The sequence below is a fragment of the Pseudomonas sp. Yb2C2 genome (assembly GCF_052112325.1).
In the GTDB taxonomy this organism is placed as follows: Bacteria; Pseudomonadota; Gammaproteobacteria; order Pseudomonadales; family Pseudomonadaceae; genus Aquipseudomonas; species Aquipseudomonas marginalis.
Genome location: NZ_JAVAJK010000002.1, coordinates 1 through 56,407, shown reverse-complemented (window position 1 = coordinate 56,407; position 56,407 = coordinate 1). Strand labels below are relative to the sequence as shown.

Below are 56,407 nucleotides of genomic sequence, written 5' to 3'. Positions count from 1 at the left end.
GCGTCAGTGTCGAAACGAACTCATTGATGCGCCTTCCCTCCAGCACCAGTGTGTTGCAACTGGAGCGCCTGGACGTGGCGGACTACGGCACGTTGCTGATTCCGGCCACCATCAGCCAGGTCACGGTGGATGAACTGCACCTGGGCCGCGACGCACGCATCGCGATTGTTCCTGGCAATACCGCGCTGCAATTGCAGGTGCGGCATGCGCACCTTGAGCATGGCAGCCAGATCACCTCGCGCGGTGCCCCCGGTACCCATGAAAAACCGGCCAAGGCCGGGCGTGACCTGACCTTGCGCATCAACGCGCTGACGGCTGAAGAACTCTCGGTGGATGCCCGTGGCGGCGCCGGTGCCCAAGGGTATGCCGGGCTGGATGGCGCCAATGGCGTGGATCCTGGGTGTACCTGGGGCTCGGCGGGGCGCGGTTTCAATGGCGATAACGGCGGCGATGGCCTGCCGGGTGGGGCGGGTGCACAGGTTCGCGTGGAATTGCCGAAGGACTTCCCGGCGGAATACATCAAGGTCTGGGTGGATGGCGGTGCTGGCGGTTTGGCCGGTACGGCCGGCAAGCCGGGCAAGGGCGGGGAGTCCAAAGGCTGCCTGGTGTACCGCGCCGATGGTGGCGAGAAGGGCCGCCCAGGGTTGGAAGGGCAGCCGGGGCCAGCTGGGCCTGCGGGTACCGTGACTATTCAGCGGCTCTAAGTTCTAAAGAGCTGCAAGCTTGCAGCTTGCAGCTTGTGGCTGTACTCAAAACATCGGCCGAGCCGATGCAATCGCCACCACCACCAACCCCACGATCAGGTTGATCCCCACCAGCTTGCGAATCTGCCCCAGTGCAGCCGCACCCGCCGGCCAATCCTCAGCCGTCACCGCCGCCTTCAGCTGCGGAAACTTCAGCGCCTGGATGCGGATAAACAACGCCGTCATCACCAGATACAAACCCATCATCACCTGCACATAGCGCGGTGCGCTTTCAAACCCGCTGAACCGTAGGTGCAGCAGGCCGACGCCGCTGATCGGCAAAACCAGCACTGCCACCCATACCCACACGAAAAAACGTTGAAACACATTGGCCCACAGCTTGAGTCGGGCAGGGCCCTCAAGGGCCGCCATAGCGGCGGGGCGCAGGATCATCCAGGCGAAAAACATGCCGCCGACCCAGATCAGGGCGGCCAATACATGCAGGGTGTAAACGAGGCTAAACGCGGTCATTGTGGTACTCCGTTCTGCGCGGGATTAATTAGCGGGGTATGATAGCTGCCGATCCGAACCACTGAAAATTTATCCAGCGTTTTTTGCGCCCGACTATCCATGATCAGCACTGAACTCAAAACCACGATCCAGGGCGCCTACACGCGTTTTCTCGAAGCCAAGAGCTTGAAACCGCGCTACGGCCAACGCCTGATGATCGCCGAAGTGGCCAAGGTCCTCGGGGATATCGACACCGATGACGAAGGCCGCCGCGAAGGTGAGCCCGCCGTCGTGGCCGTCGAAGCCGGCACCGGTACCGGCAAGACCGTGGCCTATAGCCTGGCTGCGATCCCGACCGCGAAGGCCGCCGGCAAGCGCCTGGTGATCGCCACTGCCACTGTCGCCCTGCAGGAGCAGATCGTCTACAAAGACCTGCCCGACCTGATGCGCAACAGCGGCCTGAACTTCACCTTCGCCCTGGCCAAGGGCCGTGGCCGCTACATGTGCCTGTCCAAGCTCGACGTGCTGCTGCAGGAAGGCCACGCGCAAACCGCCACGGCGTCGCTGTTCGAGGAAGAAGGCTTCAAGATCGAAGTGGATGAGGTCAGCCAGAAGCTGTTTACCAGCATGATCGAGAAACTGGCCGGCAATAAATGGGACGGCGACCGCGACAGCTGGCCCACCGCCCTCGAAGATGCCGACTGGGCACGCCTGACCACCGACCACAGCCAGTGCACCAACCGCCATTGCCCCAACTTTGGCCAGTGCGCCTTCTACAAGGCCCGCGAAGGCATGGGCAAGGTCGACGTGATCGTTACCAACCACGATATGGTCCTGGCCGACCTGGCCCTGGGCGGCGGTGCCGTGTTGCCGGACCCGCGTGACACCCTTTACGTGTTCGACGAAGGCCATCACCTGCCCGACAAGGCTATCGGCCACTTCGCCCACTACACGCGCCTGCGCTCCACCGCCGATTGGCTGGAAACCACCGCGAAGAATCTCACCAAATTGCTCGCCCAGCACCCGCTGCCCGGCGATTTGGGCAAGCTGATCGAACAGGTGCCGGAGCTGGCGCGGGAGATCAAGACCCAGCAACAGTTCATGTTCAGCGCCTGCGAACAGGTGGCCGACTTCAAGCCCGGCGAAGATGTGGAAGGCCGTGAGCGCCCGCGCCATCGTTTTGTCGGTGGGATGATCCCCGAGCATATGCGCGAAATGGGCATCGAGCTGAAGAAAGGCTTTTCCCGTCTTACCGACCTGTTCACCCGCCTGACTGACTTGCTCAAGGAAGGCATGGACGGTGAGGTCAACATCGGCATCGCCAGCAACCAGGCCGAGGAATGGTATCCGCTGTTCGGCAGTCTGTTGTCCCGTTCCCAGGGCAACTGGGAGCTGTGGACGGCCTTTACCGTCGAAGACCCCGAAGACAACCCGCCCATGGCCCGCTGGCTGACCCTGTCGGAAAGCGGTGCGTTGTTTGATATCGAGGTCAACGCCAGCCCGATCCTCGCCGCCGAGATGCTACGGCGCAACCTGTGGAACGTGGCGTACGGCTGCCTGGTGACCTCCGCCACGCTGACCGCCCTGGGCACCTTCGACCGCTTCCGCATGCGCGCGGGCTTGCCGAAAAAGGCCGTCACTGCGGTGGTGCCAAGCCCGTTCCATCATGCCGACGCTGGTGTGCTGCGGGTGCCCGACCTCAAGGCCGATCCACGGGATGCGCCGGCGCACACCGCTGCGATCATCCGCGACCTGCCCTCCCTGGTGGAAGGTTCGCGCGGCACCCTGGTGTTGTTCTCGTCGCGCAAACAAATGCAGGACGTGTTCGACGGCCTTGACCGCGACTGGCGCAAGCAGGTGTTTATCCAGGGCAACCTGTCCAAGCAGGAAACCCTGAACAAGCACAAGGCGCGGGTCGATGGCGGGGATTCCAGCGTGCTGTTCGGCCTGGCGAGTTTCGCCGAAGGCGTGGACTTGCCCGGCGCCTACTGCGAACACGTGGTGATCGCCAAGATCCCGTTCTCGGTGCCGGATGATCCGGTCGAGGCCGCATTGGCCGAATGGATCGAAGCGCGGGGCGGTAACCCGTTCATGGAGATCTCGGTGCCGGATGCTTCCTTGAAGCTGGTGCAGGCCTGCGGTCGCTTGCTGCGTACCGAGGAAGACCGGGGCACCATCACCTTGCTCGACCGCCGCCTGGTGACCCAGCGCTACGGCAAGGCGATCCTGAATGCGTTGCCGCCCTTCCGGCGCGAAATTTCTTAAGCCATCGTGGGCGAATTCGCCCACTTCGTGGTCTATCTCACTGCTATCGATTTATGTCATCAGGCTATTTACCGGCCGTTTGGGAGAACCTTGTTCGTATGATTCGCACGCTGCCCGCCCTTTTTGCCCTGCTGTTCACTGCGCCCTTGATGGCCGCGCCCGCGGGGCAACAGACATTGTTCAACTTCGTCCGGCCTGCCGATGTGGTCAAGGTGGCGACCCAGGACGCCAGCCTGCCGCAATACAACGCCGAGCAAACCCCCGAAGGCGAGGTGTTGCGTCGCATCACCTTCAACCCGGCCGCCGAGCCGAGCCTGGTGCTCAGCCCACAGGCCGGTGCCTGGGATTGGTCGCAGTCCGGCGCCATGAGCCTGCGTATCCAGAGTGCCATGGACTGGGCGCTGACCCTCTACGTCAAGGTGCAGAGCAGCGATGGCAAGACCCTGGTCAGCCGCATCGACCTGCCGGCCGGCCCCGCCCAGACCTTGCTGGTCCCGCTGCAAGCCAACTCGCCGTTGAGCCAGGGCATGAAGGCCGGCCCGCCGATGCCGATCACCGTGGATGGCCAGCGTGTGTTGCTGGCCAGCAGTGCCGGCGAGATCGACCGTAGCCAGGTGGTCTCGGTGACCCTGTCGATGATCAAGCCCAGCGCCGCGCAAAGCATCCTGCTGGAACGCTTTGGTGTGCAGGACAGCGAGCCGGTGCTGAAGGCGGCCTACAGCGAACTGGTGGATGCTTATGGCCAGTCCACCCGCGCGCGCTGGCCGGAAAAGATCAGCGGCGACGAACAGCTCAAGGCGGCCGCGGCAAAGGAGCAAACCCAACTGCAGGGCTGGCTGGCCGCGCGTGATAAATCCGCATTGGACACGTTCGGCGGCTGGAACAAAGGGCCGGCGTTCAAGGCCAGTGGCTTTTTCCGCACCGAAAAGCGTGACGGTCGCTGGTACCTGGTGACTCCGGAAGGCCATCCGTTCTATTCCCTGGGCGTCAATACCGTGGCCCCGGACAACAGCCAGACCTACGTGGCCAGTCGCGAGTGGATGTTCGCGGCGCTGCCAAAGGCCGGCGAACCCTTCGACAAGTACTACGGCAGCGGCGATAACCGCACCGGCAATGGTGCGGGTGAAGGTCGTGGCTTTGCTGCCGGGCGTTGGTACGATTTCTACGGCGCCAACCTGCAGCGTACTTATGGCGGCGAAGGATTTGACCAGAAACGCTGGGTGACCCATACCCTTGATCGCCTGCAAGCCTGGGGTTTCAATACCGTCGGCAACTGGAGCGACGGCGCGTTGGCCACTGCCGATCGTGTGCCGTACACCTTGCCGCTGTCGATCGTCGGCGACTACGCCAGTATCAGCACCGGCACCGACTGGTGGGGCGGCATGCCCGATCCGTTCGATCCGCGTTTCGCCATGGCGACCGAGCGCGCGGTGGCCATTGCCGCCCGCGACCACCGCGACGACCCCTGGCTGATCGGCTTCTTTGCCGATAACGAACTGGCCTGGGCCGGCCCCGGCGATGATCTGAAATCCCGCTACGCCCTGGCCTACGGCACCTTGCGCATGACCACCGACGTACCGGCCAAGCGCACGTTCCTCAAGCAATTGCGTGACAAGTATCGCAACGAGCAAGGCCTGTCGAAAGCCTGGGGCATCGAGTTGGCGGGGTGGGAGCTGATGGAAGACCCGGGCTTCGAACCGCCGATGCCCAACCCTGAGCACCCGGAAATCGAAGCTGACTTCAAATACTTCCAGAAGACCTTCGCCGATGCCTACTTCAAGACCATCTCCGACTCGCTGAAATGGCACGCACCCAACCAACTGCTGCTGGGCGGGCGTTATGCGGTGAGTACGCCTGAAGCCGTGGCGTCGTGCGCGCAGTATTGCGATGTGCTGAGCTTCAACATGTACACGCTCAAACCCCAGGACGGCTATGACTTTGCCGCGCTGCGCGCCCTGGACAAACCGGTGTTGATCACTGAATTCAACTTCGGCTCTGCGGACCGTGGCCCGTTCTGGGGCGGCGTGACCCAGTTGGCCAGGGAAGAAGAGCGTGGCGTGGCATATGCCAACTTCCTCAAGCAAGCCATGGCCGAGCCTTCCATTGTCGGCGTGCACTGGTTCCAGTACCTGGACCAGCCGGTGACCGGCCGTTTGCTGGACGGTGAAAACGGCCACTTCGGCCTGGTGGGCATCACTGACGTACCGTTCCAGGGGTTTGTCGACAGTGTGCGTAGAAGCAACCTGGCGGCGGTGGATCAACTGGGCAAGGAAGCGGAAAAGGCCAAGGCCGCCAGCACCGCGCGTGAAAGCGAAGGCAGCAAGCCTGGGCGCGAGGGCAAAGGCCCGGGGCAGGGCGCCGGACACGCCGGTGGGCATTCGGGAAATGGTCATTGATTCATTGTTGACGGGTTCACAAATCCCACAATGGCTGGAACAATGTCGGCCACTTTTTACGGTGTTTTCCTAGGGGGCTTAGGTGCAGGTTCAGGGTCATTACGAGCTCCAGTTCGAAGCGGTGCGTGAAGCGTTCGCCGCGTTGTTCGATGACCCGCAGGAGCGTGGCGCCGGGCTCTGCATCCAGGTCGGCGGCGAAACCGTCGTTGACCTGTGGGCCGGTACCGCCGACAAGGACGGTACCGAGGCCTGGCACAGCGACACCCTCGTCAACCTGTTTTCCTGCACCAAGACCTTCACCGCTGTCACGGCCCTGCAACTGGTGGCCGAGGGCAAGTTGCAATTGGACGCGCCAGTGGCCAGGTACTGGCCTGAGTTCGCTGCTGCCGGCAAGGAAAACATTACGCTGCGCCAATTGCTCTGCCATCAGGCCGGGTTGCCGGCAATCCGCGAGATGCTGCCCACCGAAGCCTTGTACGACTGGCAATTGATGGTCGACACCCTGGCAGCCGAAGCCCCGTGGTGGACGCCGGGCCAGGGCCATGGCTACGAGGCGATCACCTACGGCTGGCTGGTCGGCGAATTGCTGCGCCGCGCCGATGGGCGTGGGCCGGGTGAGTCCATTGTGGCGCGGGTGGCACGGCCGCTGGGGCTGGACTTCCACGTGGGCCTGGCCGACGAAGAGTTTTATCGTGTTGCACATATAGCGCGCAGCAAAGGCAATATGGGCGATGAAGCCGCGCAGCGTTTACTGCAAGTAATGATGCGCGAGCCCACCGCCATGACGACGCGGGCATTTGCCAACCCGCCGTCTATTCTCACCAGTACTAATAAACCTGAATGGCGACGCATGCAGCAGCCGGCGGCAAATGGTCACGGTAATGCGCGTAGTCTGGCGGGTTTTTATAGTGGTTTGTTGGACGGTAGTTTGTTGGAAGCCGACATGCTCGAAGAATTGACCCGTGAACACAGTATCGGGCCGGATAAAACATTATTGACACAAACCCGCTTCGGGCTGGGCTGCATGTTGGATCAACCACAGTTGCCCAATGCTACATTTGGCCTTGGCGCCCGTGCGTTCGGGCATCCAGGCGCCGGCGGCTCGGTGGGTTTTGCCGATCCTGAGCATGATGTAGCGTTTGGTTTCGTGACTAATACATTGGGGCCTTATGTACTTATGGACCCACGGGCACAGAAGTTGGTCGGAATATTGGCCGGTTGTCTGTAAACCCCTTGCTGTTTCACATTTTTTTGTTACAAAGGCAACTATAAGAAGGCGCTGAACGAAATGATGTAACTTTAATGTTCTGTAAGCGTCTGTTTAACGGGTCATCGAGACCCCCGTTTCTTTTCTCATTTTGTGGATATCTCATGTTATCGAACAAGTCCTTGGCACTGGCGCTTTGCCTCACTATTACCGGTTGCGCACAAACTCCACAAAATGATGCCGAGGGTGGGCATTGGTGGTCATTTGGATCGGATAAGGCCACGACCAAGGACGCAGTGACCCAAACCGACGCCAAGCCGGACGCCAAGCCCGCTGCCGGCGCCAAGCCTGCCGCACCTGTAGCCGCTGCTGCTGCTGCGCCTGTCGCCTCCGCGCCAGCGCCGGCCGCCAAGGCTGACACCGGTTCCAGCTGGTGGCCGTTCTCCTCCAAGAGCGCCGACGAGAAGGCCGCTGATGCCAAGGCTGACCTGAAAGCCGACCTCAAGGCCGCGACCCCGGCTCCAGACGCCGCGCCTGCCGTCGCCAAGACCGACAGCGAAACTCACTGGTGGTGGCCGTTCGAAAGCAAACCCAAGCCATTGGCCAAGGTCGACGTGACCAATGTGCCGATGCCTGACCCGAAAATCACCCAGGCCTGGTTGGACGACTATGAGCCGCGCCTGCGCGCCGCCATCAAGGACAGCAACCTGCAGCTGGAACGTCGCGATAACGTACTCGTGGTGATTGCTCCGGTAGACGGCTCCTACAACCCGAAACGCCCGGCGATGCTGCTGCCGGTTACCCTGGGGCCGTTCACTCGCGTCGCCAAGGCGGTGGAAGCCGATCCAAAAACCGCCGTGCTGGTGCTGGGTCACGTGGATGCCACCGGTACCGCGCCTGCCAGCCAGGCGTTGACCAAGGAGCGTGCGCAGTCCATCGCCTCGATCTTCAGCCTCAGCGGCCTGAAACAGGACCGCCTGATGCTGCGTGGCATGGGTGACCTGATGCCACGTGCCGCCAACGACAGCACCCAGGGCCGCGCGCTGAACCGCCGCATGGAAATCATGTTCACCCAGCGCACGACCATGCTGGCGCTGTTGAGCAAGTATCAATCGGGCAAGACCCCGCCTGTAGCCGAAATGGTTGCGGTGCAGAACGTTCCAGCCCCGGCCCCGGCCGCCAAGGCACCGGCTAAAAAGGCACCCGCAGCTAAAAAGGTTGCTGCCAAGCCAGCGGCTAAAAAAGCCCCGGCCAAGCCCGCTGCGAAGAAACCGGCCCCGGCCAAAGCCAAGGCTGCTGCACCGGCTGCGAATGACCAGGCGAAAAACTGATCCGCTGAACCACAAGGATAAAGCCGCATGACCCAGGCACTGGCCGATATGCGCCGTGACTACACACGGGACGGTTTGAGCGAGGCCCAAGCCCCGAACGAGCCGTTTGCGTTGTTCCACCAGTGGTTTGCCGATGCGGTGAAAACCGAGCAGCCACCGGTGGAAGCCAATGCCATGACCCTGGCTACGGTCGACCAGGACGGTCGCCCGCACTGCCGCATCCTGCTGCTCAAGGGCCTGGATGCGCAGGGCTTTACCTTCTTCACCAACTATCAGAGCGCCAAGGGCGAACAGCTCGCGGCGCGGCCGTTTGCGGCCATGACGTTCTTCTGGCCGACCCTGGAGCGCCAGGTGCGTATTGAAGGAAGGGTGGTCAAGGTCACCCCTGAGGAGTCCGACGCTTATTATCAGGTCCGCCCCCTGGGCAGTCGTTTAGGCGCCTGGGCTTCCCCGCAGAGCCAGGTCATTCGTGACCGTGAAGAACTGCAGGACCTGCTCAAGGCCACCGAACAGCGTTTCAGCGATACCCAGCCCGACTGCCCCGAGCATTGGGGTGGCTATCGCCTGCTGCCGGAGCGCATCGAGTTCTGGCAAGGCCGCGCCAGCCGCCTGCATGACCGCCTGAACTACCGCCTGCAAGGGACCGAATGGACCCGCGAGCGCCTGGCGCCCTGAGCGGCACCTTTCGTCACCCCACTGGAATGATGTCGATCACACCGAAGTCTCTGTTGAAGAGGTTTCGGCTGTGTACTGTTGTGCGGCGTTCGTCAGCCACTGCGGCAACTCGCTTCGCTTGATCTTCGAGATCCGCGCCTGCTCCAGTTGTTGCAGCATAAAGGCACGCTTGTGCAGGTCGTCTCCCGCCAGGGACAGTGCCAGGTCGCGGTCTATCCAGCGTCGGATACGCAGGTACAACCAACCATGGAAGTACAGGCCGGCGACGGTAGTGACTACAATGATGAAATAGTCCATGAAGTTCCTGGTTACGATGAGAGTGCTACCGTTGGTCGGTATTTTGGCTACGGGCAGTCTGTACTGAGGCTGAATGAAAGCAATTTCCTGCCGGGCTTGTCGTGACAGGCGTCAAGCTGCAGCGTCTAATGAATACCTGTCCTTTGGAGTTGATGCTATGCGTAAGTCCGTTTTACTGGTTGCCTGCTTTACCACGCTGTCGTTGCTGCTGGGTGGCTGCGCCTCGAGTCTGACCGGCGACTCGTACTCCCGTGACGAAGCGCGTCGTGTACAGACCGTTCGCATGGGCACCATTGAATCCCTGCGTCCGGTAAAAATCGAAGGCACCAAGACCCCAATCGGCGGCGCTGCCGGCGCGGTCATCGGTGGTGTGGGCGGCAGCGCCATCGGCGGTGGCCGTGGCAGTATCGTGACTGCCGTGATCGGCGCCGTTGCCGGCGGCCTGCTGGGCTCGGCCACCGAAGAAGGCCTGACCCGCACCCAGGGCGTGGAAATCACCGTTCGCGAAGACGACGGCAGCATGCGTGCCTACGTGCAAGCCGTGCAGGAAAATGAAATCTTCCGCATCGGTGATCGCGTCCGCATCATGACCGTTGATGGCACCAGCCGCGTTACTCGCTGACCGGTAAGCAGCAGGCAAAAGAAAACCCCAACCGGGTGACCGGTTGGGGTTTTTTATGGGCTGCGTTTCAGTCGGCTCAGGCTTTTTTGCGACTCGCCATCGCCGTCACCACGTACCCGATACACGCCGCAAGTATCGATCCGGTCAGAATCCCCATTCGATCCTCCCCGGCAAACTCGCTGGCACCCGGCACAAACGCCAGGGAGCCGACGAACAGGCTCATGGTGAAGCCGATGCCGCACAGGATCGCCACGCCGAAGACCTGGCCCCAGTTGGCGCCGCTGGGCAGTGCTGCGAGGCCGGTCTTGATGGCCAGCCAGGTGAGGCCGAACACGCCGACGGTCTTGCCGATCAGCAGGCCGGCGGCAATGCCCATCGGCACGTGGTGGGTGAAGCTCTCCAGGCTGACCCCGGTGAGTGACACACCGGCGTTGGCAAAGGCGAACAGCGGCAGGATGCCGTAGGCCACCCACGGATGCAGGGCGTGTTCCAGCGTGAGCAGCGGCGAGGGCTCGGCGTTCCTGGTGCGCATCGGGATGCAGAACGCCAGGGTCACGCCGGCCAGGGTGGCGTGCACGCCGCTCTTGAGTACGCACACCCACAGGATCAGGCCGATGATCAGGTAGGGCCCGAGCTTGATCACGCCCAGGCGGTTCATTGCAATCAAGGCAACCAGGCAGGCGCCCGCGCCGGCCAGGGCCGCACCGGACAGGTCGGCGGAATAGAACACTGCAATAACAATGATCGCGCCCAGGTCGTCGATGATGGCCAGGGTCATCAGGAACAGCTTCAACGACACCGGCACCCGCTTGCCCAGCAGTGCCAGGACGCCCAACGCGAAGGCGATGTCGGTGGCCATCGGGATTGCCCAGCCGGAGAGGGCGGCGGGGTAGTCCTTGTTGATTGCCCAGTAGATCAGCGCCGGCACGACCATGCCGCCGATGGCGGCTGCGCCTGGCAGCACCACTTGCGAAGGCTTGGACAGGTGGCCGTCAAGCAGCTCGCGCTTGACCTCCAGGCCGATCAGCAGGAAGAACAGGGCCATCAGGCCATCGTTGATCCACAGCAGTGCGGGCTTGGCGATTTGCAGCGCGCCAATCTGGGCCACCACCGGCACGTCGAGAAACGCGCCATACAGGTGCGACAACGGAGAGTTGTTGATGATCAGCGCCAAGGCGGCAGCGGCGATCAACAACAGGCCGCTGGCGGCTTCCAGCTGGAAGAAACGGGTAAAAGTGCTACGCAGAGGCAAGGGATGCTCTCCAATCCAGGTTCAATAGGTGGGTACCCTAACCCGTACCGTTAGTTGTTAAAACAAAAGTTATATTCTTATTTGTTATAAGAGATGGTGTAGGGTGGCGTAGCGCCAAAGCCTAGCAATTGTGTGTCCAATTGAGTCGTCACTGTATCTGTGTGCAGTGTAGGAAACATCCTAAGATCGGTGCTGAAATCCTTAGAGTTCTTCCTTATGAGCGACCACCGTCCCTGGGCCCGCGAAGCCATTCGCATCATCGAAGCGGACTTCCAACGCAGTGCTGACACGCATCTGATTCCGTTACCGCTGCCGGGCCTGCCGGGCATCGAGTTGTACTTCAAGGATGAATCCAGCCACCCCACCGGCAGCCTGAAACATCGGCTGGCCCGTTCGCTGTTCCTGTATGCGCTGTGCAATGGCTGGCTCAAGCCAGGCGCGCCGGTGATTGAAGCATCCAGCGGCTCGACGGCGATTTCCGAAGCGTATTTTGCCCGGCTGCTCGGGCTGCCGTTCATTGCGGTGATGCCCGCCACGACGTCCCAGGAAAAGATCGCGCAGATTGCCTTCTACGGCGGCAAAAGCCATCTGGTACAGGATCCCACGCAGATCTACGCCGAGTCCGAACGCCTGGCCCAGGAAAGCGGCGGTCATTTCATGGATCAGTTCACTTATGCCGAGCGTGCCACCGACTGGCGGGCGAACAACAACATCGCCGAGTCGATCTTCCAGCAGATGCGCTTTGAGCGGCACCCGGAACCGAGCTGGTTGATTTCCAGCCCCGGTACCGGCGGCACCACCGCCACCCTGGGTCGTTATGTGCGTTATCGCCAGCACTGTACCCGCGTGTTGTGTGCCGATGCCGAGCGCTCGGTGTTTTTCGATTTCTACCAGAGCGGTGACGCCAGCCTGCGCCTGGACTGTGGTTCGCGGATCGAAGGCATTGGCCGGCCACGGGTCGAGGCGTCGTTTTTGCCCAAGGTGATTGATGCGATGGTCAAGGTGCCGGATGCGCTGTCGCTGGCGGCCATGCATTACCTGGCTGAGCGCCTGGGGCGGCGAGTCGGCGGTTCCAGCGGGACCAACCTGATTGGCGCATTAATGGCGGCGCAGCAGATGAAAGCGATGGGGGAATCAGGTTCGATCGTGGCGATCTTGTGTGATGGGGGCGAGCGGTATGCAACGACCTATTACGACCAGGCGTGGTTGGCGGGGCAGGGCTATGCGCTCGAGGGGTTGATCGCGGCCGTGGCGGCCAGTGTGGAGCAGGGCGAGCCATTACCCGCCAGCATCCTGCGCGCAAATATCTGATCCGATGCAAACCAAATGTGGGAGGGGGCAAGCCGCCTCCCACATTTAATTTGCGCTGTTCTCAGGCCTCGATGCCGAGCATATCCCGCGCCAACGCCTCGGCAATCCGAATCCCGTCGACACCGGCCGACAGAATCCCACCCGCATACCCAGCGCCTTCACCGGCCGGGAACAGGCCTTTCACGTTCAGGCTCTGCATCGATTCGTCACGGGTAATCCGCAGCGGCGACGAGGTGCGCGTCTCGATACCGGTCAACACGGCATCGTGCAGCGAATAGCCCTTGATCTGCTTCTCGAACGCCGGCAGTGCTTCGCGGATCGCTTCGATGGCGAAGTCCGGCAAGGCCAGGGCCAGGTCACCCAGGGCCACCCCTGGCTTGTAGGACGGTTCCACACTGCCGATCGCCGTGGACGGCTTGCCAGCGATAAAGTCGCCGACCAACTGTGCCGGAGCCTCGTAGTTGCTGCCGCCGAGGATGTAGGCGTGGGACTCCAGGCGCTCCTGCAACTCGATACCCGCCAGCGGGCCGCCTGGGTAATCCACTTCCGGCGTGATGCCGACGACGATGCCGGAGTTGGCATTGCGCTCGTTACGCGAGTACTGGCTCATGCCGTTGGTCACCACACGGTTCGGCTCGGAGGTCGCTGCCACCACGGTGCCACCCGGGCACATGCAGAAGCTGTAGACCGAACGGCCGTTCTTGGCGTGGTGCACCAGCTTGTAGTCGGCGGCGCCCAGCTTCGGGTGCCCGGCATATTTGCCCAGGCGCGCGGCGTCGATCAGCGATTGCGGGTGTTCGATCCGGAACCCCACCGAGAACGGTTTGGCTTCCATGTAGACGCCACGGCCGTGGAGCATGCGGAAGGTGTCGCGGGCGCTGTGGCCGAGGGCCAGGATCACATGCCTGGAGAGGATCTGCTCACCACCGTCGATGACCACGCCATTCAACTGGCCGTCTTCGATCAGCACGTCGGTCACCCGTTGCTCGAAACGCACTTCACCGCCCAGGGCGATGATCTGCTCGCGCATGTTTTCCACCACGCCGGTCAGGCGGAAGGTACCGATGTGGGGTTTGCTGACGTAGAGGATTTCTTCCGGCGCGCCGGCCTTGACGAACTCGTGCAGGACTTTGCGGCCGTGGAATTTCGGGTCCTTGATCTGACTGTAGAGCTTGCCGTCGGAGAAGGTCCCGGCGCCGCCTTCACCGAACTGCACGTTGGACTCGGGGTTGAGCACGCTTTTGCGCCACAGGCCCCAGGTGTCCTTGGTGCGCTGGCGTACTTCCTTGCCGCGTTCGAGGATGATCGGCTTGAAGCCCATCTGCGCCAGCAACAGTCCGGCGAAGATACCGCACGGGCCAAAACCGACGACCACAGGCCGTTCGACCAAGCCTTCCGGGGCCTGGCCCACGACCTTGTAGCTGACGTCCGGCGCGGGATTGACGTTGCGGTCATCGGCGAACTTGAGCAGCAGGGCGGCCTCACCCTTCACATTGAGGTCGATGGTGTAGATGAAGCACAGCTCCGACGACTTCTTGCGCGCGTCGTAGCTGCGTTTGAACAGGGTGAAATCGAGCAGGTCATCACTGGCGATGCCCAGGCGCTGCACAATGGCAGGCCGCAGGTCTTCTTCGGGATGGTCGATGGGCAGCTTGAGTTCGGTGATTCGTAACATGACGGGATCCGGTAGGCGGCGGACAAAGAGGCCGGCTGTTTTGCAAACCGGCGATTATAAGCCTCAATGGCGGTTTTCCGTCAGGTTAAAACAGCGCAGCGCTGAATCAGTCGTCCCGGGAACCACCAAACGCCGCGCAACCGCGCTGTACCTGGCCGTTGACGCGCAACTCCGCCGTCATGTGTTGCAGGCTGCCGCTGACGCTGTCGATGCAGCGCTGCGGCGCGACCCACAGTTCGATGTGCTGGTTGTTGGCTTCGGTCATCAGGTTGAAGCGGCCGTCGCCGATCTGCTCTTCGACATAAGGCACTGCCAGTGGCGGCTGGCCTTCACGCTCGAGCACCATGCCCTTGGCGGTGACGTTCATGGCCCAGGCTGGCTTGTGGCCGTTGGCCCGCAGGGTCATGCGCTTGAAGTCCGGGTCGGTGCAGGCAGAGGTCGAGCGCTCTACGCGATAGAGTTGTTGCAGGTCGACGCTGCCCTGGGTGCCGCTGGCGACGCCCGAGAACTTGCCACGCAAATCGGCAAACAATGCCCCTTGCTGGCCGGCCAGGGACGCCGCTTCCTGCAGGATGCTGGTGCCACTGGTGTCGTTGACGACATAGTTGCGTTTATCGTCGCACGGCTGGAACAGCAGCTTGCTACCTACCGCCGTGAGTTCGCCCTGCATGCGGGTCAACCCGGCGGTAGACGGCTTGGTCGGCTCGTTTTCGAACATCTGGCAAGCGGCGAACACAGGAAGCAAGGCAAACAGGGCGAGGGTACGGGCGGCACGCATGATCGGGTCTCCAGACAAGTGCCGCCACGTTACGCAGGCTGGCGTTGCATCACAACCCCGCAGCCCTGCTTCAGGCAATTCTTACAATGGTTACATTCAGCCAACAATAAATGTCTGGCCGGTCTGTAAGCCTTCCACGCTTTTTGCATAGGCCAATGCCACATCGGCCCCCGGAACCGGTTTATAGCCACGGAAGTACGGTGCGTAGCTGCCCATGGCCTCCACCAGCACGGTCGGGCTCACGGAGTTGATGCGCAGCCCCCGTGGCAATTCGATTGCCGCGGCTTTGATGAACGCGTCGAGTGCGCCATTGACCAGCGCAGCCGAAGCGCCAGTACGGATCGGGTCACGGTTGAGAATGCCACTGGTGAAGGTGAACGACGCGCCGTCGTTGGCATACTCGCGGCCGATCAACAGCAGGTTGACCTGGCCCATCAGCTTGTCACGCAGGCCCAGTTCAAAGTCGCTTTCGCCCATATCCCCCAGCGCCACGAAATTCACGTTGCCTGCAGTGCAGACAAGTGCATCGAATTTGCCGGTCTGCTCGAACAGGTTGCGGATCGAGGTGCTGTCGCTGATATCCACCTGGAAGTCGCCGCTGCTGCGGCCAATGCTGATCACTTCGTGACGCTGGGCCAGTTCGGCCTTGACTGCCGAGCCGACGGTGCCACTGGCGCCAATCAATAGGATTTTCATGGTGCTGTTCCTCTGGGTTTCTCAGGAACTGTAGGAGCGGGCTTGCCCGCGAAAAACGCAAAAGCGCCGCTGTGTACCAGGCTGAGCGCGTTATCGTTGACGATTTTCGCGAGCAAGCTCGCTCCTACAGTAGGGGGGGTAGGCATCAAGTCTAGGGTGGCTTTTCAGACGGATAAACGTGCTAATAGGCAACCTTTGGTTTTCAAATGGAAACAGTCCATGAGCGAGATGGATGACCTGGCGGCCTTTGCCGTACTGATTGAAGCCGGCAGTTTTACCGTGGCGGCCGAGCAACTGGGTTGCAGCAAGGGCCAGCTGTCCAAGCGCATCAGCCATTTGGAGGCACAGTTCAGCGTGGTCTTGCTGCACCGCACCACACGCAGGCTCAGCCTGACCGCCGCCGGTGCGGCGCTGTTGCCCCAGGCGCAAGCGCTGGTGGTTCAGGTGGATCGCGCCCGACAGGCATTGGCGCGTCTCAAGGACGATTTGGCCGGGCCTGTGCGTATGACGGTTCCGGTTTCATTAGGGGAAACCTTCTTCGATGGTTTGTTGCTGGAGTTTTCCAAGCAGTATCCACAGGTGCAGATCGAGCTGGAGCTCAACAACAGCTACCGAGACCTGGCGCGAGACGGCTTTGACCTGGGGGTGCGCTCGGGGGCGATTGAAAACGAGCGTCTGGTGGCCAGGCCGCTGCTGGCCTGGCACGAGATGACCTGTGCCAGTCCCGCTTACCTGGAGCAACATGGCGAGCCACTGACCCCTGGGGATCTTGCGGCGCACACCTGTTTACTCAACAGCCACTACAGCGGTCGCGAGGAATGGCTGTATCACCAGCAGCACGAGTTGTTGCGGGTGAGGGTGAGCGGCACCTTTGCCTCCAACCATTACAACTTGCTGAAGAAGGCTGCCCTGGTCGGTGCCGGTATCGCCCGCTTGCCGTCCTACGTGCTGCCGACGGAATTGGCTGACGGCCGATTGTGTTGGCTACTGCGTGATTACCAGACGCGGAGTATGCCGATGTACCTGGTCCATCCTTATCAAGGCGGCCTGCCGAGACGTACCCAAGTATTGGCCGACTACCTGGTGGACTGGTTCAAGCGCAGCGGCGAGGCACTGGATCGGCTTTAACGGTAGCGGCGCGCAATCAGGTGGTCGATGGACAGGCTGCCCGGGCCTTTGGCGACCAACAGCAACAGCAGCGCCATCCAAGTGCCGTGGGTGGGGTAGGCGTCCGGGTACACGAACAACTGAATGACCAGGGTCATGCCGATCAAGGCCAGGGCTGAGAAGCGCGTGGCCAGGCCCACCAGGATCAGCACCGGGAAAAAGTGCTCGGCAAACGCCGCCATGTGCGCGGCGACTTCCGGCGACAGCAACGGCACGTGGTATTCACTGCGAAACAGCGGCAATGTCGAGGCGGCGAGTTTGGGGGTACCGAATTCGAACGTGCCGTTGATCAGGTCAATGGCAAGGCCTTCGACCTTGGTTTGCCCGGACTTCCAGAACACTGCCGCAATGGAGAAGCGCGCAATAAACGCGATCAGGCTGTAAGGGATTTTCTCGAAAAGCGCGATGGCCTGCTTGATCAGACACGAAGCGGAAGTGTTCATGGTGATACCTGTTGTTCTGGGAGCAGATGAGTGAGTGCGTCGTGGTTGATCAGCAGCGTGAGGCATTGGTGCAGGTCGAACTCGGCGCTGGCCTCGAGGGCATTGGCGACGGCCATTTCCAGTGCCGAGCCTTGTTTCAGGCTATTGATAAAGGCGACCGAGCCGCCGTCGATGGCGAAGACCTTGACGCTCAACCCTTGGCGCAACACCAGCGCGCCTTGGGCATGCCAGGGATCGAGAGTGACCAGGGCGCCCTCGGTCTGGTGGGCCGCCCATACCGCAACCACTGCGTAGGCGGAGTTCAATGTGCCAACGCACGGGTGCAGTTGCAGATGCAGCGCCCCCGGCTTCGTGTGGGCTTGCAGTTGCTGCAGAACGGCTTGCGGATCCACCACGGCTGTATCAGCTGCGTGATAAGCGCGAACCCGCAAGCGTTCCAACCGGGCGACATCGGCCAGGTAGGGCACGCTGGCGGCCGGTTCAAAACCTTGGATAAAGTCGGCGAATGTGCCGCCGTACTCGCTGATCAGCGGGCTGGCGGGCGGGGATGCCTGAACGAAAATGCCGGCCATGGCGCGGAAAAATTCATCGCCGACCAATTGCGCGGTTACGGGGTATGCGGTTGCCAGCACATTGATCAACGAACTGTGAACATTGTTGCGATACACCGCAAAACGACTGGCCGGGTCGGCCCCGTTGCTGCTGAACAGGCCGTCGGGGCAAGGTTGGCCGGGCGCTAGCAAGGCGCTGGAAAAGGCGTCGTGAAGGCTCATGGGTGGACCTGCGATAAGTACCGTTCAGCCTGCTGGGCTTCTGCGCATAGCACGCTGAAGGCCGGTACTTGGTTGTCGCGCTCGATCAGGGTTGCGACCGGGCCCGTCAGCGCGAGCACGTGTTCGTACAGCAGCCACACCGCGTTATCGATGGGGGCGCCGTGGTCATCGATCAGCAGGCGATCGCCCAGGCTGTCGGTGTCTTCGGCGAAGCCGGCCAGATGAATCTCACCCACGGCGCGCAATGGTAGGGCGTGGATGTAGGCCAGAGGGTCGCGCTGGTGGTTGATGCACGACACGTAGACGTTGTTCACGTCCAGCAGCAGGCCGCAGCCGGTGCGGCGGATGATCTCGCTGATGAAGTCGGTCTCGTCCAGGGTCGAGCGCTGGAACTGCAGGTAGGTCGATGGATTCTCCAGCAGCATCGGCCGCTTGAGGGTGCTCTGTACCTGGTCGACGTGCTCGCACACTCGACTCAAGGTGGTGGCGTCATAAGCCAGGGGCAGCAGGTCGTTGAGGAACACCGGGCCGTGGCTGGACCAGGCCAGGTGTTCCGAAAATGAGTGGGGCTGGTAGCGTTCGATCAGTGCGGCCAAGCGTCCCAGGTGCTCACGGTTGAGCGGGCCTTCGCCACCGATGGACAGGCCCACGCCGTGCAACGACAGGGGGTAACGTTCGCGAATCAACCCCAGGTAGTGATGAAACGGGCCGCCGGCCACCATGTAGTTTTCGGCGTGCACTTCAAAAAAACCGATGTCGGGCGAAGTATCGAGCACTTCATTGAAGTGCTCGTGCTTCAGCCCCAGCCCGGTCCGATAGGGGAGCCCGGGCATCTGAATCGGTGAGACTGCGGGTAGGAGTGAAAGCGTCATCATCCGTACTCAGGCCAGGCAGGGGTCAGGACTTGGCGGTGAAGGCGGCTTCCTGGCCGAAGCCGGTCGGCGAGGTGGAACTTGGGGTTTGGGTGCAGGTGCCGGCCGGGACCAGTTTCCAGGCGTTGGCCTGATCCTTGGTCTTCGAGGTGCCGGCGCAGGACGTGCCGGCACCGGCGGCGCAATCGTTCTTGCCGGCTTCAGCGACGCCGAAGCATTTCTGCATGTCGTCGGCAGCGTGGGCGGTGGTGGTCAGGGCGGACAGGCTCAAGGCCGAACTCAGGGCGAGGACGAAGCTAGCGGCGGACAGTTTGGTGGTCATGGTGGATCTCCAGCAGTAGGTTGAAGAGCAGGCTTGAATGCCTGCTTGCACCACTAGAGGCAGGAGGGGGATGTTCGTTACAAGGTCAGACGAAATAATTTCAAACAATGCAAAAAATGTGGGAGGGAACTTGCTCCCTCCCACATGAGATCCGGCTTATCCAGCAACCGTCTCTTAGCCGCCCAGGTACGCCTCACGTACCTTCGGATCGGTCAGCAGCTGCTCGCCAGTGCCCTGCATCACCACCCGGCCGTTTTCCAGCACATAGGCACGGTCAGCGATCTTCAGCGCCTGGTTGGCGTTCTGCTCCACGAGGAACACCGTTACACCGTCCTTGCGCAGCTGTTCGATGATGTCGAAGATCTGCTGGATGATGATCGGTGCCAGGCCCAGGGAGGGTTCGTCCAACAGCAACAGCTTGGGCTTGCTCATCAGCGCCCGGCCGATGGCGAGCATTTGCTGCTCGCCGCCGGACATGGTGCCGCCGCGCTGGCTGAAGCGCTCCTTGAGGCGAGGGAACAGGTGCAGCACCTTGTCCATTTGCTCCTGGTAGTCGTCCTTGTCGGTGAAGAACCCGCCCATGGCCAGGTTTTCTTCCACGGTCAGGCGCGAGAATACCCGCCGGCCTTCCGGCACCACGGCAATGCTCTTGCGCATGATGTGCGACGACTGCTGGCCCACCAGCTCTTCACCCATGTAGCGGATGCTGCCGCTGTGGGCCTGCGGCGAGCCGCACAAGGTCATCAGCAAGGTCGACTTGCCGGCGCCGTTGGCGCCGATCAGCGTGACGATCTCACCCTGGCGCACTTCGACGTTGACGCTGTGCAGGGCCTGGATCTTGCCGTAGAAAGTGGAAACGTTTTCGAATTGCAGCATTTTACGCTTCCCCCAGATAGGCTTTGATCACTTCAGGATTGTCACGGATCTGCTCCGGCGTCCCGTCCGCCAGCGGCGTGCCCTGGTTGATCACCACGATATGGTCGGAAATGCTCATGACCAGTTTCATGTCGTGTTCGATCAACAGCACCGTGGCGTTGTTTTCCTCACGCAACACGCCGATCAGCGCCTTGAGGTCTTCGGTTTCCTTGGGGTTCAGGCCGGCGGCCGGTTCGTCGAGCATCAGGATCCGCGGGCGGGTCATCATGCAGCGGGCGATTTCCAGGCGACGTTGCTGACCATAGGCCAGGGTGCCGGCAGGGCGGTTGGCGAACTCGGTGAGGTTGACCTTGTCCAGCCAGTACGCAGCGTACTCCATGGCCTCGCGCTCGCTCTTGCGGAACGCCGGGGTCTTGAACAGGCCCGCAAAGAAGTTGGTGTTCAGGTGACGATGCTGGGCGATCAGCAGGTTCTCGACCGCCGTCATGTCCTTGAACAGCCGTACGTTCTGGAAGGTGCGCACCACGCCCTTGCGGGCGATCTCGTGACCGGCCAGGCCCTGGATCGGCTGGCCGTCCAGCAGGATGCTGCCGCCACTCGGCTTGTAGAAACCGGTGAGGCAGTTGAACACCGTGGTCTTGCCGGCGCCGTTGGGGCCGATCAGCGCAACCACCTGTTTCTCTTTCACGGTCAGGGCGACGCCGTTGACCGCCAGCAAGCCGCCGAAGCGCATGCTCAAGTTTTCGACTTTCAGGATCTCGCGGCTCATTTGCGCAGCTCCATGTGTGGACGTTGCATGGGCAGCAGGCCTTGAGGTCGCCAGATCATCATCAGCACCATCATGGCGCCGAACATCAACATGCGGTATTCGCTGAACTCACGCATCATTTCCGGCAGCAGGATCATCACGATCGCCGCCAGGATCACGCCCAGCTGCGAGCCCATGCCACCCAACACCACGATGGCGAGGATGATCGCCGACTCGATGAAGGTGAACGACTCCGGGGTCACCAGGCCTTGGCGAGCGGCGAAGAAGCTGCCGGCAAAACCGGCGAACGCGGCACCCAGGGTAAAGGCGGAGAGCTTGATGATGGTCGGGTTCAGGCCCAGGGCACGGCAGGCGATTTCATCTTCGCGCAACGCTTCCCAGGCACGGCCGATCGGCATGCGCAGCAAGCGGTTGATCACGAACAGTGCCGCCAGCGCCAGCAACAGCGCCACCAGGTACAGGAACACCACTTTGCTCACCGGGTTGTAGTCGATCCCGAAGTACTCGTGGAACGTCTGCATGCCTTCGGCAGCGGTGCGGTCGAACGACAGCCCGAAGAACGTCGGCTTGGGGATGCTGCTGATGCCGTTGGGGCCACCGGTGATGTCGGTCAGGTTACGCAGGAACAGACGGATGATTTCCCCGAAGCCCAGGGTCACGATGGCCAGGTAGTCACCACGCAGGCGCAATACCGGGAAGCCCAGCAGGAAGCCGAACGTGGCCGCCGCCATGCCGGCCAGCGGCAGGCAGATCCAGAAGCTCCAGCCCAGGTAGTGCGACAGCAGCGCGTAGGTGTAGGCACCCACGGCGTAGAAGCCCACATAACCCAGGTCGAGCAGGCCGGCCAGGCCCACCACGATGTTCAGGCCCAGGCCCAGCAACACGTAGATCAGGATCAGGGTGGCAATGTCGACCGCACCGCGCGAGCCGAAGAATGGCCAGATCAACGCGGCCACGATCAGGCCGATGATGATGTAGCGCTGAGTGCGTGGCAGGGTCAGGAATTGGCTGACCTTGGGCGAGACCAGCGGGCCACGGTTGCGCTTGAACAGGGCGCCGACCTGCTGGGTGAACAGCACGCGCAGGAACATCAGCACCGAACACAGGGCGATGATGGTCAGCGTCACGGGGCCGGTGCCATGCACTTCCAGGTTGATGCCGACAATGCTCAGCTTGAGACCGAGTACCGGGAAGGCCACCGCCCACACCAGCAAGGCGCTGAAAAACGCCGATTTAAGATATCTGCTCATACTTTCTCAACCTCCGGACGGCCCAGGATGCCGGTCGGACGGAACAACAGCACCAGGACCAACAGGCCGAACGCGACGACGTCCTTGTATTGGTCGCCGAAAATATCGGCACCAAACGCTTCGGCCACCCCCAGCACCAGGCCGCCGAGCATCGCGCCCGGGATACTGCCGATGCCGCCCAATACCGCTGCGGTAAAGGCCTTGAGGCCTACCAGGAAACCGGCGTTGGGGTTGATCACGCCGTACTGCATGCTCAGCAGTACCGCCGCGACGGCTGCCAGCGCGGCACCGATCACGAAGGTCAGGGCGATGATGTTGTTGGTATTGATGCCCAACAGGTTGGCCATCTTGATGTCTTCGGCGCAGGCCCGGCAGGCGCGCCCCAGACGGGAGCGGGAGATGAACAGGGTAAGGCCCAGCATGGCCACCAGGGTGACGACGAAGACCAGGATCTGCATGTAGGAAATCAGCACTTCTTCCGCACCGCCCGGACCGAAGGAGAAGCTCCCCGGGATCAGGTTGGGGATGGATTTATCCTTGGAATCCTGGGACAGCAATACGGTGTTCTGCAGGAAAATCGACATGCCGATGGCGGAAATCAGCGGGATCAAACGGTTGCTGCCACGCAAGGGACGGTAGGCAACGCGCTCGATACTGTAGCCATAGGCACTGGTTACGACGATCGACGCCAGGAACGCGGCGGTCATCAACAGCGGCAGGGAGTGGATACCCATCATGGCCAGCCCGGCGAGGGCAATGAAAGCCACGTAGGAACCAATCATGTATACCTCGCCATGGGCGAAGTTGATCATTCCAATGATGCCGTAAACCATTGTGTAGCCAATGGCTATCAAGGCATAGGTGCTGCCAATGGTCAGCCCATTAACCAGCTGTTGGAAAAAATGATAGATCTCAGGCATTACAGCGCTCCTAAAAACCCGATACGCATTTCACTGGTGGAGTCATGTTCCGGCCCCGTGCTGTGTTCTGTGAGCACATTTGCACAAAGCGTTTGCCAGCGAACCGCTGGTGACGGTTTTAAGATTTTCAGGTGAGCCAGCGCCCGGATCGCGGGTGACAGGCCCATAAACCTCGTAAAACAAAGCCCACTGCTCTCACAGTGGGCTTGTTGGACCAGTAACGCCTGGCTTACTGAGGGGAAACTTCGGTTTTTGGTTTGCCGAAGTGCCATTCGTAGACCACGAACTTGAAGTCCTTCAGGTCGCCCTTGGCGTCGAAGCTCAGCTCGCCGGTAGGGGTCTTGAAGGTGCCCGCGTGGATGGCTTCGGCCACTTTTGCGGTGTCTTCGCTCTTGGCGGCCTTGATGCCGCCGGCGATGACTTCAATGGCCGAGTAGGCCGGGAACACGAACGGACCGGTTGGGTCCTGCTTGTTCTTGGCGAACTCTTCAACGATGGCCTTGTTGGCCGGGTCGGTATCGAAGGATTTAGGCAAGGTCACCAGCAGGCCTTCGGAAGCGCCCTGGGCGATTTGCGAAATGGAGTCGTTGCCGACACCTTCCGGACCCATGAACTTGGCGTTCAGGCCTTTTTCCTTGGCTTGGCGCAGGATCAGGCCCAGCTCCGGGTGGTAGCCGCCGTAGTAGACGAAGTCGACGTTGGCTTGCTTGAGCTTCTGGATGATCGAGGAGAAGTCTTTGTCGCCGGCGTTCAGGCCTTCGAAGACGGCAACCTTGGTGCCTTTCTTCTCTAGGGTCTGTTTGACGGCGGTGGCGATGCCTTCGCCGTATTGCTGCTTGTCATGCAGGACGGCAACGATTTTCGGCTTCACGTGGTCGGCGATGTAGTTGCCGGCTGCCGGGCCCTGGGCGCTGTCCAGGCCGATGGTGCGGAAGATCAGCTTGTAGCCACGGGCGGTGATTTCCGGGCTGGTGGCTGCCGGGGTAATCATGATCACGCCTTCGTCTTCATAAATGTCGGACGCTGGCTGAGTGGAGCTGGAGCAGAGGTGACCGACCACGAACTTGACGCCGTCGTTGACCACTTTGTTGGCTACGGCCACGGCTTGTTTAGGATCGCAGGCGTCGTCGTATTCCTTGGCTTCGAGCATCTTGCCGTCGACGCCGCCCTTGGCGTTGATGTCGGCGATGGCCTGCTTGGCACCCATGAATTGCATGTCGCCGTATTGCGTTACAGGACCAGTCTTTGGACCGGCGATGCCGATCTTGATGGTGTCGGCTGCGAACGAATGGCCGGCAACCCCAGCCAGGACCATAGCGGCAAACAGTTTGGAAATCTGCTTAGTAGCCTTATTCATAGTGCTCCACTCTTACTGTTGTATTTTTTATAGTTCTGGCGGCCTTGTGAGCTGCTGAACCGGATCGGATATCTCGGATATCCCCCCGGCAACCGCCTGGCAACTGTACCGGTACAGTGTAGAGCGCCGGTTGATCGCTTGAAAAGCTGGCTGCCGGGGGCAAACCCCGGGGGTGTCGCTTAAATGAAAGAAAAAGACAGAATTGCGGCGGGGGTAATGCCTGACTCTCGCGCATTCCTTGGCTTTCCTGACCCTTTCAATCGATAACGCATTTGCAACTGGGTTTTTCTGCCTGAAGCGTGACGTTATGATTGCGCCGATTTTTTCTTCAGGTGAACTCCCATGACGCAAGAACCTAGCACCCTCTATGCCAAGCTGCTCGGTGAAACCGCCGAAATCTCCTGGAAAGAGCTTGAACCGTTCTTTGCCAAAGGTGCCCTATTGTGGGTCGACCCAAGCCTGGATTTGATCGAAGCCGCCGAGGGAATGGCCGAGGACAATCGCGACAAAGTCGCTGCCTGGCTGGCCGCGGGCAGCCTTGGCGAAGTGTCTGCACCGCGGGCATTGGACCTGGTGGAGCGCGATCCGAGCTTATGGGCGGTGGTGGTTTCCCCGTGGATTCTGATCCAGGAAAGGGCAGGGTAAGAAAAGCCTGCACGAAAAAGGTGCGTGTTTTTCGCGCGAAGAAGTGTGTAGTGGAGTAACCGCTGTCAGCGTGATGGCATCTTGCCGTGGAGAAAGGTCACAGCCAAGGGTGACGTGTACGTCACGGGAACAGTTTCAGGCCGCGCCGAAAGCCTGGGGAATTGTTTCCGGGTGTGCCAATGAGGTGGAATCTGGTCGTCACTGAAAGCGCCATCGCGGGCCTGCCCGCGATGGCATCCCCTCAAGTCAGCCGGTCTTGCCGGTATGGTTGTTCAACGAGATAACCTTGGTCTTGCCGATCCTGTGACGATAAATCTCGCGCAGGTACTTGATCGCCTTCTTCACACAATCCCGTGACAGGCGAATGTCATTGATCGACACGAACTTCTCTTTGTCGTTGATCAACTCGCGGTACTTCTTCTCATACATCGGCTTGATCGCGTACCAGTTGGTATCGAGGATCTTCGCCGGGTTTTCAAACTCGTTGAGCAGCTCGTCGATGCGGTCTTCGTCGAAGTCCTCGTGGATGATGAAATCCAGGATCGAGTTATCCAGGGTGTCGTCGAAGCGGTACGGGTTACGCGCAAAGCAACGCTTGATGAAAGCCACGATCAGCGTCAGGAAGTCATCCGACAGGCACGGGCTCTTGGCGATCAGGGTGGTCAGCGACAGGTTGGCCGACGCGCCGATCACCAGGGCATAGCGCTTGAGGGTGGTGTTGGGGAACAGGCTGTTGAGGTGCGTCTTGAGCCGGTTCAGGTCCATGTAGGACAGCTTGTAGTCCTTGGGCAGCGAGACGATCGACACCACCGACGAGCAGTTCTTGAAGAAGTGCAGGTCATGCAGCGCCGCCGCATCGTAGCCGGAGTTCTTGTATTGCTCCAGGGACGCCTTGTAGCGCTTGGACTCGATCGGCAACAGGCTGATGCCTTCGATGGCCTGGGTGACCTTGTTGAAATGCGGCAGGTCGATGGAGCGGAAGAACAGGTCGTCGATGTTCAGGCGCTGGGGCTCTTTCTCGAAGACTTTGAACTTGTCATTGGACGGCGCCGGGGTTTCCGGTACGACGGATTCGGCGTAGGCAATCGCCACCGGCCCGGCCAGGCTCATGAACAGATCATTGGCGTCCAGGCGGATGGTTTCGCCGATGTCGATGCCGGCGCGACGGAAGTAGTTCTGGTCGTAGTCGGTGGTCACGGCCTGGGCGGTGAGGATGTTGAAGATCTGCTGGGAAATGTACTGGTTGGCGTGTTTTTCCATGGCATTGACGTCAATGTTCTGGATATTGCCGTCATCGCTCTCTTCGGCGTAACGCATGATGTCGTTGGAGATCAGCATCATCGCGTTCCACGGCCGGATACGCCCCTTTACGCTGGCTTCGCTGCTGTCTTCATTGTCGAAGTTGTACGAGAAGTCCCATTCTTCCGACAGGTACTTGCACAGCAGTCGCCCGGCGTTGATGTGCAGCGCCTCGGACATTTCGCTACGGTGGTCGGAAATGTTCGGCAGCACGCAAATACCGCTGGTGAAGATCGGCTCGAACACGAAGGCGTGACCGCTCTTGCTGTCGTGCTCGTCGGCGGGCTTGGTGTCGAACGTCTTGTTCATGTACGAATGCTGCTGCGCCAGGCCGAATTCCGAGGCCATGCCCGAACCGGTACCGCCGCCGGCGCTGAAGATCGAGAAGTACAGGCGCGACTGGTTGGCCTTGATGCCGCAGGAGTCGATCAGGTACGAGTGGATCATCTTCCAGTCGGGGCTGGAAAAGCGCTGGGTGTCTTTGTTGAGGATGATCTTGGCCAGGTACTGGCCGAGGATCGGCGCGTTACCGGCGCCACCGGCATGGACTTCGGAAAGGTCCATGATTTTCATCTTGCTGTAGTCGCGCAGGAAGCCGCTTTTTTCGCCCTTGCGCGAGAAACGGATACGCCCGGCGATGTCCTTGTCCAGGTCGCCGAGCATCACCAGCGGTTCCACCAGGAACACCGGCTTGCTGGCCTTGCCGCCGCCCAGGCGCAGGTTGTTGCGAATCCACTGGGCCGGGCTGTAACCCTTATCCAAGGATTTGTCTTCGGTGCTGAATTCGTTGAGGTAGAACTTGCGCGCGTTGTACACCAGCTCCGCCACGTCCAGCGCGATGTTCGAACCGCAGCGGCCCAGGCCGATCAGGCACACCGAGGGGAATTCCTGCTCGCTGTGCTGCTCGCTGTCGCCTTCCAGGTGAGGCGGGCGCGGGAACACCATGTCGCGCAGGCCGTCGAGGTTATCGAGGATGCGGTCGGTATTGGTTTCGGTGAAGTACAGGTATTGCTGGGTAGCCAGCGGGCGGGCGGTGCTCAATGACTTTGAACCTGAGGGCTTGTCCGCAGGAGCTGGGAGCAACACATCGGATACCACGGTGGCTGGGTTATTTTTAGAAGTCATTGTGCGCCATGTGCCTGGGAGGATGGCTGAAAAGTATCAAATGGCCATCACGGAATGGGAGTTCGCGACTTTACAGTGCGTCCTTGTCCGGAACGCTCAGGCTGACCCTGTGTGCTCAGGAAAAACCTGGCCGGACTCTGATGAATCGGCCGTTTGTCGGCGATCTTTAGGTAAATGATGGCGAAATGCCAAAGATTCGACGTCAGCGAATTGGCCTGACGATGGAGGTGGATCCGGAGCGGCCTGGGGAGGACTCTTTCGCCGGGCGAGTGTCCTTGGTGCCCGCCACGCTGAATGGGTAGAGCGGATTGCGTATGTCGATATCTTGCATTGCGCCAATTATTTCACTGGCGGCCACCGCCGGGCTCAACAGGTAGCCCTGGACGAAATCACAGCCGTGTTTGAGCAGCAGTTCGAACTGAGCCTGGGTTTCCACTCCCTCGGTCACTACCTGCAGGTGCAGGGTGTGAGCCATGCCGATAATCGCCTGGACGATCTCGATGTCGGCGGTCGACTTGGGAATGTCCTGGATAAACGAGCGATCGATCTTCAGGGTGTTGAGCGGCAGGCGCTTGAGGTAGGCGAGGGAGGAGTAGCCGGTGCCAAAGTCGTCGATGGCCAGCGACACGCCCAGCGCGCGGATTTGCCGCAGCAGGGCCAGGGTGCTGCTGATATTGCCCATCAAGGCATTTTCGGTCACTTCCAGCTCCAGGCGGTTGGCGCTGATCCCGCTGAAGCGCAGCGCATCTTCGATCTCATCCGCCAGCTCATCGCGGGCCAGGTTCAGGGCCGAGCAATTCACTGTCATGGTCAGTTCGGTATAGCCTCGGTCGGAGAGCAGGCTCAAGTCATGACAGGCCTGGCGCAAGACCCAGTGGTCGAGTTCGGCGATCAGCCCGTTGCTTTCGGCAATTCCGATAAACCGGTCTGGGGTCAGCAGCCCGTGTTGCGGATGCTGCCAGCGCACCAAGGCCTCCAGGCGTGTGACTTTGCCCAGCTTCATGTCAAAGATCGGTTGGTAGAACAGTACTAACTGGTTCTGGGCGCGCAGGGCGCTGCGTAGCTCTTCTTCCAATTGCAGTTCGAGGAAGGCACGGGTCTTCAGGTTGGAGCTGAAGAAGTTCAGGCCATTGCGTCCCATGTCCTTGGACTGGTACAGCGCCAGGTCGGCGTTTTTGAGCAGCTCTTCGCAGGTCAGGCCATCCTCGGGAAACAGGCTGATGCCGATGCTGGTGGTCATCACCATACGACGGCCGGCGAGTTCGACCGGGTCCTTCATCTTCTGCATGATGCGCTGGGCCAGGTGTCGCGCTTCGTCGCGGTGGTGAACGCTGATCAGGATGCAGAACTCATCGCCGCCAAACCGTGCGACCACGTCCGCATGGCTGCGCACGGAGCCTTTGATATGGCTGGCGAGAACACTGAGCAACTGATCCCCTGCGTCATGGCCGAGGCTGTCGTTGATGCGTTTGAAGTGATCAATATCGAGGAAAATAACCGCCATCATGCCGTTTGAAGCCGTTTTTTCGGCGATTTTTTCCGCGAAAATCTGATTGAAGCCGCGCCGATTAAGCAGGCCGGTCAGCGCATCGTAATGAGCCACCTGTTGCAGGGAGGCGCGGGCCTGGTCCAGTTCGCTGAGCAGCGCGTTGACCCGACGCAGGTCGCGCTCCTTGTGCTGCAGCTTCTTATCCGCCAGCGCGGCGCTGATGCTGCTGCCGATCACCAGCAGGGTGATCACGGCGACCGACAGGCCCAGTTGGATGGGGTTGTTATCCAGCGCTAATGAGAGGTCGGCCCCCGTGGGGACGATCAGTTGCATGGCGGCCATGCCGGTAAAGTGCATGCTGATAATGCCTGCGCCCAACATCAGGCTGGCGGCGTATTTGAGCAGTTGATGGAAGACGCCGGCACCGGTGCGCAGGTAGCTCGACAGCAACAATGCGGCCAGGCTGGCGCCAATGGCGATGCCCACCGAGGCGAGGAGCAGCCCCGGTTCGAAATACGCCCGGGCCTGGGAACGCATGGCCGACATGCCGACGTAATGCATCAGGGCGATGCCGATGCCCATCCACAGCGATGCCAGCAGGTATTGGTTAAACCGCAGTCTGGTGTGACCGAGGGTTTGCATGGCGAACAACGAGGCGATCAGGGCGATGACCAGCGAGGCGAACGTCATGAGCAGGTCGTAGTGAATCGCGATTGGGGCCTGGAAGGCCAGCATGCTGATGAAATGAGTGGACCAGATACCACCTGCCAGGCAACCGGCACCCAGCCAACGCCAATGGCGGCGAGCGGTAGGGTCTTCGACATGGCCAACCCGTTCGGCCATGTCCAGGGTGCCGAAACCCGCCGCACAGGCGACCAGATAGGCCAGCAGCACCAGAAAAGGGTTATGACTGCAATTGAGTAATAAGTGCCCGTTTGCCGGGAGGTCGGTAAAAAAGTGCAGACCTAGCCATTCCATAGCATGTCCCGTCATAGCGTCACGTCACAGCCTACGGCGATGACCTATGAGGTCGAGTATAGAAGCCTGGCGGGATTTTCCAGCGATAATGGCACTTTGCTCTGAATGATTTTGGCATGCCGTGCATAGCAATTAGTGCTAAGCACTGATGGGCAATTCCAACTCGAACGGGGCTTGTAACGGCGGCAGGCCGAACGCAGCACGGGCAGCGTCGCAATCGACATTCTGCTCGCCCTGGCTCCATGAAGCTTCGAATTCTCGGCAGGGGCTTGAGCGCTGCTCATAAATCGAGCAGCTCGTACCTTTGCCGACTTCGCCTTCAAGGCTGCAGCAGCGCGCGGGCTTCTGGTCGGTGCCGATCATTGCCACGCGGGTCGGGTTGATCTGCACCACCAAGTCATCAGGCACCGTCCCCCCCGAGGAGGCGCACTCACCCCAGAAGAAAGACACACGAAAGTGTGAACAGCAGGCACCGCAACTCAGACACGGACTGGCTTCGGACATGGGCGTCATCGATAAGAAAAGTAGAGTGGGGTACTACTGGAAGGCTCGCCATTCTAATCGGGTCATGGCCGTTGGGAAGGGGGGCAGGCACTTATATTTTTGTCGGCAAAGTCCCGTGTTGTCGGGTGAAATCATGCCCTATCAGCTTTACGAATCATTACAGACAACCACGGCTCGCCTGACTATGTTGCAGGTACCGGGCGGGATGCATCGGGCATCGCAGCTCTCATAACAATAAAAGAGACGGACCCATGCAGAACTCGACCCAAGCGGCGAATGCCTGGCGCATTCTGTTCCTGCTGTTCCTCGCCAACCTGTTCAACTTCTTCGACCGCACCATTCCGGCGATCATCATCGAACCGATCCGCATGGAATGGCACCTGAGCGACTTCCAGCTCGGCATCATCGGTACCGCCTTCACCATCGTTTATGCCATTGCCGGCCTGCCGCTGGGGCGTCTGGCCGATACCGGCTCGCGCAGCAAACTGATGGGCTGGGGCCTGTTCGCGTGGAGCGGGTTGACAGCGGTCAACGGCCTGGTTGGCAGTTTCTGGACGTTTTTGCTGGTGCGCATGGGCATCGGTATCGGTGAAGCCAGCTATGCGCCGGCTGCCAACTCGCTGATTGGCGACCTGTTCCCGGCGCACCGTCGCGCCCGGGCAATGGGGATTTTCATGCTGGGCCTGCCCTTGGGCCTGTTGCTGGCGTTCTTCACCATCGGCTGGATGGTCAAGGCGTTCGACAGCTGGCGCGCGCCGTTCTTTATCGCCGCCGTGCCGGGGCTGATCCTTGCGGTGTTCATGTTCTATATCAAGGAACCCAAGCGCGGCGCCGCCGAAGCCGTACAAGTCTCCCAGGAGCGTGTTGATCGCCCGATTCGCCGCGTGCTTGCCGTGCCGACCTTCCTGTGGCTGGTGCTGGCCGGGTTGTGCTTCAACTTCGCCACCTACGCGTGCAACTCGTTCCTGGTGCCGATGCTGCAACGCTATTTCCTCATGCCATTGCAGGACGCGGCGGTCGCCACCGGCGTCATCGTCGGGTTGACCGGCCTGGTGGGCCTGACCTTGGGGGGCTGGATTGCCGACAAGATCCATCAACGTGTTGCCAATGGCCGACTGCTGTTTGCGGCGTGCAGCCTGATCATCTCCACCGTCACTACAGCCTGGGCCCTGCATGCCGGGCGCATCGAGATCGGCGTGTTTGTGGCGCTGTTCAGTGTGGGCTGGTTGTTTGCGTATAACTTCTACACCTGTGTGTACACGGCGATCCAGGACGTGGTCGAGCCGCGCCTGCGGGCCACGGCGATGGCGTTGTTCTTTGCCGGCTTGTACTTACTGGGCGGAGGCATGGGGCCGATTGTGGTGGGCGGGTTGTCCGATCACTTTGCCCATGCGGCGATGTATGCGGCGGGGGCCGAGCAGATGACCGAGGCTTACAAGGCGGTGGGCTTGCATGACGCCATGTACCTGATTCCGGTGGCGTTGTTCTTGACCATGTTGTTCCTGTTCCAGGCGTCACGCAGTTTTGTGCGTGATGCCAAGCGGATGAAGGAGGGGTTGAAGGGGGTTGAGGTGCCGGCTGCGGCCGCGATGGCTTGATTCCGCGTTGACGCCATCGGGGGCAAGACCCCTCCCACATTGATCGGTGACCGACATGACAACGCGGTCAACTGTGGGAGGGGGCTTGCCCCCGATGAGGCCCGCAACGCCAACGCTGTTCTCAAGTGAATAAAAAAGGCCCGCATTGCGCGGGCCTCTATTCAACAGGGCAGGGCGGTAATCAACCCGCTACCAACACCCGAATGGCTTCCAGTCGCAGCGCCGCCTTGTCGAGCATGGCCAGGCCTTGCTCGCGTTGGTTGCGCAGGGCGACCAGCTCGCTGTCGCGGACGGTCGGGTTGACCGCTTGCAACGCGGTCAGGCGCGCCAGTTCTTCGTCGGTGTCTGCCGCCAGGCGACGCTTGGCTTCGGCCACACGTTCGGCGTGACGCGGTGTGATCTTCTCTTCACCGGCGTTGATCCGCGGTGTGAGTTGATCGCGCTGGGCCTGCACGAACTTGTTGGCGCTGGCCCGTGGCACGCTTTCCAGCTGGTCGTTCAAGGTTTCGAACGAGACACGGCCAGACAGGTCGTTGCCATTGGCATCCAGCAGGCAGCGCAGCGCCGCCGGCGGCAGGTAGCGGCCCAGTTGCAGTGCGCGCGGCGCGACCACTTCGCTGACGTAGAGCAGTTCCAGCAACACGGTGCCAGGCTTGAGCGCCTTGTTCTTGATCAGCGCCACGGCGGTGTTGCCCATGGAGCCGGACAGCACCAGGTCCATGCCGCCCTGCACCATCGGGTGTTCCCAGGTGATGAACTGCATGTCTTCACGGGACAGCGCCTGGTTACGGTCGTAGGTGATGGTCACACCTTCGTCGTCGCCCAGGGGGAAGCTGGCGTCAAGCATCTTCTCGCTGGGCTTGAGGATCAGCGCGTTTTCCGAATGATCTTCGCTGTCGATGCCAAAGGCGTCGAACAGGGTTTCCATGTAGATCGGCAGGGCGAACTGGTCGTCTTGCTCGAGGATGTCCTCCACCAGCGCATCGCCTTCACCGGCACCGCCGGAGTTGAGTTCCAGCAGGCGGTCGCGGCCGGTGTGCAGTTCCTGCTCCAGGCGCTCGCGCTCGGCACGGGCCTCGTCGATCAGGGCTTGCCACTCGCTGTCGTCGGCGTTTTCCAGCAGCGGCAGCAGGCGCGGGCCGAACTGATGCTGCAAGGCGTTGCCTGTCGGGCAGGTGTTGAGGAACGCGTTCAAGGCTTCGTGGTACCACTGGAACAGGCGCTGTTGCGGGCTGGTTTCCAGGTAGGGCACGTGCAGTTCGATCACATGCTTCTGGCCGATCCGGTCCAGACGGCCGATCCGCTGTTCCAGCAGGTCGGGGTGGGACGGCAGGTCGAACAGCACCAGGTGGTGGGAGAACTGGAAGTTGCGGCCTTCACTGCCGATTTCCGAGCAGATCAGCACCTGGGCGCCGAATTCCTCATCGGCGAAGTAAGCAGCGGCGCGGTCACGCTCGAGGATGTTCATGCCCTCGTGGAATACCGTGGCCGGGATGCCGGAGCGCACGCGCAGGGCGTCTTCCAGGTCCATGGCGGTTTCGGCGTGGGCGCAGATCACCAGGACCTTGGTGCGCTTGAGCATTTTCAACTGGTCGATCAGCCATTCGACGCGCGGGTCGAAGCGCCACCAGCGGTTTTCTTCGTCGATGTCCGGTTGCGACTGGAAGCTGACTTCCGGGTACAGTTCGGCGTGTTCGCCCAGGGGCAACTCGAGGTATTCGTCCGGGTTTGGCAGCGGGTAGGCGTGCAGCTTACGCTCCGGGAAGCCCTGCACGGCGGCACGGGTGTTACGGAACAGCACGCGGCCGGTGCCGTGGCGGTCGAGCAGTTCACGCACCAGGCGCGCACTGGCTTCGGCGTCGCCATCATTGACGGCGGTCAGCAGCGCTTCGCCTTCGTTGCCGAGGAAACCCTGGATAGTCTTGTGCGCGGCAGGCGACAGGCGGCCCTTGTCGAGCAGCTCCTGCACGGCTTCGGCCACCGGGCGATAGTTCTCGCTTTCGGCACGGAAGGCGTGCAGGTCGTGGAAACGGTTCGGGTCCAGCAGGCGCAGGCGCGCGAAGTGGCTGTCCTGGCCCAGCTGTTCCGGAGTGGCGGTGAGCAGCAGCACGCCCGGGATGACCTCGGCCAGTTGTTCGACCAGGCTGTATTCCGGGCTGGCTTTGTCTTCATGCCAGACCAGGTGGTGGGCTTCGTCGACCACCATCAGGTCCCAGCCGGCGGCGAACAGTGCGTCCTGGGCCTTCTCATCGTCCACCAGCCACTCCAGCGCGACCAGGGCCAGCTGGGTGTCTTCGAACGGGTTGGCGGCATCGCTTTCGATAAAGCGTTCTTCATCGAACAGCGCCACTTGCAGGTTGAAGCGGCGGCGCATTTCCACCAGCCACTGGTGCTGCAGGTTTTCCGGTACCAGGATCAGTACGCGGTTGGCGCGGCCCGACAGCAGTTGGCGATGAATCACCAGGCCCGCTTCGATGGTCTTGCCCAGGCCCACTTCGTCCGCCAGCAAGACCCGTGGTGCGATACGGTCAGCGACTTCACGGGCGATATGCAATTGGTGGGCAATAGGTTGCGCACGCACGCCACCCAGGCCCCACAGCGAGGATTGCAATTGGCGGCTGGTGTGTTCGAGGGTGTGATAGCGCAGCGAGAACCAGGCCAGTGGGTCGATCTGCCCGGCGAACAGACGGTCGCTGGCCAGGCGGAACTGGATAAAGTTGGAGAGCTGGGTTTCCGGCAGGGTGACCTGCTCGTTCTGCCCATTGAGGCCGTGGTAGACCAGCAGGCCGTCGACGTCATCGACTTCCTGCACGGTCATTTTCCAGCCTTCGAAATGGGTGATGGAGTCACCCGGCGAGAACCTCACACGGGTGAGGGGCGCATTCCGTAGCGCATACTGGCGGGTGTCGCCAGTGGCCGGATAGAGCACGGTCAACAAGCGGCCGTCCTGTGCCAGAACGGTGCCTAACCCCAGCTCTGCTTCGCTGTCACTAATCCAGCGTTGCCCCGGTTGATACTGCTGCGCCATGCTGCCTGACTCCCGCCGTGAAAAAGCCGACTATGTTAACGGAACAAGGCCCCACGCCCAAGGACTCTGACAAAAACTACTCCGTTTGGGCGGCCGGGTGAGCACGCAATCGACGGGTGGAGGGCACTTGTGAGTGTCGACTGGGTCACAGGTTGGCGAACCTGCGCTCAAGTCGTCGCGCGGCCCGCCGACAGCCTGCTGACAGGAGAACAACTATCATGCTTCCACCTATGCTGCCCGTCAGCGTCGTACCGGTTACGTCGCAACTCGATCCGGTCCGCCAGAAACCCGATATTCCGCCCGTGGTCCCTGTGCAAGCGGGCTCCAACGAAAGCACTATCGACCTGAAAAAGGGCGATGCCGAGCAGTCGACTTTTTTGCTGCGCGAGGAACAACGCCGCCAGCAGGAACAGCAGAAACGCCGGCGCGAAGCCGATGAGGACCCGGATCAGCACTTGGCGATCCCGGGCGACCTGCTCAATGCCGACAACACCGTACCGGTTGTGCCGCTGATCGAAGACGCGCCGCGCCAGGGCTTGTGGGTGGACGTCGAGGTTTAGCCCCGCAGTTCCCGCAGTGCGGTCATCAGCAATTCGATGTCGTGATCGTTGTTGAGCGGGCTGACGGAGATCCGCGCAATGCTGGTCAGGCCCCGGGCCTGCATATCCAACGGGGTGTAGGCCACACCGTTGGCGCCGATGTTGATCCGCTTCAATCCCAATTGCCGTTTGAGTTCGAAGGCGTCCCAGCCGGCGAGGTTGAAGGCGATCAAGCCCGATTGAAGCGTGCCCAGGTCATGCAGGGAAATACCCGGAATCCCGCGCAATGCTTCGCGGATTCGCCTGCTGGTGTGCGTGACCTTTTCCCACACACGCTCGATCCCCAGCTGATTCATCTCCTGCAGTGCATTGCCCAGGCCTGCCAACAGGGCAAAGGACACCTCGCTGGTCTCAAAGCGCCGGGCGTCGTTGCGCAGGTCGAAACCGTCGGCGCTCCAGGGGGCGGAAAACACGTCGCGCTGGGCGGGGTTCAAGTGCGGGAGGAAATCCGGCCGCACATACAGCAGCGCCGTCCCCCGTGGCCCGCGCAGGTGCTTGCGCCCGGCCGCCTTGAGCACATCGCACTGCAACGCCTGCACATCCACCGGCACCTGGCCGACGGCTTGGCCGGCATCGATAAAGTAGGCGATGGCATGACGCCTGGCCACTTCGCCGATGGCCTGGGCGGGGTTGATCAGGCCGCCGTTGGCGGGGAGCCAGGTGAGGTCGATGAGCTTTACGCTTGAATCGAGCATGGCTTCCAACGCCACGGGGCACACCGCGCCGTTGGCATCGCAGGGGATGACGTCCACCCGCGCGCCGGCTTGCACCGCCCACTGCATGCTCGCCAGGTTGCCGCCCCATTCGTGGCGTCCTACCAGAATGCGGTCGCCCGGCTGCCACGGGCCCAAGGCCTGGAACGCCATGCTCCAGGCGGTCGAGCCGCTGCTGGCAAAGGCAATCGATGGGATGGGCGCGTTGAGCAACTGCGCGGCAGCGCGGCGAGCTTTCTCCACCAGCACGGCACCCTGTTCGCCGGCTTCCATCGGGCCGTCGCGGGCTTCGCGTTGCAGTTGGCCGATGATGGCATCGAGGGTCGCCTGGCTCGGCAAGGAGGCGCCGGCAGGGTTGAAGTGCACGGTGCCCGACTGGCAGCCGGGAGTGCCATCGCGCAGGTGTTGGACCTCAAGCGGGCTCACGGCTGCAACTCGAAAATCCCGTCAACCTCCACCGCCACGCCGGCCGGCAGGCTGCAAACACCCACTGCCGTACGCACATGCCGGCCCTTTTCGCCGAGGGCATTCACCAGCAGGTTGGACGCACCATTGGCCACGGCGCCCTGGCGCTGGAAGTCGCTGCTGCTGGCGATAAACACCCCCAGGCGCAGGACGCGCACCAGACGCGACAGGTCATCGCCCAGGGCATCGCTCAATTGCGCGAGCAAGCCCAGTGCAGCCAGTTCCGCGGCCTGGCCACCTTCTTCCTCGCTGAGGGATTCACCCAGGCGGCCCACGTAGGCAGGCTTGCCGTCTATCAGTGGGATTTGTCCGGAGATAAACAGCTGGTTCTGGCTGACCACATGGTTGATGTAGTTGGCAATCGGCTGGCTGGGTGATGGCAGCGTCAGGCCGAGGGCTTGCACGCGGTGGCGGAGGGAGTCGCTCATGGTGAATCCTCTGGGGTCAGGAGGTTTCAGCATGTGGGGCAGGGGGGAGTGTCGACAAACGGATAGATCTCATTCGACGTATCGAAATAACTCACGTGTCGCGGCAGATGTCCTTCAACCACTCGCTGAAACACCGCGCGGCGTCGCTGGCAGGACCTTGCGCTGCAATCAACCAGTAGCCTATTTCACTGTGATAGGGCGGCCAATCGAAGGCTTCTACCAGGCTGCCATCATCCAGCCTGCGTTGGATCAAGCGATGACGGCCCATGGCAATGCCCTGGCCGGCCACTGCGGCTTCGACCACGATGTTGTAGTCGTGGAGCATGACGCGCGGGTGGTGCTTGAGGTCGACTTGATAATGCCCAGACCAGTCCGTCCACTCAAAAGGCCGGTGCGAAGTGGCCATCAACAGCGCACCGTTGTGCACTTGGCTGGCCTTGAACGCCGGGCTGCACACCGGTGAGATCACTTCCGGCATCAGTCGGGTGGCCTGCACGTCGGGCCAATCGCCTTTGCCGTAGCGAATAGCCAGGTCGACTTCAGCAGCGGCGACGTTGGCCAGTTGAATCGCCGGCAGCAACTCCACCTGAATATGCGGATAGCGGTTGAGAAAACCGGCCAGGCGCGGCGCCAACCACAGGGTGGCGAAAGACGCCAGCAGGCCGACACGTAACACCGTGGCGCTGGGTACCAGCCGTTGGGCGCGGGTTGCGACGGCGATGGCGTCAAGAGCTGGGCGGATTTCAGCGTAATACTGCTGGCCGTCTGCGGTCAGATCGATCGCGCGGGTGCGTCGGATAAACAGCGATTTACCCAGGTGCTGTTCGAGCTTTTGTACCTGATGGCTCAGGGCACTCTGGGTTACCGACAATTCCCGCGCTGCCTTGATAAAGCTCAAGTGCCGGGCCACGGCTTCAAAGGCGCGCAGGGCCAGCAGCGGCGGAAGATCCTTATGCAGTGCCACCTGAATGGGCCTCCTTGAGTGGTTGGAAAGTGCCGATTTTGGGCGTCGGTCGGCCTTTTGTCGCCGGTTGATTTGCCGTCGGGCGCAGGAGTCCGCATTATTGAGCCTTACTCGCCACGACGTAAGCCAAGCCATGAGTGATGACGACAAGCTGATCGACCTGAACGCCGAACGTGCCAAGCGCGTGCATGACCTGAATGACAAGCGCCTGAATGAAGTGCGCCAGGCGTTTGAACAGGCGATGCCTTTAGGCAAAGCCAAGAAAAAATCAAAGAACAAACCCAAAAAGCGTTAAAACGGCCTGCATCTATTGATGCAGGTCAGTTATTACCCTTCTTTACGCCCCGTCGCGGGCGACATTGATCCCCGTCAATTTTTCAATCCGCCTTCTCCATTAACTTAGCCCTATCGCAACAAGGCAAGTGCAGGAGGCCGGTCATGTTTATCGATAATGTGGTATTCGCCGGAGTGCTGACTGTAAGCCTCATGGTGCTGTTTTTTGTAGGGTTTGGATTTTTTATCTGGAAAGACGCGAACAAGCGTAAAAAACCTTAGGTCTTTCCGGGTTACATGAGCACGCAAGGCATTTTGGGCGACTTCGGTCGCCCTTTTTTTTTGGGTGTTCATTTCAGGTCCATAAAAAAAGGTGCGGTCCTCACAGAGGCCGCACCTTTTTTGTCAGCGCCTGGCTATCAGTTGCCCAGTGCCTTGGAGGCCAGCCAGAACAAGCCGGCCGAGAGGCCTACGGTCGCAGGCAGGGTCAACACCCAAGCCATCAGGATGGTCTTGACCGTGCCACCTTGCAGGCCGCTCTTGTTGGCGACCATGGTGCCCGCCACGCCGGAAGACAGTACGTGGGTAGTGGAGACCGGCAGGGCGAAGATATTGGCAAAGCCAATCATCGTGGCGGTGGTGATCTGTGCCGACATGCCCTGGGCATAGGTCATGCCCTGCTTGCCGATCTTCTCACCGATCGTCAGTACCACACGCTTCCAGCCCACCATGGTGCCCAGGCCCAGGGCCAGTGCGACCGCGAGGATCACCCAGAACGGCGCGTACTCGGTGGTGGCGGTCAGGTCTTTGCGTAGCTTGTCGAGGTCGGACTTCTCACGCGCTTCCAGGCCCGGCAGCTTGCCGACTTTTTTCGCGGTGTCGTCCAGGCACAGCAGGTAGCGGCGCACTTCGATGCGGTGATCGGCACTCAGGGAATGGTAATCGGAGACGCCTTTCAAGGTATCCAGCAAGGCATTGATGGTGGGTTCGGTCTGCTGCGGGTTGCAGCGGAACTTGCCCGGCAGGTCGTCTTTCACGCTTTTGCCCAGGGCCAGGAACTCACCCAGGGTCTCGTGGTTGCGCTGGTAGAACTGGTTAAGGTGCAGCGTGGCGTCGCGAGTACGCTCGATCTGGTAGGTGGTGCTGCCCAGGTCGAGTACGAACTGCGCCGGCACGATACCGATCAGCACCAGCATGATCAGGCCGATGCCTTTCTGGCCATCGTTGGAGCCGTGCACGAAACTCACGGCCATGGCCGAAATCACCAGGACCAGGCGGTTCCAGAACGGCGGGTGCTTCTTGTCGTCGAGCTTGCGGCGCTGGTCCGGGGTCTTGTGCATCTTCGACAACGGGCGCCACCATTTCAGGCCGATCAGCACCAGGGCTGCGACCAGGAAGCCGGCCATCGGCGAGAACACCAGGGACGCGCCGATATCGACGGCCTTCTGCCAGTTCACACCGTCAGCCAGGGGGATGTCGTTGATCAGGGCATTGGCCAGGCCGACACCGAGGATCGAACCGATCAGGGTGTGGGAGCTGGAGGCGGGGATACCGAAGTACCAGGTGCCCAGGTTCCAGGTGATCGCCGCGGCTAACAACGAGAAGACCATCGCCAAGCCATGGCCGGTGTTCACATTGATCAGCAACTCCACGGGCAGCAGGTGCACGATGGCGTAGGCGACACCGACACCACCGAGCAACACGCCGAGGAAGTTGAACACCCCGGAGAAGAACACGGCCAGATGCGGCGGCATGGCTTTGGTATAGATGACTGTGGCCACCGCGTTAGCGGTGTCATGAAAGCCATTGATGAACTCGAAGGCGAGGACAAAGGCCAGGGCGAGCAACAGGCTCACGAGAACCCAAGCATCCAGTCCGCTGAATAAATCGATCATGAAGGTTTTCTGACCCGGTCGTAAGGGGGCGCGATTATGCCAGAAAACCTCGGTAATCGATGCACTAGCTGCTCATCGGTATCAATCTTCATCGAATCGCCATGGGCGAAAGCTGGCGATCCCAGGGTTTTCGGGGCTTTGGCAAGTCTTTGATTTATAAAGCACAGGGCTGAAAGGACAGGGTTTTGTCACCAAATCGTCATGCCTGAAACATTTGTATGAAATTTTACAGACGATGGTGGGATTCAGGTCGGCTGGAGGATGGCTAAATGGCATCGCTGCAGGCAGGGCCCTGGACTCGCTCCGAAGCGCTTATGGCTCTTCGGCCTTGAGTTCCTGTTCAATCTTTTGGATTTCCTGGGCAAATGCCTGGTCGAGCAGGCTGGCTCGCTTGCGCCATGGTTTGCGTTCAGGTTCAGGCTGGGCGGCATAGGTGGTGACTTCCCCGCCGTAAACGTCCTTGTAACGTTGCTCCTGGCGCTCAAGTTCCGCGCGCAGTTCATCTTTCGTCACGTTGTTACCTAATTGAGTTGGGTGTAAGTACATGGCAGTGTTTGGCCTGAATGTCGCCCTCGGGTTGTTCCAACTTGAACCCACGAAGTGTTCAAGTTTGAATGAAAACGGGAGGCCACTGTTGGGCGGTCATTCCAGGCAGGTAGTTGCGATTGTCCATGCACGACCTGTGCATGGTTTGGCGAGTACCAGCCTCAATATGAAACCGGGCTCTCCTCCGCACAGGATGCATTATAGCGGCGCATTTGAATAACACTATCGGCATAAAGTTAAAAAGCGTCAACTTTGTGTGAGTGTTTTGTTACGTCGACGCGTCAGTATTTGCTGAAATTCTGGCGTCATAAACTCAACAAGGAAACAAGCTATTAAATTAACGGCTTAACATCGCCGGGGACGTGGTTGATAGATCGCCCTCAGGCGTAGCGCTAAATTGCGATAATCGCATGATTGTCCGATAATCGCCCAATGTTGCGGGGCCTGCCTTGTGCATCACGGCCGGCCCGGCTTGTAATAGCAGCCCAATCCCCTGCGGTTGACAATAAGAGAAAGGAACCTGGCATGAACGATCAATTGCGCAACTCTTTCGCGTCAGTGGCGCCGCCGATCGTTGCCTCGCCGGCCAAGCGTATCCAGGCGTTTACCGGTGACCCCGACTTCATGACCTCCCTGGCTCGCGGCCTAGCCGTGGTGCAGGCGTTCCAGGAGCGCAAGCGCCACCTGACCATCGCCCAGATCAGTCACCGCACCGAGATCCCCCGCGCCGCCGTACGCCGTTGCCTGCATACCTTGATCAAGCTCGGCTACGCCACCACCGATGGGCGCACCTATTCATTGCTGCCCAAAGTCCTGACCCTGGGGCATGCCTACCTGTCCTCCACGCCATTGGCGGTATCGGCCCAGCCTTATCTGGACCGTATGAGCGAGCAACTGCACGAAGCCTGCAACATGGCCACCCTCGAAGGCGACGACATCCTCTACATCGCCCGTTCAGCCACCACCCAGCGCCTGATTTCCGTGGACCTGTCGGTGGGCGGACGGTTGCCGGCCTATTGCACCTCCATGGGCCGCATCCTGCTCGCGGCATTGGATGACGCCTCGCTGCAGGACTACCTCGACCATGCCGACCTGCAAACCAAGACCAGCCGCACCCTGACCACCCCTGAAGCCTTGTTCGAATGCCTGCAACAAGTGCGTCAGCAGGGCTGGTGCATTGTCGACCAGGAACTGGAACAGGGCCTGCGCTCCATCGCCGTGCCGGTGTATGACGCGTCCGGCCAGGTGCTGGCGGCGCTCAATGTCAGTACTCACGCTGGACGGGTCAGCCGCAGCGAGCTGGAGCAGCGTTTCCTGCCGAGCATGCTCAGTGCCAGCCGTGAGTTGAGTGCGCAGTTGTTTGCCTAAGGTGTTCGGTGACCGCACAGATCCCCGCTTGATCAATTGACGATGTTTCCCCCGGCTTATTACTGTGCGGCAGCGCTCTTGAGGGCGCCCCAATAATAATGACGGCCCCAGGCCGTTGGCCCGCCATCGGTGTGGAATAAGAATAATGAATCAGCCTTCTGTCGGTACCACCCTGGACGTGCAGTCCTTTATCAACACCCAGCCACTGTCCCGTTACCAGTGGCGCGTGGTGATCCTGTGTTTCCTCATTGTTTTCCTCGATGGCCTCGACACCGCCGCCATGGGCTTTATCGCGCCCGCGCTGTCACAGGACTGGGGCATCGACCGCGCCAGCCTTGGCCCGGTGATGAGCGCTGCGTTGATCGGCATGGTATTCGGCGCCCTGGGTTCCGGACCGTTGGCTGACCGTTTCGGGCGCAAGGTTGTGCTGGTGGGCGCGGTGCTGGTGTTTGGTGCGTTCAGCCTGGCCTCGGCCTACAGCAGCAGCGTGGATCAATTGCTGGTGCTGCGTTTTCTCACCGGGCTGGGCCTGGGTGCCGGCATGCCGAACGCGACGACCCTGCTCTCCGAATACACCCCTGAACGCCACAAGTCGCTATTGGTGACCAGCATGTTCTGTGGTTTCAACCTGGGCATGGCCGGTGGCGGGTTTATCTCGGCCAAGCTGATCCCGGCGTTCGGCTGGCACGCCTTGTTGATGATCGGCGGCATCCTGCCGTTGATCCTGGTGGTGGTGCTGATGCTGTGGCTGCCGGAGTCGGCGCGTTTCCTGGTGGTGCGCAACCGAGGCACCGACAAGGTGCGCAAAACGCTGTCGCCCATCGAACCCTCTATTGTTGCCCAGGCCACCGCCTTCAGCGTGCCCGAACAAAAAACCGTCAAGGCGCGCAACGTGTTCGCGGTGATTTTCTCGGGCACCTACAGCGTCGGCACCTTGCTGCTGTGGCTGACGTACTTCATGGGCCTGGTGATCGTGTACCTGCTGACCAGTTGGCTGCCGACCCTGATGCGCGACAGCGGCGCCAGCATGGAGCAGGCTGCGTTTATCGGCGCGCTGTTCCAGTTTGGTGGCGTATTGAGTGCCGTCGGCGTGGGATGGGCGATGGACCGGTTCAATCCCCATAAGGTCATCGGCACTTTCTACCTGCTGGCCGGGGTGTTTGCCTACGCGGTCGGGCAGAGCCTGGGCAATATCACCCTATTGGCCACCTTGGTGCTGGTCGCCGGGATGTGCGTCAACGGTGCGCAATCGGCGATGCCGTCCCTGGCCGCGCGCTTCTACCCAACCCAAGGCCGCGCCACCGGCGTGTCGTGGATGCTCGGCATCGGCCGTTTCGGCGCGATCCTCGGCGCGTGGATGGGCGCCACCTTGCTCGGCCTGGGCTGGAACTTCGAGCAGGTGCTCACCGCCCTGGTCATTCCGGCCGCTTTGGCCACAGCAGCCGTGGTCATCAAAGGCATGGTCAGCCATGCGGATGCGACCTGAGATCAATCGATAGCCTGCCAACAATCCGTTCGATAATCGAACGCTGAGTCGATTATCGGATTGTTTGGCCGATTTCCCCGGCTTAATCTTCAAGCACTTCGGCGCCACCTCAGCGCCTTTTCGATCCACACCGGGAGCCCAACCCCATGGCTGAAATTCTTGCGCTGCGTGACGCGGTGAAGCAATTCGTGAACGACGGCGACACTGTCGCACTGGAAGGCTTCACCCATCTGATCCCTACGGCAGCGGGTCATGAAATCATTCGTCAGGGCAAGAAAGACCTGACGCTGGTGCGTATGACGCCTGACCTGATCTACGACCAGTTGATCGGTGCCGGGTGTGCGCGCAAGCTGATTTTCTCCTGGGGCGGTAACCCGGGTGTAGGTTCCCTGCATCGCCTGCGTGACGCGGTCGAGAAGCAATGGCCGCAACCGTTGGAAATCGAAGAACACAGCCACGCCGACCTTGCCAATGCCTACGTCGCCGGCGCATCGGGCCTGCCGTTCGCGGTGCTGCGCGCCTACGCGGGTTCCGACTTGCCCAAGGTCAACCCGCTGATTAAGACCGTGACGTGCCCGTTCACCGGTGAAGTGCTGGCAGCGGTACCGTCGGTGCGTCCGGACGTCACCGTGATCCACGCGCAAAAGGCTGATCGCAAGGGCAACGTGTTGCTCTGGGGCATTCTTGGGGTGCAGAAGGAAGCGGCCCTGGCGGCCAAGCGCTGCATCGTCACCGTGGAAGAAATCGTCGATGACCTGAACGCGCCGATGAACAGCTGCGTGCTGCCGACCTGGGCCCTCACTGCGGTGTGCCACGTACCCGGTGGTGCCCATCCGTCCTACGCCCACGGCTACAACGAGCGTGACAATCGCTTCTACCAGGCGTGGGACCCCATCGCCCGCGACCGTGGGACCTTTACCGCCTGGATGGATGAATACATCCACGGCACTGCCGATTTCAGTGAATTCCAGGCCAAGCTGACCACGCAGCAGGAGGCCAAGTAATGGCTTACTCGACCAATGAAATGATGACCGTCGCCGCCGCGCGCCGCCTCAAGAACGGCTCCGTGTGCTTTGTGGGCATCGGCCTGCCGTCCAAGGCCGCCAACCTGGCGCGCCTGACTTCGTCGCCGGATGTGGTGCTGATCTATGAGTCCGGCCCGATTGGCGCCAAGCCCAGCGTATTGCCACTGTCGATCGGTGATGGCGAGCTGGCGGAAACCGCCGACACCGTGGTGCCGACCGGCGAGATTTTTCGCTACTGGCTGCAGGGCGGGCGTATCGACGTGGGCTTCCTCGGTGCCGCGCAAGTCGACCGTTTCGGCAACATCAACACCACGGTGGTCGGTGATTATCATCAACCCAAGGTGCGCCTGCCGGGCGCCGGTGGCGCGCCGGAAATCGCCGGCTCGGCCAAGAGCGTATTGATCATCCTCAAGCAGTCGTCCCGTTCGTTTGTCGACAAGCTGGACTTCATCACTTCGGTCGGCCACGGCGAAGGTGGGGATTCGCGTAAACGCCTGGGTCTGCCGGGTGCCGGTCCTGTCGGAATCATTACTGACCTGTGCATCATGGAACCGGAAGAGGGCACCCACGAATTCGTGGTCACCGCCCTGCACCCAGGGGTGACCCGCGAGCAAGTCGTAGCGGCCACCGGTTGGGCGGTTCGATTTGCCGAGCAGGTCAGCACCACCGCCGAGCCGACCGAGGTCGAGTTGACCGCCCTGCGTGACCTTGAAGCACGTACGGCCGCCGCCCACGGCCAAGCACCGGGAGAAGCCTGATGCGCGAGGTGTTTATCTGCGATGCGATTCGCACCCCCATCGGCCGCTTTGGCGGTGGCCTGTCCAGCGTGCGCGCCGATGACTTGGCGGCCGTGCCGATCAAGGCGCTGATCGAGCGCAACCCTTCCGTGGACTGGTCGGCCGTTGACGAGGTGTTCCTCGGCTGCGCCAACCAGGCCGGTGAAGACAACCGCAACGTCGCCCGCATGGCGCTGTTGCTGGCCGGCCTGCCGGAGAGTATTCCGGGGGTGACCCTCAACCGTTTGTGCGCCTCGGGCATGGATGCGATCGGCACCGCGTTTCGCGCCATCGCCAGCGGCGAAATGGAGCTGGCGATTGCCGGTGGCGTCGAGTCGATGTCCCGTGCGCCGTTCGTGATGGGCAAGGCTGATGCGGCGTTTTCGCGCAACATGAAGCTGGAAGACACCACCATCGGCTGGCGTTTTATCAATCCGTTGATGAAAGCCCAGTACGGCGTGGACGCCATGCCGCAGACCGCCGATAACGTCGCCGACGACTACCAGGTCTCCCGCGCCGACCAGGACGCCTTTGCCCTGCGCAGCCAGCAACGCACCGCCGCCTCCCAGGCGGCCGGATTCTTCGCCGAAGAAATCGTGCCGGTACGGGTCGCCCATAAAAAAGGCGAAACCGTGGTGGAGCACGATGAGCACCCCAGGGACACCACGCTCGAAGGCCTGGCCAAACTCAAGCCGGTCAACGGCCCGGACAAGACCGTCACCGCCGGCAATTCCTCGGGTGTGAATGACGGCGCGGCCGCGCTGATTCTGGCGTCTGCCGAAGCGGTGAAAAAACACGGCCTGACTGCCCGCGCCCGCGTGCTGGGCATGGCCAGCGCCGCTGTCGCGCCACGGGTGATGGGCATGGGCCCGGTGCCGGCGGTGCGCAAGCTGGTGGAGCGCCTGGGCCTGGCCGTCACTGACTTCGATGTGATCGAACTCAACGAAGCCTTCGCCAGCCAAGGCCTGGCGGTGCTGCGTGAACTGGGCATCGCCGACGACGCACCCCAGGTCAACCCGAACGGTGGCGCCATCGCACTGGGCCACCCCTTGGGCATGAGCGGTGCGCGGCTGGTACTGACGGCCCTGCATCAGTTGGAAAAAACCGGCGGCCGTAAAGGCCTGGCGACCATGTGCGTGGGCGTCGGCCAAGGCCTGGCCCTGGCGATTGAACGCATCTAATAAGAGAGGACTGCTCCATGAGTGACAAGCCCGGTTACCGGCGCCCGCAAGCGGGCACTCAGCCTGATTACCTGCACCCGGCCTACCAGTCGACGAACCTGCGTTCGCCGTCCCAGCCGTTGGTGTTCCTGCCCCATTCCTTGTCGGAAATCACCGGCCCGACCATCGGTGCCGAGCGAGTCAGCGAGAAGGACAACGACCTCACCGCCCAACACGACGGCGAACCGTTGGGCGAACGCATCATCATTCATGGCCGCGTGCTGGATGAAAACGGCCTGCCGATGCCGGGCATCCTCGTGGAGATCTGGCAGGCCAACGCCGCCGGTCGCTACAACCACAAGCGTGACCTGCACGATGCGCCGCTGGACCCGAACTTCACCGGCACCGGGCGCACCGTCACCGACGCCGATGGCTGGTACCAGTTCCAGACCATCAAGCCTGGGGCCTATCCATGGGGCAACCACCACAACGCGTGGCGCCCGGCGCATATCCATTTTTCGCTGTTTGGCCCGAGCGTACTGACACGCCTGGTGACGCAGATGTATTTCCCTGGCGACCCGCTGCTGGAATACGACCCGATCTACAACTGCGTACCGGATACCAGCGCCAAGGAACGCCTGATCGCCCGTTTCGACCTGGAAAAGACCATTCCTTCCTATGCCCTCGGCTACCGCTGGGACATCGTCCTGCGCGGCCGCGACGCCACGCCGATGGAGAAATGAGATGACACTCAACGCGACCACGTCCCACACCGTCGGGCCGTACTACCACATCGGCCTGACCTGGCTGAACCGCGAAGATTTGACCGTCGCCGCCACCCTCGGCGAGCGCGTGGCGATCAGCGGGCAAGTGGTGGACGGCAACGGTGATGTTGTCAACGACGCCATGCTCGAAGTCTGGCAGGCCAACGCCGCCGGCAAGTACGACCACCCTGAAGATGAGCAGGACAAGGCGCTGGACCCGAACTTCGAAGGCTTTGGCCGGGTGCCGGTGGATGCCGAAGGGCGCTTCCGCTTTACCACGATCAAGCCGGGCAGCGTGCCGGGCCTGCAAGGCACGACCCAGGCGCCGCACCTGGTGGTGCTGGTGTTTGCCCGTGGGCTGGTGAAGCACCTGCTGACGCGGATTTATTTCGAGGGCGAGGCGTTGAATGGGGATGACCCGTTGTTGGCCTGTGTGCCTGCCGAGCGGCGCGGCACGTTGATTGCCAAGCGGGATGCGGCGGGTGTACATCAGTGGAATGTGATTTTGCAGGGCACAGATAAGGAGACGGTGTTCTTCGATTATTGATCGGTAGCAGCGGTAAGTTTCAAGCTGCAAGCTACAAGGAAGAGCAGTGACCGCGTCGGTTTTTCTCTTGCAGCTTATAGCTTGCTGCTTGCAACTACCTCCGGTTGTTGCAAAGTATGTCTAGGCTATAACCGTTCCCACTGAGTGAAAAACCATGACAACAACCACCAGTCACTACACCGGAGAAGAGCGCAGCAAACGGATCTTTGCGATTGTCGGTGCCTCCTCCGGCAACCTGGTCGAATGGTTCGACTTCTACGTCTATGCCTTCTGCGCCATTTACTTCGCCCCGGCGTTTTTTCCGTCGGATGACCCCACGGTCCAACTGCTCAACACCGCTGGCGTGTTCGCTGCCGGCTTCCTGATGCGCCCCATCGGCGGCTGGCTGTTCGGCCGGGTCGCCGACAAGCACGGACGCAAGAATTCGATGATGATCTCGGTGCTGATGATGTGCGCCGGTTCCCTGGTCATCGCCTTTTTGCCCACCTACAAAGACATCGGCGCCTGGGCCCCGGCCCTGCTGCTGGTGGCGCGGCTGTTCCAGGGCCTGTCGGTGGGGGGCGAATATGGCACCACCGCCACCTACATGAGTGAAGTCGCGCTCAAGGGCCAGCGTGGGTTTTTTGCCTCGTTCCAGTACGTGACCCTGATCGGTGGCCAACTGTTGGCGGTGCTGGTGGTGGTGATCCTGCAACAGATCCTCACTGAGGAAGAACTGCGGGCCTGGGGTTGGCGGATTCCGTTCGTGATCGGTGCGATTGCCGCGGTGATTTCCCTGCTGCTGCGCCGCACCCTCAAGGAAACCACCAGCAAGGAAACCCGCGAGGACAAGGACGCCGGCAGTATCGCCGCGCTGTTCCGTGACCATAAGGCGGCATTCATCACCGTTCTCGGCTACACCGCAGGCGGTTCGCTGATTTTCTACACCTTTACCACCTACATGCAGAAGTACCTGGTGAACACCGCCGGGATGCACGCCAAGACCGCCAGTTACATCATGACCGGCGCGCTGTTCCTGTACATGTGCATGCAGCCGCTGTTCGGCATGCTGGCCGACAAGATCGGCCGGCGTAACTCAATGCTGTGGTTCGGCGCGTTGGGCACACTGTGCACGGTGCCGATCCTGCTCAGCTTGAAAACCGTCAGCAGTCCGTTCCTGGCGTTTGTGCTGATCACCCTGGCCCTGGCGATTGTCAGCTTCTACACCTCGATCAGCGGCCTGGTGAAGGCGGAAATGTTCCCGCCACAAGTGCGCGCCCTGGGCGTGGGCCTGGCCTATGCGGTGGCCAACGCAATCTTCGGCGGTTCGGCGGAATACGTGGCCCTGGGCCTCAAATCCATGGGCATGGAAAACACCTTCTATTGGTATGTCACCGGCATGATGGCGGTGGCCTTCCTGTTCAGCTTGCGTTTGCCGAAACAGGCGGCGTACCTGCATCACGATTTGTAAGGGATGAGTTATGACACTGCGCACGAGCAATCAACTGTTCGACGCTTACTTCACTGCTGACAGCATGGCCGAGGTGTTCTGCGACCAGGGACGCTTGCAGGGCATGCTCGATTTCGAAGCCGCGCTCGCCCGGGCGCAGGCCCAGGTCGGGTTGATCCCGCAGGCGGCCGTGGCGCCGATTGCCCAGGCCTGCCTGGCGTCGCTGTACGACGTGGATGCCCTCGGTGTGGCGATTGCCACGGCGGGGAATTCGGCGATTCCGCTGGTGAAGGCGCTGGGCAAGTTGATTGCCAGCGGGGATGCCGGGGCCGAACGCTATGTGCACCTGGGCGCGACCAGCCAGGACGTGATGGACACCGGGCTGGTGCTGCAACTGCGCCGGGCCCTGGGGTTGATCGAAACGGACCTGGCGCGTCTGGGCGATGTGCTGGCCGCCCAGGCCCAGCGTTATGCGACGACGCCGTTGGCCGGGCGTACTTGGTTACAACACGCGACGCCGGTCACCCTGGGGATGAAGATTGCCGGTTGGCTGGGCGCGGTGACGCGCAGTCGCCAGCGTTTGAAAGAACTGCAACCGCGTTTGCTGGTGCTGCAATTCGGCGGCGCGTCCGGGACGTTGGCGGCACTCGGTGAACACGCCATGCCGGTGGCCGAGGCGCTGGCGTCGGAGTTGCAACTGAGCTTGCCTGAACAACCCTGGCACACCCAACGCGACCGACTGGTGGAGTTCGCCTGCGTCCTGGGCCTGATCGCCGGCAGCCTCGGCAAGCTGGGCCGCGATATCAGCCTGCTGATGCAAACCGAAGCGGCCGAAGTGTTCGAGCCGTCGGCGCCCGGCAAGGGCGGTTCGTCGACCATGCCGCACAAACGCAACCCGGTGGGCGCCGCTGTGCTGATCAGCACCGCCACGCGCGTGCCCGGCCTGGTGGCGACGATGTTCAGCGCCATGCCCCAGGAACATGAACGCAGCCTGGGCCTGTGGCACGCCGAATGGGAAACCTTGCCGGAGATTTGCCGCCTGGTGTCCGGGGCCCTGAAACAAGCGCTGCTGGTGAGCGAAGGGTTGGAAGTCGACCCCGGACGCATGGCCCACAACCTCGACCTGACCCAAGGGCTGGTGCTGGCCGAAGCCGTCAGCATCGTGCTGGCTCAACGCCTGGGCCGGGAAACCGCGCACCACCTGCTGGAGCAATGCTGCAAACGCGCCGTCGCAGAAGGGCGCCACTTGCGCGCGGTGCTGGCGGACGAACCGCAGGTCACCGCCGAGTTGTCCGCCCCTGAGTTGGACCGCCTGCTCGACCCGGCCCACTACCTGGGCCAGGCGCACACCTGGGTCACTCGCGCTGTCACCGAACACTTTGCATTGACCGCCTAAGGAGAACGCTGTGGCTTTCGTACAACTCGCCGAGGGCGAACTGCATTACCAACTCGATGGCCCCCTGGACGCACCGGTGCTGGTGCTGTCCAACTCGCTGGGTACCGACCTGCATATGTGGGACATCCAGATCCCGGCGTTTACCGAGCATTTCCGGGTGTTGCGTTTCGACACCCGTGGCCACGGCAAATCCCTGGTGACCGAGGGACCGTACAGCATCGAGCAGTTGGGCCTCGACGTGATCGCACTGCTGGATGCGCTGGATATTCAGCGTGCACATTTTTGCGGGCTGTCCATGGGTGGCTTGATCGGCCAATGGCTGGGGATTAATGCCGGTGAGCGCCTGCAGCGCCTGGTGGTGTGCAACACCGCCGCCAAAATCGGCACGCCGGAGATCTGGAACCCACGGATCGAGATGGTCCAGCGTGATGGCGCGGCGGCCATGGTGGCCTTGCGCGATGCGTCGATTGCGCGTTGGTTCACCGCCGATTTTGCGGCAGCCAACCCGCACCAGGCCAAGCAGATCACCGACATGCTTGCCGCGACTTCGCCCCCAGGTTACGCGGCCAACTGCGCCGCCGTGCGTGATGCCGATTTCCGTGAGCAGTTGTCGAAGATCAAGGCGCCAACCCTGGTGATTGCCGGCACTGAAGATGCCGTCACGCCACCGGCCGGTGGTCACTTTATCCAGCACCATGTGCAGGGCGCCGAGTACGCCGAGTTCTACGCGGCGCACCTGTCCAATGTGCAGGCCGGTGCTGCGTTCAGTGATCGGGTTATCAAATTCCTGCTGGCCCGCTGAGGCCGCTGTTGTGGCAACTGGCTTGTTGTGGCAAGTGGGCTTCCTGTGGCGAGCGGGCTTGTTGTGGTGAGCGGGCTTCCTGTGGTGAGCGGGCTTGCCCCGCGTTGGGGCGCGAAGCGGCCCCAAATCAGGCGCCACGGTCTGTCTGAAATAATTCGGCGTCCGTATTGGGGCTGCTTCGCAGCCCAACGCGGGGCAAGCCCGCTCACCATAAGGAGCCCGCTCGCCACAGGTCATCGAGTTGAAATCTTATTGAACCAGGAGTTTTTTGTGGACGAGAAACAACGTTATGCCGACGGCCTGCAGGTGCGCCGCGAAGTGCTGGGCGATGCCCATGTCGACCGCAGCCTCAACGCGCTGACCGAGTTCAACAGCGAGTTCCAGGACATGATCACCCGCCACGCCTGGGGTGACATCTGGACCCGCCCCGGGCTGCCTCGCCACACCCGCAGCCTGATCACCATCGCCATGCTGATCGGCATGAACCGCAGCGAAGAACTCAAGCTGCACCTGCGCGCCGCCGCCAGCAACGGCGTTACCCGCGCCGAGATCAAGGAAGTGCTGATGCAGAGCGCGATCTATTGCGGGATCCCGGCGGCGAATGCAACGTTCCACCTGGCTGAATCAGTGTGGGACGAACTGGGGGTTGAGTCCCGCCCGCCGAAGTAACAGGCTCAGGCCAGCCTTGTCGTGTAGACCCTCTTGCGCAATGGAAGCCCCATCTCTTCTTTCAGGCCGTTTTCGGTAAATTCCCGTGGATTGGTGGTGGTTTTCGCGGTGCTGGGGTCGCCGTCGAAATCAACCGGGGGGACTGCCGTTTGCAGACCGATCGCCTGCCGCTCTATGTTGGGTTCGCGTTCCTGGTGAGTGTCGGGTGTTGCAGTTTCTCCCTTTAGATTTTGACCTGTGGCACCCGCGAATGCGTGTCCCCTCTCATGAGCGAGGCTGGTGATCGGGGGAGATCTGTCGTCATACATATACATCGGGTTGTAATTGATCGTGCCCAGGTCAGCCGTTTCTCCCGGTTCACCCTCCACGATGTAACCCAACTGTGAATCGGTCAGTGATTCGACGTCGCCGCCTGCTTGAAGATACCGTTGAATGGCTTGGGTGTTGAAGCCGTAGGTCATGTCATCACGGGTGTCCAGCTCGCGCAGGGTGACTGGCGCGTTGTTGCGTGCCGCCAATTCGTCCTCTTTCTTCAACGACTGCTGGCCTATGGGCGACATTCTCAATAGCTCCAGATCGTCTTCGACCCGCTGTCTGAACTCGGCGGAACCCTCGACCAGATAGGCTGTTTTGCCGGCGTCACTGGGCGTTACATCAAACCTGCGTGAGCTGAGCGAGCGGATCACATTATCCGAAGGTTTGGCGTAGATAACCGTGTTGTCATGGTGAGACCTCACGTTGTTATGACCTCTGCCGGTGTAAATGACCGAGCTGCCAAGACTGACCATCAGGTTGTCACCACCGCCACCGTGCATCACGGTGTGGCCATTTTTGGCGATCATGAAGTCATGACCACGACCTCCATCCATATGCACGATTCGACCGACAGGTCCTTCCAGGGCCTGCAGACGGTCATTACCATTGCCGCCATAAAGCGCACTGCTACCACTGCCCGCGACCAGCGTGTCGTTGCCTTCTCCGCCCGATGCGACTCCACGGCCCTTGCCCATTTCGATAAAGTCGTCGCCCGCGCCGCCCTTGATTTGGGTGGTACCACCACCGCCACGGGCGTAGTCGTCACCGTCTCCGAGGTCGATCCTGATGGGCGTCGTCACGTCTGGAGCCACCACCACACAGTCGTTGCCGCCGTGGGTCTTGATATACAGGGGCTGGACCATGCCCAGCTCGGGGCGATTGAGCAGCTCAAGGGTGTAGGCTTTATCGTTGACGGTAGCGAGCAGCTTTCCATCGGAGGTACGGGTGATGTTCACCCGGTCTGCACGGTTGCCGGTTTCCAATACGATTTGACTGAATATTGTGCCGACGTCGCCGTTTTGTGCGGCGCTGAATTCAACCTCCTGGGAGATTTTTACGTGTTTGTCCTGAAACAGGACCTCGCTGTTTACGTAGCTTTTGTGTCCCAGGGCGACTTCGGGAGACGGCCGGGAGGAGGGAGTCAGGGCATCGGAGTCAGGGCGTTTGTATTTGATGTGGACGGGGGGTTCTGGCGTTGCCGGTGATGGGCTGTTGGTGTAGTTCGTCAGCACGGGCATGGACGCAGAGATAGTCATGGTTGGACTCGATCGTGGTTGGCGGGCGTTCCTTTGAGTGGCGGGAGGGGAAATGCTGTTCCAAGGAAAAAGCAGTCAAACGCTGTCTTGATATTGCATGCCTTAAGAACGGCCTGGAGTTAATGGGAGTCGGCGTCCCACACCCAATTCCACACGCCCGGCAGATGCACTGCTTCATTCACGTCTTTGACCGTACGCGCCAATGCCGCGCGTTGCAGGGCGGCCGTATCGGTGTAGAACGGTTCGGCTGCGGTCTTCATGCCATTGACTCGTGCGCTGTCCAGCAGGATCTGCAGGTATTCCTGCATGTGCCGGGCGGTATAGCGGTTGATGTCGTGGAAGGTCACCACCACCGGAATCACACCGTCCACCGTCGGTAGCTCCCCCAGCGCGATGCGCTCGCGCACCACCGACAGTTGTCGATACAGGTTGGCGCGGCGCCTTGGGCTGCCATTGAAGCCCCAGATCTTGCCGTCATTGGCGCTCAGGTCGGTCAGCAGGACCTGCATGCCATGGCGCTGGTAGGCGGCGAAGGTGCGCCGGTCGTAGTTCCAGAACGGCGGGCGGACCAGCACGGGCGGCGCGCCGGTGATCGAGGCGATATCGCTCGCGCCCTGACTGAGGGTGCGTTCCAGCTCGGCATCATTCAGCCAGCGGTGGTTGGTATGAAAGGTCGTGGCAGTGTGAAAAGCCAGCACATGCCCGCCGGCGTATTCACGCTCCATCGTCTTGCGCCCCCGCGAGCTGCCGCCGGAACGCGACGATTCGGTCTGCAGGAAGAACACCGCCTTGATCCCCGGCAGCACCGGGTTGTGCGCCAGGTCGGCGATCACTGAACGGCTGGGGTTGTCGTAGCCCGAGGCGCTGGGGCCGTCATCGAAGGTCAGCAAAAAACGGATCGGCGCCTGGGCTTGCAGGCGTTGCTCGGTCTGCGCGGTCAGGGCAATGGGCGCGCCGATACAGCCGCTGAGGCTCAAGGCCAGGGCAAGCACGGCGGATGCGATGGCAAAGGATTTCATGGTGTGCGCAGGCTCGGATAAGAGGCCGCTGCTGGGCGGATCAGCAGCGGCAGGCGCGCACGATACAGTAAGTGCGGCGCCGGATTACAGCAGACTTATCGGGTAACTGACGATCAACCGGTTTTCATCGAACTCATTGTTGCTGTAGTCGCGGCGCATGCTCGAATTGCGCCAGCGCACCATAAGGTTTTTCACCACGCCGCTCTGTACGGTGTAGCCCAATTCGCTTTCGCGACCCCATTCCTTGCCGTCGGTGATGGTGCCGGTGTGCACGTTGCTGCCGCTGATATAGCGGTTCATCAGGGTCAGGCCCGGTACGCCGAGGGCGGCGAAGTTGTAGTCGTGGCGCACCTGCCAGGATTTTTCCTCGGCGTTGTCGTAACTCGAGTTGTAGCTGTCGTTGGCCAGGGTGCCGCCGCTGGTACCGTTGACGCGCATCCACGCGCTGTTGCCGGTGAGTTTTTGCAGGCCGACGTAAAAGGTGTTGCCGCCATACTTGGCCGAGAACAGACCGGACCAGGTTTTGTTGTCCAGGTCGCCGGCGCGGGCGCTGCCGTCGTCCTTGCCGTAGAAGAACCCGAGGTTGGCGCCCAGGGTCCAGTCGCCCAGGGGCTGGCTGTGGATCAGGTTGACGAACTGCTGGCTGTAGATGTCCTTGAGCTGGGCGTTCCACACGCCGACCTGGGTGCGTTTGTCGTTGAAGGCGTACTCGCCGCCCTGGAAGTTGAAGCGGTCCGAGGTGAACGCGGTTTTGCCGACCATCGACATGTCCGACATGCTGCTGTCGTCGCGCGGGCTGTTGGCGCGGAACTGGCCGCCGTACAGGGTCAGGCCGTCGATTTCCTTCGAGGTGATCTGCCCGCCGCGCAGGGTTTGCGGCAGGGAGCGGCCATCGTCGGCACGCAGGATCGGCAGCACCGGCATCCATTCGCCGACCTTCACTTCGGTCTTGGAAATACGCGCCTTGAACGCCACGCCGAGACGGCCGAATTCATCTGCAGGGCGGCCATCGTGGTCCAGCGGCAGCAATTGGGTGCCACCGGTACCGCGCCCGCCATCGAGCTTCAACGAGTACAGCCCGAGCACATCCACACCGAAACCGACGGTGCCTTGGGTAAAGCCGGACTTGGCGTCGAGGATGAAACTCTGTGTCCACTCCTGCGCGCCACCCTGGGTTTTGGTGGGGTTGGTGAAATTGCGGTTGAAGAAGAAATTACGCAGGTTGAGGTTGGCGCTGGCGTCCTCCAGAAAACCGTGTTCTTCGGCGACGACGGGCATGGCAAGACTGGCGATAGCGGTGGCCAGCAGGAGCCGGCGCGGGTGAAAGGTGCTCATGGTGGTGGACCTGTTGTTATTGGGTTTATGCAGGTGGCGGCCATGGTGCGGGGCGGTGCGGGGG

General features: G+C 61.3%; 52 protein-coding genes (1 of these 52 cut by a window edge). 25 read left to right on the top strand and 27 right to left on the bottom strand.

What is annotated here, in order from left to right:
• A protein-coding gene (locus tag Q8X51_RS02415) for a collagen-like protein (RefSeq protein ID WP_407693271.1) crosses the window boundary here: on the top strand, nt 1-704 show its 3' portion. It extends 55 nt beyond the left edge of the window; 704 of the gene's 759 nt are visible here — the last part of the coding sequence; its start codon lies beyond the left edge, outside the window; its stop codon occupies nt 702-704.
• A gap of 45 nt (nt 705-749) precedes the next feature.
• On the opposite strand, the gene Q8X51_RS02410 is transcribed toward Q8X51_RS02415, so the two are convergent.
• Complete coding sequence (locus Q8X51_RS02410) at nt 750-1,214, bottom strand: CopD family protein (RefSeq protein WP_065926431.1); 465 nt, start codon at nt 1,212-1,214, stop codon at nt 750-752.
• A 99-nt stretch (nt 1,215-1,313) separates the two neighbouring features.
• Between Q8X51_RS02410 and dinG the strand changes: the two genes are divergently transcribed.
• From dinG to pdxH, 5 genes are all read left to right on the top strand, one after another.
• Nucleotides 1,314-3,458 (top strand): ATP-dependent DNA helicase DinG, encoded by a 2,145-nt coding sequence (dinG, locus tag Q8X51_RS02405; protein ID WP_027604440.1) that lies wholly within the window; start codon nt 1,314-1,316, stop codon nt 3,456-3,458.
• 98 nt (nt 3,459-3,556) lie between these two features.
• On the top strand, nt 3,557-5,854 hold the full coding sequence (locus Q8X51_RS02400; protein WP_407693272.1) for a beta-galactosidase: 2,298 nt from the start codon (nt 3,557-3,559) through the stop codon (nt 5,852-5,854).
• Nucleotides 5,855-5,936: 82 nt separating this feature from the next.
• Entirely contained in the window at nt 5,937-7,082 is a 1,146-nt protein-coding gene (locus Q8X51_RS02395; protein WP_065926429.1) for a serine hydrolase domain-containing protein, read from the top strand.
• 143 nt (nt 7,083-7,225) lie between these two features.
• Complete coding sequence (locus tag Q8X51_RS02390; RefSeq protein ID WP_407693273.1) at nt 7,226-8,392, top strand: OmpA family protein; 1,167 nt, start codon at nt 7,226-7,228, stop codon at nt 8,390-8,392.
• 27 nt (nt 8,393-8,419) lie between these two features.
• Nucleotides 8,420-9,067 carry a pyridoxamine 5'-phosphate oxidase gene (pdxH, locus tag Q8X51_RS02385; RefSeq protein ID WP_027604436.1) on the top strand — a complete coding sequence of 216 codons (648 nt, stop codon included), beginning with the start codon at nt 8,420-8,422 and terminating at the stop codon, nt 9,065-9,067.
• 36 nt (nt 9,068-9,103) lie between these two features.
• Here the strand turns inward: pdxH and Q8X51_RS02380 are convergent, their stop codons facing one another.
• The gene (locus Q8X51_RS02380) at nt 9,104-9,364 is read right to left on the bottom strand and encodes a hypothetical protein (RefSeq protein WP_065947319.1); all 261 of its coding nucleotides are present in this window, start codon (nt 9,362-9,364) and stop codon (nt 9,104-9,106) included.
• Nucleotides 9,365-9,521: 157 nt separating this feature from the next.
• Between Q8X51_RS02380 and Q8X51_RS02375 the strand changes: the two genes are divergently transcribed.
• Entirely contained in the window at nt 9,522-9,986 is a 465-nt protein-coding gene (locus Q8X51_RS02375; RefSeq protein ID WP_003189251.1) for a glycine zipper 2TM domain-containing protein, read from the top strand.
• A gap of 76 nt (nt 9,987-10,062) precedes the next feature.
• Here the strand turns inward: Q8X51_RS02375 and nhaA are convergent, their stop codons facing one another.
• Nucleotides 10,063-11,238, bottom strand: a complete 1,176-nt coding sequence (gene nhaA / locus Q8X51_RS02370) for a Na+/H+ antiporter NhaA (RefSeq protein WP_065926426.1) — start codon at nt 11,236-11,238, stop codon at nt 10,063-10,065.
• A 216-nt stretch (nt 11,239-11,454) separates the two neighbouring features.
• On the opposite strand from nhaA, the gene Q8X51_RS02365 reads away from it, so the two are divergent.
• Nucleotides 11,455-12,549 (top strand): PLP-dependent cysteine synthase family protein, encoded by a 1,095-nt coding sequence (locus Q8X51_RS02365; RefSeq protein WP_074844280.1) that lies wholly within the window; start codon nt 11,455-11,457, stop codon nt 12,547-12,549.
• A gap of 61 nt (nt 12,550-12,610) precedes the next feature.
• On the opposite strand, the gene Q8X51_RS02360 is transcribed toward Q8X51_RS02365, so the two are convergent.
• The 3 genes from Q8X51_RS02360 to Q8X51_RS02350 form a co-directional block, all read right to left on the bottom strand.
• Nucleotides 12,611-14,224 carry an NAD(P)/FAD-dependent oxidoreductase gene (locus Q8X51_RS02360; protein WP_065926424.1) on the bottom strand — a complete coding sequence of 538 codons (1,614 nt, stop codon included), beginning with the start codon at nt 14,222-14,224 and terminating at the stop codon, nt 12,611-12,613.
• Between the two features lie 106 nt (nt 14,225-14,330).
• On the bottom strand, nt 14,331-15,002 hold the full coding sequence (locus Q8X51_RS02355) for a COG3650 family protein (protein WP_065926423.1): 672 nt from the start codon (nt 15,000-15,002) through the stop codon (nt 14,331-14,333).
• 96 nt (nt 15,003-15,098) lie between these two features.
• Nucleotides 15,099-15,698, bottom strand: a complete 600-nt coding sequence (locus Q8X51_RS02350) for a short chain dehydrogenase (RefSeq protein ID WP_065926422.1) — start codon at nt 15,696-15,698, stop codon at nt 15,099-15,101.
• Nucleotides 15,699-15,917: 219 nt separating this feature from the next.
• Between Q8X51_RS02350 and Q8X51_RS02345 the strand changes: the two genes are divergently transcribed.
• A complete protein-coding gene (locus Q8X51_RS02345; RefSeq protein ID WP_065947321.1) occupies nt 15,918-16,826 on the top strand; it encodes a LysR family transcriptional regulator in 909 nt (302 codons plus the stop codon).
• Here the strand turns inward: Q8X51_RS02345 and Q8X51_RS02340 are convergent.
• From Q8X51_RS02340 to Q8X51_RS02300, 9 genes are all read right to left on the bottom strand, one after another.
• Nucleotides 16,823-17,308 (bottom strand): DoxX family protein, encoded by a 486-nt coding sequence (locus tag Q8X51_RS02340; protein WP_065926420.1) that lies wholly within the window; start codon nt 17,306-17,308, stop codon nt 16,823-16,825. The genes Q8X51_RS02345 and Q8X51_RS02340 overlap by 4 nt on opposite strands.
• A complete protein-coding gene (locus Q8X51_RS02335; RefSeq protein ID WP_407693274.1) occupies nt 17,305-18,081 on the bottom strand; it encodes an HvfC/BufC family peptide modification chaperone in 777 nt (258 codons plus the stop codon). The genes Q8X51_RS02340 and Q8X51_RS02335 overlap by 4 nt, the downstream gene beginning before the upstream one ends.
• Nucleotides 18,078-18,956 (bottom strand): MNIO family bufferin maturase, encoded by an 879-nt coding sequence (bufB, locus tag Q8X51_RS02330; protein ID WP_065926418.1) that lies wholly within the window; start codon nt 18,954-18,956, stop codon nt 18,078-18,080. Before bufB ends, Q8X51_RS02335 begins: the two co-directional genes overlap by 4 nt.
• Nucleotides 18,957-18,978: 22 nt before the next feature.
• The gene (locus Q8X51_RS02325; protein ID WP_323145795.1) at nt 18,979-19,275 is read right to left on the bottom strand and encodes a BufA1 family periplasmic bufferin-type metallophore; all 297 of its coding nucleotides are present in this window, start codon (nt 19,273-19,275) and stop codon (nt 18,979-18,981) included.
• A 174-nt stretch (nt 19,276-19,449) separates the two neighbouring features.
• Complete coding sequence (locus tag Q8X51_RS02320; RefSeq protein ID WP_407693275.1) at nt 19,450-20,151, bottom strand: ABC transporter ATP-binding protein; 702 nt, start codon at nt 20,149-20,151, stop codon at nt 19,450-19,452.
• A gap of 1 nt (nt 20,152) precedes the next feature.
• Complete coding sequence (gene livG, locus Q8X51_RS02315; RefSeq protein ID WP_027604424.1) at nt 20,153-20,920, bottom strand: high-affinity branched-chain amino acid ABC transporter ATP-binding protein LivG; 768 nt, start codon at nt 20,918-20,920, stop codon at nt 20,153-20,155.
• Nucleotides 20,917-22,170, bottom strand: coding sequence for a high-affinity branched-chain amino acid ABC transporter permease LivM (locus Q8X51_RS02310; RefSeq protein WP_027604423.1), 1,254 nt, complete (start codon nt 22,168-22,170; stop codon nt 20,917-20,919). The genes livG and Q8X51_RS02310 overlap by 4 nt, the downstream gene beginning before the upstream one ends.
• Nucleotides 22,167-23,090 carry a high-affinity branched-chain amino acid ABC transporter permease LivH gene (livH, locus tag Q8X51_RS02305; protein WP_003172375.1) on the bottom strand — a complete coding sequence of 308 codons (924 nt, stop codon included), beginning with the start codon at nt 23,088-23,090 and terminating at the stop codon, nt 22,167-22,169. The genes Q8X51_RS02310 and livH overlap by 4 nt, the downstream gene beginning before the upstream one ends.
• Before the next feature lie 229 nt (nt 23,091-23,319).
• A complete protein-coding gene (locus Q8X51_RS02300) occupies nt 23,320-24,447 on the bottom strand; it encodes a branched-chain amino acid ABC transporter substrate-binding protein (protein ID WP_027604422.1) in 1,128 nt (375 codons plus the stop codon).
• Nucleotides 24,448-24,789: 342 nt separating this feature from the next.
• Here Q8X51_RS02300 and Q8X51_RS02295 point away from each other — a divergent pair, with 342 nt between their 5' ends.
• Nucleotides 24,790-25,092, top strand: a complete 303-nt coding sequence (locus tag Q8X51_RS02295) for a DUF2288 domain-containing protein (protein ID WP_065926417.1) — start codon at nt 24,790-24,792, stop codon at nt 25,090-25,092.
• Nucleotides 25,093-25,338: 246 nt separating this feature from the next.
• Here the strand turns inward: Q8X51_RS02295 and Q8X51_RS02290 are convergent, their stop codons facing one another.
• From Q8X51_RS02290 to Q8X51_RS02280, 3 genes are all read right to left on the bottom strand, one after another.
• A complete protein-coding gene (locus Q8X51_RS02290; protein WP_065926416.1) occupies nt 25,339-27,516 on the bottom strand; it encodes a hypothetical protein in 2,178 nt (725 codons plus the stop codon).
• Between the two features lie 202 nt (nt 27,517-27,718).
• Complete coding sequence (locus tag Q8X51_RS02285; protein WP_065926415.1) at nt 27,719-29,983, bottom strand: putative bifunctional diguanylate cyclase/phosphodiesterase; 2,265 nt, start codon at nt 29,981-29,983, stop codon at nt 27,719-27,721.
• A gap of 138 nt (nt 29,984-30,121) precedes the next feature.
• Nucleotides 30,122-30,487 carry a YkgJ family cysteine cluster protein gene (locus tag Q8X51_RS02280; RefSeq protein ID WP_027604417.1) on the bottom strand — a complete coding sequence of 122 codons (366 nt, stop codon included), beginning with the start codon at nt 30,485-30,487 and terminating at the stop codon, nt 30,122-30,124.
• A 251-nt stretch (nt 30,488-30,738) separates the two neighbouring features.
• Between Q8X51_RS02280 and Q8X51_RS02275 the strand changes: the two genes are divergently transcribed.
• On the top strand, nt 30,739-32,085 hold the full coding sequence (locus Q8X51_RS02275; RefSeq protein ID WP_407693276.1) for a spinster family MFS transporter: 1,347 nt from the start codon (nt 30,739-30,741) through the stop codon (nt 32,083-32,085).
• A gap of 181 nt (nt 32,086-32,266) precedes the next feature.
• Here Q8X51_RS02275 and rapA read toward each other — a convergent pair whose 3' ends face one another.
• On the bottom strand, nt 32,267-35,113 hold the full coding sequence (gene rapA / locus Q8X51_RS02270; protein ID WP_065926413.1) for an RNA polymerase-associated protein RapA: 2,847 nt from the start codon (nt 35,111-35,113) through the stop codon (nt 32,267-32,269).
• Nucleotides 35,114-35,331: 218 nt separating this feature from the next.
• On the opposite strand from rapA, the gene Q8X51_RS02265 reads away from it, so the two are divergent.
• A complete protein-coding gene (locus tag Q8X51_RS02265) occupies nt 35,332-35,673 on the top strand; it encodes an aspartate-semialdehyde dehydrogenase (RefSeq protein WP_065926412.1) in 342 nt (113 codons plus the stop codon).
• On the opposite strand, the gene Q8X51_RS02260 is transcribed toward Q8X51_RS02265, so the two are convergent.
• The 3 genes from Q8X51_RS02260 to Q8X51_RS02250 form a co-directional block, all read right to left on the bottom strand.
• Nucleotides 35,670-36,851 carry an aminotransferase class V-fold PLP-dependent enzyme gene (locus tag Q8X51_RS02260; protein ID WP_407693277.1) on the bottom strand — a complete coding sequence of 394 codons (1,182 nt, stop codon included), beginning with the start codon at nt 36,849-36,851 and terminating at the stop codon, nt 35,670-35,672. The two genes, Q8X51_RS02265 and Q8X51_RS02260, sit on opposite strands and share 4 nt — an antisense overlap.
• Nucleotides 36,848-37,318 carry a RidA family protein gene (locus tag Q8X51_RS02255; protein ID WP_074844295.1) on the bottom strand — a complete coding sequence of 157 codons (471 nt, stop codon included), beginning with the start codon at nt 37,316-37,318 and terminating at the stop codon, nt 36,848-36,850. Before Q8X51_RS02255 ends, Q8X51_RS02260 begins: the two co-directional genes overlap by 4 nt.
• Nucleotides 37,319-37,409: 91 nt before the next feature.
• Nucleotides 37,410-38,282: a LysR substrate-binding domain-containing protein gene (locus tag Q8X51_RS02250; RefSeq protein ID WP_137211457.1), complete on the bottom strand. Its 873-nt coding sequence runs from the start codon at nt 38,280-38,282 to the stop codon at nt 37,410-37,412.
• Nucleotides 38,283-38,382: 100 nt separating this feature from the next.
• On the opposite strand from Q8X51_RS02250, the gene Q8X51_RS02245 reads away from it, so the two are divergent.
• A complete protein-coding gene (locus tag Q8X51_RS02245) occupies nt 38,383-38,577 on the top strand; it encodes a hypothetical protein (RefSeq protein WP_131697188.1) in 195 nt (64 codons plus the stop codon).
• 143 nt (nt 38,578-38,720) lie between these two features.
• Nucleotides 38,721-38,837: a cytochrome c oxidase subunit CcoM gene (ccoM, locus tag Q8X51_RS02240; protein WP_017530457.1), complete on the top strand. Its 117-nt coding sequence runs from the start codon at nt 38,721-38,723 to the stop codon at nt 38,835-38,837.
• A 137-nt stretch (nt 38,838-38,974) separates the two neighbouring features.
• On the opposite strand, the gene Q8X51_RS02235 is transcribed toward ccoM, so the two are convergent.
• On the bottom strand, nt 38,975-40,450 hold the full coding sequence (locus Q8X51_RS02235; RefSeq protein WP_027604410.1) for an inorganic phosphate transporter: 1,476 nt from the start codon (nt 40,448-40,450) through the stop codon (nt 38,975-38,977).
• A 312-nt stretch (nt 40,451-40,762) separates the two neighbouring features.
• Entirely contained in the window at nt 40,763-40,963 is a 201-nt protein-coding gene (locus tag Q8X51_RS02230; RefSeq protein WP_003172389.1) for a hypothetical protein, read from the bottom strand.
• Nucleotides 40,964-41,521: 558 nt separating this feature from the next.
• Between Q8X51_RS02230 and pcaR the strand changes: the two genes are divergently transcribed.
• The 11 genes from pcaR (at nt 41,522) to pcaC (ending at nt 52,418) form a co-directional block, all read left to right on the top strand.
• A complete protein-coding gene (gene pcaR / locus Q8X51_RS02225; protein WP_025855315.1) occupies nt 41,522-42,364 on the top strand; it encodes a pca regulon transcriptional regulator PcaR in 843 nt (280 codons plus the stop codon).
• A gap of 145 nt (nt 42,365-42,509) precedes the next feature.
• Nucleotides 42,510-43,850 carry an MFS transporter gene (locus Q8X51_RS02220; RefSeq protein WP_065947329.1) on the top strand — a complete coding sequence of 447 codons (1,341 nt, stop codon included), beginning with the start codon at nt 42,510-42,512 and terminating at the stop codon, nt 43,848-43,850.
• 146 nt (nt 43,851-43,996) lie between these two features.
• Nucleotides 43,997-44,854: a CoA transferase subunit A gene (locus Q8X51_RS02215; RefSeq protein ID WP_065928284.1), complete on the top strand. Its 858-nt coding sequence runs from the start codon at nt 43,997-43,999 to the stop codon at nt 44,852-44,854.
• Nucleotides 44,854-45,633 (top strand): CoA-transferase subunit beta, encoded by a 780-nt coding sequence (locus tag Q8X51_RS02210; protein ID WP_065928283.1) that lies wholly within the window; start codon nt 44,854-44,856, stop codon nt 45,631-45,633. The genes Q8X51_RS02215 and Q8X51_RS02210 overlap by 1 nt, the downstream gene beginning before the upstream one ends.
• Nucleotides 45,630-46,832 carry a 3-oxoadipyl-CoA thiolase gene (gene pcaF / locus Q8X51_RS02205; protein ID WP_407693370.1) on the top strand — a complete coding sequence of 401 codons (1,203 nt, stop codon included), beginning with the start codon at nt 45,630-45,632 and terminating at the stop codon, nt 46,830-46,832. Before Q8X51_RS02210 ends, pcaF begins: the two co-directional genes overlap by 4 nt.
• A 17-nt stretch (nt 46,833-46,849) precedes the next feature.
• Entirely contained in the window at nt 46,850-47,554 is a 705-nt protein-coding gene (gene pcaH / locus Q8X51_RS02200) for a protocatechuate 3,4-dioxygenase subunit beta (protein WP_407693278.1), read from the top strand.
• Between the two features lies 1 nt (nt 47,555).
• Nucleotides 47,556-48,122, top strand: a complete 567-nt coding sequence (gene pcaG, locus Q8X51_RS02195; protein ID WP_065928280.1) for a protocatechuate 3,4-dioxygenase subunit alpha — start codon at nt 47,556-47,558, stop codon at nt 48,120-48,122.
• A gap of 154 nt (nt 48,123-48,276) precedes the next feature.
• Nucleotides 48,277-49,572 (top strand): MFS family transporter, encoded by a 1,296-nt coding sequence (locus tag Q8X51_RS02190; RefSeq protein ID WP_065938827.1) that lies wholly within the window; start codon nt 48,277-48,279, stop codon nt 49,570-49,572.
• 10 nt (nt 49,573-49,582) lie between these two features.
• Nucleotides 49,583-50,947, top strand: coding sequence for a 3-carboxy-cis,cis-muconate cycloisomerase (locus Q8X51_RS02185; RefSeq protein ID WP_065947332.1), 1,365 nt, complete (start codon nt 49,583-49,585; stop codon nt 50,945-50,947).
• A gap of 10 nt (nt 50,948-50,957) precedes the next feature.
• Nucleotides 50,958-51,749 (top strand): 3-oxoadipate enol-lactonase, encoded by a 792-nt coding sequence (gene pcaD / locus Q8X51_RS02180; RefSeq protein ID WP_065928277.1) that lies wholly within the window; start codon nt 50,958-50,960, stop codon nt 51,747-51,749.
• Between the two features lie 270 nt (nt 51,750-52,019).
• Complete coding sequence (gene pcaC / locus Q8X51_RS02175) at nt 52,020-52,418, top strand: 4-carboxymuconolactone decarboxylase (protein ID WP_065928295.1); 399 nt, start codon at nt 52,020-52,022, stop codon at nt 52,416-52,418.
• Nucleotides 52,419-52,423: 5 nt separating this feature from the next.
• Here pcaC and Q8X51_RS02170 read toward each other — a convergent pair whose 3' ends face one another.
• From Q8X51_RS02170 to Q8X51_RS02160, 3 genes are all read right to left on the bottom strand, one after another.
• Nucleotides 52,424-53,989 (bottom strand): M91 family zinc metallopeptidase, encoded by a 1,566-nt coding sequence (locus tag Q8X51_RS02170; protein WP_083244961.1) that lies wholly within the window; start codon nt 53,987-53,989, stop codon nt 52,424-52,426.
• Between the two features lie 119 nt (nt 53,990-54,108).
• Complete coding sequence (locus Q8X51_RS02165) at nt 54,109-55,008, bottom strand: polysaccharide deacetylase family protein (protein ID WP_065947334.1); 900 nt, start codon at nt 55,006-55,008, stop codon at nt 54,109-54,111.
• Nucleotides 55,009-55,092: 84 nt separating this feature from the next.
• A complete protein-coding gene (locus tag Q8X51_RS02160) occupies nt 55,093-56,343 on the bottom strand; it encodes an OprD family porin (protein ID WP_065928275.1) in 1,251 nt (416 codons plus the stop codon).
• Nucleotides 56,344-56,407 lie beyond the last annotated feature (64 nt).

What these genes read in the sequence shown, in the direction of transcription:
- Q8X51_RS02410 (WP_065926431.1), bottom strand. Translation starts at nt 1,214, where the DNA reads ATGACCGCGTTTAGCCTCGTTTACACCCTGCATGTATTGGCCGCCCTG.
- dinG (WP_027604440.1), top strand. Translation starts at nt 1,314, where the DNA reads ATGATCAGCACTGAACTCAAAACCACGATCCAGGGCGCCTACACGCGT.
- Q8X51_RS02400 (WP_407693272.1), top strand. Translation starts at nt 3,557, where the DNA reads ATGATTCGCACGCTGCCCGCCCTTTTTGCCCTGCTGTTCACTGCGCCC.
- Q8X51_RS02390 (WP_407693273.1), top strand. Translation starts at nt 7,226, where the DNA reads ATGTTATCGAACAAGTCCTTGGCACTGGCGCTTTGCCTCACTATTACC.
- pdxH (WP_027604436.1), top strand. Translation starts at nt 8,420, where the DNA reads ATGACCCAGGCACTGGCCGATATGCGCCGTGACTACACACGGGACGGT.
- Q8X51_RS02380 (WP_065947319.1), bottom strand. Translation starts at nt 9,364, where the DNA reads ATGGACTATTTCATCATTGTAGTCACTACCGTCGCCGGCCTGTACTTC.
- Q8X51_RS02375 (WP_003189251.1), top strand. Translation starts at nt 9,522, where the DNA reads ATGCGTAAGTCCGTTTTACTGGTTGCCTGCTTTACCACGCTGTCGTTG.
- Q8X51_RS02365 (WP_074844280.1), top strand. Translation starts at nt 11,455, where the DNA reads ATGAGCGACCACCGTCCCTGGGCCCGCGAAGCCATTCGCATCATCGAA.
- Q8X51_RS02360 (WP_065926424.1), bottom strand. Translation starts at nt 14,224, where the DNA reads ATGTTACGAATCACCGAACTCAAGCTGCCCATCGACCATCCCGAAGAA.
- Q8X51_RS02355 (WP_065926423.1), bottom strand. Translation starts at nt 15,002, where the DNA reads ATGCGTGCCGCCCGTACCCTCGCCCTGTTTGCCTTGCTTCCTGTGTTC.
- Q8X51_RS02350 (WP_065926422.1), bottom strand. Translation starts at nt 15,698, where the DNA reads ATGAAAATCCTATTGATTGGCGCCAGTGGCACCGTCGGCTCGGCAGTC.
- Q8X51_RS02345 (WP_065947321.1), top strand. Translation starts at nt 15,918, where the DNA reads ATGAGCGAGATGGATGACCTGGCGGCCTTTGCCGTACTGATTGAAGCC.
- Q8X51_RS02340 (WP_065926420.1), bottom strand. Translation starts at nt 17,308, where the DNA reads ATGAACACTTCCGCTTCGTGTCTGATCAAGCAGGCCATCGCGCTTTTC.
- Q8X51_RS02335 (WP_407693274.1), bottom strand. Translation starts at nt 18,081, where the DNA reads ATGAGCCTTCACGACGCCTTTTCCAGCGCCTTGCTAGCGCCCGGCCAA.
- bufB (WP_065926418.1), bottom strand. Translation starts at nt 18,956, where the DNA reads ATGATGACGCTTTCACTCCTACCCGCAGTCTCACCGATTCAGATGCCC.
- Q8X51_RS02325 (WP_323145795.1), bottom strand. Translation starts at nt 19,275, where the DNA reads ATGACCACCAAACTGTCCGCCGCTAGCTTCGTCCTCGCCCTGAGTTCG.
- Q8X51_RS02320 (WP_407693275.1), bottom strand. Translation starts at nt 20,151, where the DNA reads ATGCTGCAATTCGAAAACGTTTCCACTTTCTACGGCAAGATCCAGGCC.
- livG (WP_027604424.1), bottom strand. Translation starts at nt 20,920, where the DNA reads ATGAGCCGCGAGATCCTGAAAGTCGAAAACTTGAGCATGCGCTTCGGC.
- Q8X51_RS02310 (WP_027604423.1), bottom strand. Translation starts at nt 22,170, where the DNA reads ATGAGCAGATATCTTAAATCGGCGTTTTTCAGCGCCTTGCTGGTGTGG.
- livH (WP_003172375.1), bottom strand. Translation starts at nt 23,090, where the DNA reads ATGCCTGAGATCTATCATTTTTTCCAACAGCTGGTTAATGGGCTGACC.
- Q8X51_RS02300 (WP_027604422.1), bottom strand. Translation starts at nt 24,447, where the DNA reads ATGAATAAGGCTACTAAGCAGATTTCCAAACTGTTTGCCGCTATGGTC.
- Q8X51_RS02295 (WP_065926417.1), top strand. Translation starts at nt 24,790, where the DNA reads ATGACGCAAGAACCTAGCACCCTCTATGCCAAGCTGCTCGGTGAAACC.
- Q8X51_RS02290 (WP_065926416.1), bottom strand. Translation starts at nt 27,516, where the DNA reads ATGACTTCTAAAAATAACCCAGCCACCGTGGTATCCGATGTGTTGCTC.
- Q8X51_RS02285 (WP_065926415.1), bottom strand. Translation starts at nt 29,983, where the DNA reads ATGGAATGGCTAGGTCTGCACTTTTTTACCGACCTCCCGGCAAACGGG.
- Q8X51_RS02280 (WP_027604417.1), bottom strand. Translation starts at nt 30,487, where the DNA reads ATGTCCGAAGCCAGTCCGTGTCTGAGTTGCGGTGCCTGCTGTTCACAC.
- Q8X51_RS02275 (WP_407693276.1), top strand. Translation starts at nt 30,739, where the DNA reads ATGCAGAACTCGACCCAAGCGGCGAATGCCTGGCGCATTCTGTTCCTG.
- rapA (WP_065926413.1), bottom strand. Translation starts at nt 35,113, where the DNA reads ATGGCGCAGCAGTATCAACCGGGGCAACGCTGGATTAGTGACAGCGAA.
- Q8X51_RS02265 (WP_065926412.1), top strand. Translation starts at nt 35,332, where the DNA reads ATGCTTCCACCTATGCTGCCCGTCAGCGTCGTACCGGTTACGTCGCAA.
- Q8X51_RS02255 (WP_074844295.1), bottom strand. Translation starts at nt 37,318, where the DNA reads ATGAGCGACTCCCTCCGCCACCGCGTGCAAGCCCTCGGCCTGACGCTG.
- ccoM (WP_017530457.1), top strand. Translation starts at nt 38,721, where the DNA reads ATGTTTATCGATAATGTGGTATTCGCCGGAGTGCTGACTGTAAGCCTC.
- Q8X51_RS02235 (WP_027604410.1), bottom strand. Translation starts at nt 40,450, where the DNA reads ATGATCGATTTATTCAGCGGACTGGATGCTTGGGTTCTCGTGAGCCTG.
- pcaR (WP_025855315.1), top strand. Translation starts at nt 41,522, where the DNA reads ATGAACGATCAATTGCGCAACTCTTTCGCGTCAGTGGCGCCGCCGATC.
- Q8X51_RS02220 (WP_065947329.1), top strand. Translation starts at nt 42,510, where the DNA reads ATGAATCAGCCTTCTGTCGGTACCACCCTGGACGTGCAGTCCTTTATC.
- Q8X51_RS02215 (WP_065928284.1), top strand. Translation starts at nt 43,997, where the DNA reads ATGGCTGAAATTCTTGCGCTGCGTGACGCGGTGAAGCAATTCGTGAAC.
- Q8X51_RS02210 (WP_065928283.1), top strand. Translation starts at nt 44,854, where the DNA reads ATGGCTTACTCGACCAATGAAATGATGACCGTCGCCGCCGCGCGCCGC.
- pcaH (WP_407693278.1), top strand. Translation starts at nt 46,850, where the DNA reads ATGAGTGACAAGCCCGGTTACCGGCGCCCGCAAGCGGGCACTCAGCCT.
- pcaG (WP_065928280.1), top strand. Translation starts at nt 47,556, where the DNA reads ATGACACTCAACGCGACCACGTCCCACACCGTCGGGCCGTACTACCAC.
- Q8X51_RS02190 (WP_065938827.1), top strand. Translation starts at nt 48,277, where the DNA reads ATGACAACAACCACCAGTCACTACACCGGAGAAGAGCGCAGCAAACGG.
- Q8X51_RS02185 (WP_065947332.1), top strand. Translation starts at nt 49,583, where the DNA reads ATGACACTGCGCACGAGCAATCAACTGTTCGACGCTTACTTCACTGCT.
- Q8X51_RS02170 (WP_083244961.1), bottom strand. Translation starts at nt 53,989, where the DNA reads ATGACTATCTCTGCGTCCATGCCCGTGCTGACGAACTACACCAACAGC.
- Q8X51_RS02165 (WP_065947334.1), bottom strand. Translation starts at nt 55,008, where the DNA reads ATGAAATCCTTTGCCATCGCATCCGCCGTGCTTGCCCTGGCCTTGAGC.
- Q8X51_RS02160 (WP_065928275.1), bottom strand. Translation starts at nt 56,343, where the DNA reads ATGAGCACCTTTCACCCGCGCCGGCTCCTGCTGGCCACCGCTATCGCC.